This is a genomic window from Bacteroides sp. 43_46 (genome assembly GCF_001915455.1).
Lineage (GTDB): Bacteria > Bacteroidota > Bacteroidia > Bacteroidales > Bacteroidaceae > Bacteroides > Bacteroides caccae.
The window spans coordinates 1-57,671 of sequence record NZ_MNQN01000125.1 but is presented as its reverse complement, the minus strand read 5'-3'; the positions used below and the strand labels follow the sequence as shown (position 1 = coordinate 57,671).

At 39.6% G+C, this 57,671-nt stretch carries 37 protein-coding genes and 3 pseudogenes (1 of these 40 running past the window's edge); 30 read left to right on the top strand and 10 right to left on the bottom strand.

Translation table 11 applies throughout. The annotated features are described in order from the left end of the window. Together BHV72_RS14625 and BHV72_RS14620 are read left to right on the top strand one after the other, a co-directional pair. A protein-coding gene (locus BHV72_RS14625; protein ID WP_005682572.1) for a bifunctional 3,4-dihydroxy-2-butanone-4-phosphate synthase/GTP cyclohydrolase II crosses the window boundary here: on the top strand, nt 1-722 show its 3' portion. It extends 493 nt beyond the left edge of the window; 722 of the gene's 1,215 nt are visible here — the last part of the coding sequence; the start codon falls outside the window, past its left edge; the stop codon is at nt 720-722. Nucleotides 723-804: 82 nt separating this feature from the next. Continuing rightward, a complete protein-coding gene (locus tag BHV72_RS14620; RefSeq protein ID WP_022041591.1) occupies nt 805-1,998 on the top strand; it encodes a pyridoxal phosphate-dependent aminotransferase in 1,194 nt (397 codons plus the stop codon). 145 nt (nt 1,999-2,143) lie between these two features. Here the strand turns inward: BHV72_RS14620 and fdxA are convergent, their stop codons facing one another. Beyond that, nucleotides 2,144-2,314, bottom strand: a complete 171-nt coding sequence (gene fdxA, locus BHV72_RS14615) for a 4Fe-4S ferredoxin (protein WP_002559159.1) — start codon at nt 2,312-2,314, stop codon at nt 2,144-2,146. 180 nt (nt 2,315-2,494) lie between these two features. Here fdxA and metA point away from each other — a divergent pair, with 180 nt between their 5' ends. The 16 genes from metA to lepB all read left to right on the top strand — a co-directional run bounded on the left by metA (nt 2,495) and on the right by lepB (nt 20,182). Further along, complete coding sequence (gene metA / locus BHV72_RS14610; RefSeq protein WP_022041590.1) at nt 2,495-3,412, top strand: homoserine O-acetyltransferase MetA; 918 nt, start codon at nt 2,495-2,497, stop codon at nt 3,410-3,412. Continuing rightward, on the top strand, nt 3,409-5,238 hold the full coding sequence (locus tag BHV72_RS14605; RefSeq protein WP_286856284.1) for a peptidase U32 family protein: 1,830 nt from the start codon (nt 3,409-3,411) through the stop codon (nt 5,236-5,238). Before metA ends, BHV72_RS14605 begins: the two co-directional genes overlap by 4 nt. Then, nucleotides 5,235-6,317: a zinc ribbon domain-containing protein gene (locus BHV72_RS14600; RefSeq protein WP_081447311.1), complete on the top strand. Its 1,083-nt coding sequence runs from the start codon at nt 5,235-5,237 to the stop codon at nt 6,315-6,317. The genes BHV72_RS14605 and BHV72_RS14600 overlap by 4 nt, the downstream gene beginning before the upstream one ends. A gap of 46 nt (nt 6,318-6,363) precedes the next feature. Beyond that, nucleotides 6,364-6,864 carry a GNAT family N-acetyltransferase gene (locus tag BHV72_RS14595; RefSeq protein ID WP_005682576.1) on the top strand — a complete coding sequence of 167 codons (501 nt, stop codon included), beginning with the start codon at nt 6,364-6,366 and terminating at the stop codon, nt 6,862-6,864. A 421-nt stretch (nt 6,865-7,285) separates the two neighbouring features. Beyond that, on the top strand, nt 7,286-8,659 hold the full coding sequence (locus BHV72_RS14590) for an MATE family efflux transporter (RefSeq protein WP_149921961.1): 1,374 nt from the start codon (nt 7,286-7,288) through the stop codon (nt 8,657-8,659). Nucleotides 8,660-8,796: 137 nt separating this feature from the next. After that, entirely contained in the window at nt 8,797-10,752 is a 1,956-nt protein-coding gene (locus tag BHV72_RS14585) for a DUF3857 domain-containing protein (protein WP_005682577.1), read from the top strand. Between the two features lie 6 nt (nt 10,753-10,758). Further along, entirely contained in the window at nt 10,759-12,312 is a 1,554-nt protein-coding gene (locus BHV72_RS14580; RefSeq protein ID WP_195414773.1) for a DUF3857 domain-containing protein, read from the top strand. 258 nt (nt 12,313-12,570) lie between these two features. After that, nucleotides 12,571-13,092 carry a helix-turn-helix transcriptional regulator gene (locus BHV72_RS14575; RefSeq protein WP_122134397.1) on the top strand — a complete coding sequence of 174 codons (522 nt, stop codon included), beginning with the start codon at nt 12,571-12,573 and terminating at the stop codon, nt 13,090-13,092. 124 nt (nt 13,093-13,216) lie between these two features. Beyond that, a complete protein-coding gene (locus BHV72_RS14570) occupies nt 13,217-14,500 on the top strand; it encodes an ArnT family glycosyltransferase (protein ID WP_122134398.1) in 1,284 nt (427 codons plus the stop codon). Further along, nucleotides 14,497-14,958 (top strand): hypothetical protein, encoded by a 462-nt coding sequence (locus BHV72_RS14565; RefSeq protein WP_022041581.1) that lies wholly within the window; start codon nt 14,497-14,499, stop codon nt 14,956-14,958. The genes BHV72_RS14570 and BHV72_RS14565 overlap by 4 nt, the downstream gene beginning before the upstream one ends. 73 nt (nt 14,959-15,031) lie before the next feature. Beyond that, a complete protein-coding gene (locus tag BHV72_RS14560; RefSeq protein ID WP_022041580.1) occupies nt 15,032-16,249 on the top strand; it encodes a DUF4934 domain-containing protein in 1,218 nt (405 codons plus the stop codon). A 10-nt stretch (nt 16,250-16,259) separates the two neighbouring features. After that, entirely contained in the window at nt 16,260-16,889 is a 630-nt protein-coding gene (locus tag BHV72_RS14555; RefSeq protein WP_005678267.1) for a hypothetical protein, read from the top strand. Nucleotides 16,890-16,901: 12 nt separating this feature from the next. Beyond that, the gene (locus tag BHV72_RS14550) at nt 16,902-17,360 is read left to right on the top strand and encodes a hypothetical protein (protein ID WP_022041579.1); all 459 of its coding nucleotides are present in this window, start codon (nt 16,902-16,904) and stop codon (nt 17,358-17,360) included. Nucleotides 17,361-17,425: 65 nt separating this feature from the next. Further along, nucleotides 17,426-18,844 carry a hypothetical protein gene (locus BHV72_RS14545; protein ID WP_151210524.1) on the top strand — a complete coding sequence of 473 codons (1,419 nt, stop codon included), beginning with the start codon at nt 17,426-17,428 and terminating at the stop codon, nt 18,842-18,844. Further along, a complete protein-coding gene (locus tag BHV72_RS14540) occupies nt 18,841-19,545 on the top strand; it encodes a glycosyltransferase family 2 protein (RefSeq protein WP_005682588.1) in 705 nt (234 codons plus the stop codon). Before BHV72_RS14545 ends, BHV72_RS14540 begins: the two co-directional genes overlap by 4 nt. Nucleotide 19,546: 1 nt before the next feature. Beyond that, on the top strand, nt 19,547-20,182 hold the full coding sequence (lepB, locus tag BHV72_RS14535; protein ID WP_022041577.1) for a signal peptidase I: 636 nt from the start codon (nt 19,547-19,549) through the stop codon (nt 20,180-20,182). A gap of 72 nt (nt 20,183-20,254) precedes the next feature. Here lepB and BHV72_RS14530 read toward each other — a convergent pair whose 3' ends face one another. The 4 genes from BHV72_RS14530 to BHV72_RS14515 are packed head-to-tail and all read right to left on the bottom strand — an operon-like array spanning nt 20,255 to nt 26,303. After that, on the bottom strand, nt 20,255-21,640 hold the full coding sequence (locus BHV72_RS14530; protein WP_055173032.1) for an alpha-L-fucosidase: 1,386 nt from the start codon (nt 21,638-21,640) through the stop codon (nt 20,255-20,257). Between the two features lie 2 nt (nt 21,641-21,642). After that, nucleotides 21,643-22,419, bottom strand: a complete 777-nt coding sequence (locus BHV72_RS14525; RefSeq protein WP_286856276.1) for a DUF5040 domain-containing protein — start codon at nt 22,417-22,419, stop codon at nt 21,643-21,645. Between the two features lie 13 nt (nt 22,420-22,432). After that, nucleotides 22,433-24,181, bottom strand: a complete 1,749-nt coding sequence (locus BHV72_RS14520) for a hypothetical protein (protein WP_055173034.1) — start codon at nt 24,179-24,181, stop codon at nt 22,433-22,435. Between the two features lie 7 nt (nt 24,182-24,188). Beyond that, nucleotides 24,189-26,303 carry a right-handed parallel beta-helix repeat-containing protein gene (locus BHV72_RS14515; RefSeq protein ID WP_022041574.1) on the bottom strand — a complete coding sequence of 705 codons (2,115 nt, stop codon included), beginning with the start codon at nt 26,301-26,303 and terminating at the stop codon, nt 24,189-24,191. 345 nt (nt 26,304-26,648) lie between these two features. Here BHV72_RS14515 and BHV72_RS14510 point away from each other — a divergent pair, with 345 nt between their 5' ends. Further along, nucleotides 26,649-29,810, top strand: coding sequence for a SusC/RagA family TonB-linked outer membrane protein (locus BHV72_RS14510; protein WP_286856272.1), 3,162 nt, complete (start codon nt 26,649-26,651; stop codon nt 29,808-29,810). Nucleotides 29,811-29,826: 16 nt separating this feature from the next. Beyond that, nucleotides 29,827-31,542 carry a RagB/SusD family nutrient uptake outer membrane protein gene (locus BHV72_RS14505; protein ID WP_055173036.1) on the top strand — a complete coding sequence of 572 codons (1,716 nt, stop codon included), beginning with the start codon at nt 29,827-29,829 and terminating at the stop codon, nt 31,540-31,542. Nucleotides 31,543-31,616: 74 nt separating this feature from the next. Here the strand turns inward: BHV72_RS14505 and BHV72_RS14500 are convergent, their stop codons facing one another. Then, entirely contained in the window at nt 31,617-35,693 is a 4,077-nt protein-coding gene (locus tag BHV72_RS14500; RefSeq protein WP_195414774.1) for a hybrid sensor histidine kinase/response regulator transcription factor, read from the bottom strand. A 217-nt stretch (nt 35,694-35,910) separates the two neighbouring features. Between BHV72_RS14500 and BHV72_RS14495 the strand changes: the two genes are divergently transcribed. Both BHV72_RS14495 and BHV72_RS14490 read left to right on the top strand, forming a co-directional pair. Further along, entirely contained in the window at nt 35,911-37,671 is a 1,761-nt protein-coding gene (locus BHV72_RS14495) for a glycoside hydrolase family 3 protein (RefSeq protein ID WP_055173040.1), read from the top strand. An 11-nt stretch (nt 37,672-37,682) separates the two neighbouring features. Further along, nucleotides 37,683-38,948, top strand: coding sequence for an SGNH/GDSL hydrolase family protein (locus BHV72_RS14490; RefSeq protein WP_055173042.1), 1,266 nt, complete (start codon nt 37,683-37,685; stop codon nt 38,946-38,948). A 112-nt stretch (nt 38,949-39,060) separates the two neighbouring features. Here the strand turns inward: BHV72_RS14490 and BHV72_RS14485 are convergent, their stop codons facing one another. Further along, a complete protein-coding gene (locus BHV72_RS14485; protein ID WP_122134404.1) occupies nt 39,061-41,190 on the bottom strand; it encodes a cation:proton antiporter in 2,130 nt (709 codons plus the stop codon). A gap of 169 nt (nt 41,191-41,359) precedes the next feature. Between BHV72_RS14485 and BHV72_RS14475 the strand changes: the two are divergent. Next, a pseudogene (locus BHV72_RS14475) lies at nt 41,360-41,563 on the top strand (histidine kinase); the annotation flags it as partial. 173 nt (nt 41,564-41,736) lie between these two features. Here BHV72_RS14475 and BHV72_RS14470 read toward each other — a convergent pair. Beyond that, complete coding sequence (locus BHV72_RS14470; protein WP_005678283.1) at nt 41,737-42,372, bottom strand: HU family DNA-binding protein; 636 nt, start codon at nt 42,370-42,372, stop codon at nt 41,737-41,739. 483 nt (nt 42,373-42,855) lie between these two features. Here BHV72_RS14470 and BHV72_RS14465 point away from each other — a divergent pair. Then, a pseudogene (locus tag BHV72_RS14465) lies at nt 42,856-43,083 on the top strand (DUF3874 domain-containing protein); the annotation flags it as partial. A gap of 94 nt (nt 43,084-43,177) precedes the next feature. On the opposite strand, the pseudogene BHV72_RS14460 reads toward BHV72_RS14465, so the two are convergent. Both BHV72_RS14460 and BHV72_RS14455 read right to left on the bottom strand, forming a co-directional pair. Then, nucleotides 43,178-43,384 (bottom strand): annotated as a pseudogene (locus BHV72_RS14460) (YdeI/OmpD-associated family protein); the annotation flags it as partial. Between the two features lie 334 nt (nt 43,385-43,718). Continuing rightward, the gene (locus BHV72_RS14455) at nt 43,719-47,642 is read right to left on the bottom strand and encodes a response regulator (protein WP_258973684.1); all 3,924 of its coding nucleotides are present in this window, start codon (nt 47,640-47,642) and stop codon (nt 43,719-43,721) included. 319 nt (nt 47,643-47,961) lie between these two features. On the opposite strand from BHV72_RS14455, the gene BHV72_RS14450 reads away from it, so the two are divergent. The 6 genes from BHV72_RS14450 to BHV72_RS14425 form a co-directional block, all read left to right on the top strand. Beyond that, entirely contained in the window at nt 47,962-51,207 is a 3,246-nt protein-coding gene (locus BHV72_RS14450; RefSeq protein ID WP_122134408.1) for a SusC/RagA family TonB-linked outer membrane protein, read from the top strand. A 14-nt stretch (nt 51,208-51,221) separates the two neighbouring features. After that, nucleotides 51,222-52,826, top strand: coding sequence for a RagB/SusD family nutrient uptake outer membrane protein (locus BHV72_RS14445; RefSeq protein WP_032838527.1), 1,605 nt, complete (start codon nt 51,222-51,224; stop codon nt 52,824-52,826). A gap of 120 nt (nt 52,827-52,946) precedes the next feature. Beyond that, nucleotides 52,947-53,771, top strand: a complete 825-nt coding sequence (locus tag BHV72_RS14440; RefSeq protein WP_005682606.1) for a glycoside hydrolase family 16 protein — start codon at nt 52,947-52,949, stop codon at nt 53,769-53,771. A gap of 201 nt (nt 53,772-53,972) precedes the next feature. Further along, the gene (locus tag BHV72_RS14435) at nt 53,973-54,815 is read left to right on the top strand and encodes a glycoside hydrolase family 16 protein (protein WP_022041563.1); all 843 of its coding nucleotides are present in this window, start codon (nt 53,973-53,975) and stop codon (nt 54,813-54,815) included. Between the two features lie 530 nt (nt 54,816-55,345). Continuing rightward, nucleotides 55,346-56,488, top strand: a complete 1,143-nt coding sequence (locus BHV72_RS14430) for an OmpA family protein (protein ID WP_022041562.1) — start codon at nt 55,346-55,348, stop codon at nt 56,486-56,488. Nucleotides 56,489-56,841: 353 nt separating this feature from the next. Then, nucleotides 56,842-57,671, top strand: an 830-nt coding sequence (locus BHV72_RS14425) for a helix-turn-helix transcriptional regulator (protein WP_286856265.1), incomplete at its 3' end; no start/stop codon positions are given.

Genomic DNA, 57,671 nt, shown 5'->3' with positions numbered 1-57,671 from the left:
TAATGGAAATCATGAGCGATGACGGCACAATGGCCCGTCTTCCCGAACTTCGCGCAATGGCGGACGAACACGGATTGAAACTGATTTCTATTCACGACCTGATAGTTTACCGTCTGAAGCAGGAATCAATTGTAGAAAAAGGGGTAGAAGTAAATATGCCTACCGAACACGGAGCGTTCCGTCTGATCCCTTTCCGTCAGAAATCGAACGGATTGGAACACATGGCTATATTTAAAGGTACATGGAATGAAGATGAACCGATCTTGGTGCGTGTCCATTCGTCCTGTGCTACCGGAGATATTCTCGGTTCACAGCGCTGTGACTGTGGTGAGCAGTTGCATAAAGCAATGGAGATGATTGAAAAAGAAGGAAAAGGTGTCGTTGTTTATCTGAACCAGGAAGGCCGTGGTATCGGTTTAATGGAAAAGATGAAAGCCTATAAACTTCAAGAAGACGGCATGGATACCGTTGACGCTAATATTTGCTTGGGACACCTTGCTGATGAGCGCGATTATGGAGTAGGTGCGCAGATTCTTCGCGAACTGGGGGTACATAAGATGAGACTTTTGACAAATAATCCGGTGAAACGTGTAGGGCTGGAAGCCTATGGATTGGAAATAGTAGAAAATGTACCTGTTGAAACAGTTCCTAACCCGTATAATGAACGATACTTGAGAACAAAGAAAGAAAGAATGGGGCATACATTACATTTTAATAAGTAAATTGCCATTTCGTTTTCATATATCAAATATAATCGCTTATTTTGCAGCGAATTTCACTCAACAACAATAAAATAGATACAAAATGAATCAATTATCAGATCGTTTGAACAGCTTGTCGCCCTCGGCGACGCTTGCCATGTCGCAAAAGAGCAATGAGCTTAAGGCACAAGGCGTTGATGTTATTAACTTAAGTGTAGGAGAACCGGATTTCAATACTCCTGACCACATCAAGGAAGCTGCTAAAAAAGCCGTTGATGATAACTTTTCTCGTTATTCTCCGGTACCGGGTTATCCGGCTTTGCGCAATGCTATTGTTGAGAAACTGAAAAAAGAGAACGGTCTGGAATATACAGCTGCTCAGATTTCATGTGCGAATGGTGCAAAACAATCAGTTTGTAACGCAATCCTCGTACTGGTTAATCCGGGTGACGAAGTAATTGTGCCGGCTCCTTATTGGGTGAGTTATCCTGAAATGGTGAAACTGGCGGAAGGTACTCCCGTGATTGTTTCTGCCGGCATCGAACAGGATTTCAAAATTACACCGGAACAATTGGAAGCTGCTATTACTCCGAAGACAAAGGCATTGATTCTTTGCTCTCCGTCGAATCCGACAGGGTCTGTATATAGTAAGGAAGAATTGGCAGGACTGGCTGCTGTATTGGCAAAACATCCTCAGGTGATAGTGCTTGCTGACGAGATTTACGAACATATCAATTATATCGGTGCACACCAGAGCATTGCACAGTTCCCGGAAATGAAGGAACGTACAGTGATTGTGAACGGTGTATCCAAGGCTTATGCCATGACAGGCTGGAGAATAGGTTTCATCGCCGGTCCGGAATGGATTGTAAAAGCTTGCAATAAGTTGCAGGGACAATACACTTCAGGTCCTTGTTCCGTATCTCAAAAAGCAGCTGAGGCAGCCTATACAGGTACGCAGGAACCGGTGAAAGAAATGCAGAAAGCTTTCGAACGTCGTCGTGACCTGATTGTGAAGTTGGCTAAGGAAGTTCCGGGATTTGAAGTGAACGTGCCGCAAGGTGCTTTTTACCTGTTCCCGAAATGTAGCTACTTCTTTGGAAAGAGCAACGGTGAACGTAAGATTGAAAATTCGGACGACTTGGCAATGTACTTGCTTGAAGATGCTCACGTGGCTTGTGTAGGCGGTACTTCATTCGGTGCTCCTGAATGTATCCGTATGAGCTATGCTACAAGTGACGAAAACATTGTAGAAGCTATTCGCCGTATTAAAGAAGCGTTGGCTAAGTTGAAATAAGACTCATAGCTTAAAAAGATAAGGGCGCGATTTGCATTATGTAATTCGCGCCCTGTTTATTTAATTATTTCGTAAATCATCCGGTGCCGGAAAATAAAAAAGGCCGCCTTCCGTGGAAAGCAGCCTATACTTTTTGTAGATTGTATTATTCAGCCGGGTGAATTGCTTCAGACGGACAAACATCTGCACAAGTACCACAGTCAGTACATACATCCGGGTTGATAGAATAGATATCACCTTCAGAGATAGCTTCTACCGGACACTCGTCGATACAAGTTCCGCAAGCAATACAATCGTCACTAATTACGTAAGCCATTTTTCTAAGATTTAAATTATTAGTACTAATTTCTCCGGCAAAAATAAGGCTTTTATTGATTAGTTGTTATGCTTCTATGATTAAATTGACTTAATTTGTACGTCTTCTAAATAAGCAACATCCCTAATATCTGCTATATTTTTCGTATTTTTGCAGCCAAATTACTAATATATAGCGATTATGCCTTTAAATTTACCCGACAAACTCCCTGCGATAGAGCTATTGAAGGAAGAAAATATTTTCGTGATTGACACTTCCCGTGCTACGCAACAGGACATCCGTCCGTTGAGGATTGTAGTTCTGAACCTGATGCCGTTGAAGATTACGACAGAAACAGACTTGGTGCGGCTGCTTTCGAATACACCTCTTCAGGTAGAGATCTCCTTTATGAAGATCAAGAGCCATACCTCCAAGAATACGCCGATAGAGCACATGAAAACGTTCTATACCGATTTCGACCAGATGCGTCACGAGAAGTACGATGGTATGATTATTACCGGTGCTCCTGTGGAACAGATGGATTTCGAGGAGGTGACTTATTGGGATGAGATTACCGAAATCTTTGATTGGGCACGTACGCACGTCACATCCACCTTATATATATGTTGGGCTGCGCAAGCCGGATTGTATCATCATTACGGTGTGCCCAAATATCCGTTGGAGAAGAAGATGTTCGGTATTTTCGAGCACCGGGTACTACAACCTTTCCATTCTATCTTCCGTGGTTTCGACGATTGCTTCTATGTGCCGCATAGCCGTCATACAGAGGTGAGGAGAGAAGATATTCTGAAAGTTCCGGAGCTGACTTTGCTTTCCGAATCGAAAGATGCAGGCGTATATATGGTAATGGCTCGCGGCGGACGTGAATTTTTCGTGACCGGACATTCGGAGTATTCTCCGCTGACACTGGATACCGAATACCGTCGTGATCGGGATAAAGGCTTGCCAATAGAAATACCTCGTAATTATTACGTAGACGATGATCCCGATAAAGGCCCCTTGGTACGTTGGCGTGCTCATGCCAACTTGTTGTTCTCCAACTGGCTGAACTATTTTGTTTATCAGGAAACGCCTTACAACATTAATGATATTGAATGATAAAGCAGCGTAAGATAGAACTTCTGGCTCCCGCAAAAAACTTGGAGTGCGGAATTGAAGCCATAAATCATGGGGCGGACGCCGTATATATCGGTGCACCCAAATTCGGTGCCCGTGCAGCGGCTGTAAACTCTTTGGAAGATATTGAAGCACTGGTAAAACATGCCCATTTGTATAATGCCCGCATTTATGTTACTGTCAATACGATTCTGAAAGAAGAAGAATTGCAGGAGACGGAAGAGATGATTCATGCTTTGTACCGGATAGGTGTGGATGCATTGATTGTGCAGGATATGGGGATTACGCAGTTGAATCTTCCGCCGATACCGCTTCATGCCAGTACGCAAATGGATAATCGCACGCCGGAGAAGGTTAAGTTTTTGAAGGAGGCCGGTTTCCGTCAGGTGGTTCTGGCTCGGGAATTATCGTTGCGTGAGATAAAAAAGATACATGATACTTGCCCGGAAGTTCCTTTGGAAGTATTTGTACATGGGGCGCTTTGTGTCAGTTATAGCGGGCAGTGCTATGTCAGCCAGGCTTGTTTCGGGCGTAGCGCCAACCGGGGGGAGTGTGCGCAGTTTTGCCGTTTGCCTTTCAGTCTGGTAGATTCAGACGGGAAAGTGATGGTCAAGGATAAACACCTGCTCTCATTAAAAGACTTGAACCAGAGTGATGAGTTGGAACAGTTGTTGGATGCGGGAGCTTCCTCATTTAAGATAGAAGGTCGGTTGAAAGATGTATCTTACGTGAAGAACGTCATGGCTGCTTATCGGCAGAAACTGGATGCTATCTTTGCCCGTCGTCAGGAATATGTACGGGCCTCTTCAGGGACTTGCCGCTTTGACTTCCGGCCGCAACTCGACAAGAGTTTCAGTCGGGGATTTACCCATTATTTTCTGCATGGCCGTGATAAGGAAATCTTCTCTTTCGATACACCGAAATCTTTGGGAGAAGAAATGGGCACGATGAAAGAGGCACGTGGAAACTATCTGACTGTTGCCGGATTGAAATCATTCAATAACGGCGACGGTGTCTGCTATATTGACGAGCAAGGGCGTTTGCAGGGCTTCCGTATCAATCGTGTCGACGGCAACAAGCTCTATCCGCAGGAAATGCCGCAAATCAAGCCGCGCACCAGACTTTACCGTAACTTTGACCAGGAATTTGAACGCATACTTTCCCGTAAGTCGGCCGAAAGAAAGCTGTCCGTAAGTATATTACTGGCCGATAATAACTTCGGCTTTTCTCTGACACTGACAGATGAAGATGATAATAGTGTGACACTTTCTCTTCCCCGTGAAAAGGAACTGGCACGGACGCCGCAAACGGATCATTTGAGGACTCAGCTTGCCAAACTGGGCAATACGCCTTTCGAAGCGGAGAAGATAGAAATCTCCTTTGCAGATAACTGGTTCCTGCCGTCTTCCGTATTGGCAGATTTCCGTCGTCAGGCAGTGGAAAAACTGATAGCTGCCCGCCGGATTAATTATCATCAGGAACGCGCCGTATGGAAACCGACCAACCATGCTTTTCCGCAAACCGCATTGACGTATTTGGGAAATGTGATGAATACCCGTGCCGCCTCTTTTTATCAGGAACATGGCGTACAACAGATTGCCGGGGCTTATGAAAAAGAACGGGTGGAAGATGCGGTACTGATGTTCTGCAAACATTGTTTGCGGTATAGTATGGGTTGGTGTCCCATTCATCAACGCGTGCGGTCGCCTTATAGAGAACCCTATTTCCTGGTGTCGAATGACGGAAAGCGGTTCCGTCTTGAGTTCGATTGCAAGAATTGTCAAATGAAAGTAAAAGCAGCGCAATGAGAATGAACCACCGCAGAATGATTCGTTACAGACGACACAGAGGATATGGAGCTTCTGCCCTTTCTTTTGTAACTGCCTGTTGGAATGGCTTGTGGAAGGAGACACTTTTCTCTGTATCCTCCGTGTCCTCTGTGGTGAGTTTGCTGTTGTGCTTGTTTTTTCTTTCGTCCTGCCATTATGCCCGCCCCAATCTTTCTTCCGAAGAAATGCCGCAGAAAACGAAGGACTCTTTGAATTACCTTTATGAACGGCACTATACATGGAATACGAATCTGGAGTTAACGGCAGATTCCATTTTGCTGGAGTGCCTGCCTATCAAGGATACGTACATAAATCTTTATCGGGGAGATCGTGTGGTAGTGGCCGAGTTTGCCGTACATCCTGCCGATAGTGTAGATAGCGTTTGGGTGAAGCTGGCACATACGCAGGATGAACAGGGGTGGATACGCGAGGTGGAGTTGAAACGATCTTTTGTCCCTACGGATAGTATTTCTCAGGCCATTCATTTGTTTAGTGATACGCACGCCTCCTATTTTGTGGTTATCTTTGCACTTTTTGTCGGTGTCTATCTGCTTCGTGCCTTCCGTCGGAAGCAGTTGCAAATGGTGTATTTCAATGATATTGACAGTGTTTATCCGTTATTCCTGTGTCTGCTAATGGCCTTCAGTGCAACGGTTTATGAATCAATGCAGGTGTTTGTGCCGGACACATGGGAGCATTTCTATTTCAATCCTACTTTGTCGCCTTTTAAAGTTCCTTTTATTCTTTCAGTCTTTTTGTTGAGTATCTGGCTGTTCGTGATAGTCTCCCTGGCAGTGCTTGACGATTTATTCCGGCAGTTGACCCCCGCAGCGGCAATCTTTTATCTGCTGGGACTGATGTCCTGTTGTATATTCTGCTATTTCTTCTTTATTTTAATGGCGCATATATACATAGGTTATTTATTCCTCATCCTTTTTATTCTTGTTTTTGTAAAGAAAGTATATTGGAATAGTCGTTATAAATATTGTTGCGGACATTGCGGGGAGAAGTTGAAAGAAAAAGGTGTCTGCCCCCATTGCGGAGCAATCAACGAATAATTCTATTGCTGACTTATCGTATTCTTTTAAATAACTTTTTTAAGTGATGAAAATCAGAGCTACCGAACTAAAAGATCTTCCTAGAGTCATGGAGATATATGATTATGCCCGTGCCTTTATGCGTACAAACGGAAATGTAACTCAATGGATTGGCGGCTATCCGTCCGAAGCGTTGATTCGTCAGGAAATAGAAGACGGCCATAGCTTTGTCTGTATGGACGGTCAGGGGGAAATCTTGGGAACTTTTTGTTTTATTTTAGGTGAAGATCCTACCTACCAGCATATTTATGAAGGGAACTGGCTCAATGACGAACCGTATGGCGTGATCCACCGTTTAGCAACAAACGGTAAACGGAAAGGAGTATCAGATGCCTGCCTGAACTGGTGTTTTGAACAATGGGGCAATATTCGTGTCGATACACATCAGGACAATAAAGTGATGCAGCATATTCTGACAAAATACGGCTTTCAGCGCTGCGGCATTATTTATGTGAAGAACGGAACAGAACGTATTGCTTATCAGAAAAAACTTATTAAACAGTTATAATAGACATAAGTCTATGGATGAGAAAATGTTTCCAAACGTTGAAACTCGGTTTTCAAGGCTGGAAACTGGAGTTTCTCTATAGGGAAACTAGAGTTTCTGCGTATGGAAACTAAAGTTTCTAAGCGTTGAAACTGAAGTTTCTAACTATGGAAACGCCAAGAAACTTATGGCTTTGTACTTCTTAGTGAGTAGGAATAACTTTCCGTAGCTATGCCGACAGCCACATAATATCTGTTGCGGGTGGTAGATCGATGCTATACTTTTCAGCTTTATGGTACAGCTTCTCGGGCAGATATTTTAGCTCATTTTGAATACAAAAAAGAATCGATAGAGTGCAAAAAATATTTTATCCTTCTACTTTAAACCGGGAAGCTTGTTTTTCTTGTAACTTTGCAGCCAATTTAAGAAAAAGAAGCGTAGAATGATAAATAAATACGAAGAACGGCTGGGGACGGAACGTATGTTGCCGCTCATCTTTAAAATGGCACTTCCCGCAGTAGCTGCGCAGTTCGTCAATCTGCTTTATAGCATTGTCGATCGTGTATATATCGGACATATTCCGGGCATCGGAACCGATGCGCTTGCCGGTGTCGGAGTGACTACTTCCCTCATTATTTTGATTTCCTCTTTTTCTGCGATTGTCGGTGGCGGTGGTGCGCCGTTAGCCGCCATTGCGCTCGGGCAGGGAGATCGTGTGCGTGCCGGTAAAATATTGGGAAATGGTTTCGTCCTTCTGATATTATTTACCTTGCTTACGTCTTTTATCGCATATACATTTATGGAACCCATTCTCCTTTTCACGGGAGCTTCGGCGAATACATTGGAGTATGCCGTGGATTATCTTTCCATTTATCTGCTGGGTACTATATTTGTAGAAATATCGACAGGACTGAACAGCTTTATTAATGCACAAGGGCGTCCTGCCATTGCTATGTTTTCCGTTCTGATCGGTGCTTTGCTGAATATTATCCTTGACCCTATCTTCATCTTTGGGTTTAATATGGGTGTGAAAGGAGCAGCTTTGGGCACAGTGCTTTCACAGGCTTGCAGTGCGGCCTGGGTACTGACTTTCCTTTTTTCCAAACGCGCCTCTCTGCCTTTGGAGAAACCTTATATGAAACTGGACAGAAAAATAATCCTTTCCATATTGGCTTTGGGAGTTTCTCCGTTCATTATGGCGAGCACGGAGAGCTTGGTCGGGTTTGTGCTTAATAGCAGCCTGAAAGAGTTCGGAGACATCTACATCAGTGCATTGACAATTCTGCAGAGTGCGATGCAGTTTGCCAGTGTACCACTGACCGGATTCGCACAGGGATTTGTTCCGATAATAAGCTATAACTATGGGCACGGCGATAAGCAGCGTGTAAAAGAATGCTTCCGTATTGTGCTGATAACCATGTTCTCTTTCAACCTGTTATTAATGCTTTTCATGATTCTGTTTCCTTCAACGGTAGCTTCCGCGTTTACGAGTGACGAAAGACTGATTGAAACAGTCCGTTGGACGATGCCTGTATTTTTGGGCGGTATGACTATTTTCGGATTGCAGCGTGCCTGCCAGAATATGTTTGTAGCGTTAGGACAGGCTCGGATTTCTATTTTCATTGCTTTGTTGCGTAAGGCAATACTGTTGATTCCGCTGGCATTGATATTGCCGCATTTTATGGGAGTGACAGGTGTATATGCGGCTGAAGCTATATCCGACGCGACAGCGGCGATATGTTGTACGTTGTTGTTCTTTTGGCAATTTCCCAAAATATTGGGAAAGATTCAGGGGAATACACTACGCACGAGTTAATTTCTGTTTCTGCTGGATGTGATATTCGGCGAACGCCCTGATTACACATGACGCGATAAGTAATATCGGAGATAAACTTCGCATACTCAAAGATTTTACTTACATTTGTTCCTATAAATAAAATGTAAGTAAAAAACATGAGAAAACAACTATCAGTTACATTAGCTTGTTTCCTTCTTTCTTCGGCTACGGCGCTCGCTCAAAGCTGGAAATCTTATGAAAATACTGCGAAGGGAAAGACTTATGAAACATCCGATTACGTGACATTGCTGGATAGTACGTTGGTATCTGTCCAACCTACCGGGCAAGGCTCGTTTGCTGTGTGTAAAGTGATTAAAGTACAGACTCCGAGAGGGGCAGTGGCTAACCGGGTAATTAAATACGATTATGACCCTCTGACCGCCTATGCCGAGTTTAAGCGTGTAACCGTCTATCGTGCCAATGGCAAGGTTGACGAACTGGATGTAAAGAAAACCTGTGATTATGCTGCTCCTGCCCGGGCTATTTACTGGGGAGCGAGACAAATAATGCTCGAAATCGGCGCTTTGCAACCCGGTGATGTTGTGGATTATGAGATAGCCAAGAAGGGGTTCACTTATGCGTTGCTTGGAGCCGGTGATGAAGACGATTCTCGTTTTATCCCGCCTATGCGCGGGCAATTTTATGATATTGTTCCTTTCTGGAGCGCTGCCCCCACCGTGCGTAAAGTTTATAAAGTAGCTGTTCCTATGGAGAAAGAACTGCAATTCCAGTTCTATCAGGGGGAATGTGCTTCGTCCATGCGTTATGAAAATAATAGCAAGGTATACACTTTTGCCATGGATAATGTAATGCCTTTCGGCAGAGAGCCGAATATGGTGGATCTTTTCGATGCAGCTCCCAAATTGATGATGTCTTCCACTCCTCAATGGAAAGACAAATCTTTGTGGTTCAACAAAGTGAATGAAGACTATGGTAGTTTTGCCCCACTGCCCGAAGCGCAGAAAAAAGTGGATGAACTGATAAAAGGCAAGAAGACCGAAATGGAAAAGATTGCCGTGCTGACTCATTGGGTGGCTGATAATATCCGTTATGCCGGTATATCCATGGGAAAAGGAGAGGGCTTTACACTTCACAATACCAAGATGAACTATACCGACCGTTGCGGAGTCTGTAAAGACATAGCGGGTACACTGATTTCTTTCCTGCGCATGGCCGGTTTCGAAGCCTATCCGGCTATGACAATGGCGGGTAGCCGTGTGGAAAGCATTCCTGCCGACCATTTTAATCACTGTGTGGCAGTGGTGAAGTTGAGCAACGGAACATACATGCCACTCGATCCTACCTGGGTTCCTTTCTGTCGCGAACTATGGAGCAGTGCCGAACAGCAGCAGAACTATCTGCCGGGTGTGCCCGAAGGTTCTGATTTGTGTATCACTCCGGTTTCAGCTCCCGAAAATCATTATGTGCGTATCAAAGCCGATAACCGCTTGGATGCAGACGGTACTTTGCGCGGTACTTTCACTCTTACCGCCGAGGGGCAGAGTGACAGTAATATCCGCCGTATCTTTACTACCGGATTCCGGAGCGAATGGAAAAATACAATGGAAAGCCAGCTTTTAGCCATATCTCCCAAAGCTAAATTGCTGAGCGTAGACTACGGCAAGAATCCTAAAGACTATCAGGCAGCACCTATTAAAATCACTTTCCGTTATGAAATACCGGACTATGCATTGAAAGGTGAGAAGGAGATGTTCTTCCGTCCGTTGGTGATGAATAACCTTTATAATCAGGTACGCTCTTATTTGCGTATCGATACTTCACTGAAAGAGCGTAAGTATGGTTTTAAAGATGGATGTTCGCGTTTGGTTGAACTGGATGAAACGATTCAACTTCCGGCAGGATACAAGCTGGCGAATGCCGACAAGAATGAGACAATGCAAGGTACGGGAGCCGATTTTGAGGGTTCATTGGCGCAGCAAGGAAACAAAGTGCTGCTTCACAACAAACTGGCTTTGAAGAAACGTGTTTATGAGGCTGCTGATTGGGATAGTTTCCGTAATGCTGTGAATGCGCACAAAGCGTATGGTGAATATTTAGTGATTAAAAAGTAGAGCAGAATGAAAAATATACATTATTATATAGTTACGCTGGTGGTACTCTTATTTATGGTAGCTCCGGCAAAAGCGGTATCCGAAGCCGAATTCGGGAAATTGCACAAAACGTACATCTTGCATACTGACGGTAGCCAGGAGATGCGTGTACAAAAGGAACTGACATTGTTTACCCATACGGCAATGAATCGTCTGTATGGCGAAAGTTTTATTGTTTACAATCCGGAGTTTCAGGAATTGAAGATTCACGAATCGTATACCCGTCAGAAAGATGGCAATATCGTTAAGACGCCCGAAAACGCGTTTGTTGAGGTACTTCCTTCTGCTGCAGCCGATGCTCCGGCATATAATGGTCTGAAAGAAATGGTTGTAGTCCATACCGGATTGGAGCTGGGAGCTACTATTTATCTGGATTACTCGGTTATTACCCGTCCGGGGTATCTTCCCGAACTGGATGTGTGCGAGCAGATAGAGGAATTATCTCCTATCAGGGAGTATGTGCTTTCGGTATCGGTACCCGAAAACAAACCTTTGCATTATGAGTTATTGAATGGAAAAGCTGTTCCGGTGGTGAAAACAGCGGGTGGTGTAAAGACTGTGACCTGGGCGTTGAAGAATGTGCAACTTCGTCCTAGTATGCTTGCTGTTTCTTTGCCGGCAGGTAACGTACAGGCTATTGTGGCTTCTACGTATGCTTCAAAAGCCGATGCGTTGAAAGTGATTAAACGGCAATTTGAAAGTAACGACAAAGAAGTTTCTGAACTGGCAAAGAGGTTGACTGCCAATACACAAAGTTCGGAGCAAAAAACGAAACAACTCACTGCTTACGTGCAAGGATTAGGAAACTGCCGTTTGTCATTGTCACAAACCGGGTATCGTTTGCGTCCGGTTGCCGAAGTGATTCGTTCGGCTTATGGAACGGAAGCGGAGAAAGCGGCTTTGCTGGCTGCTTTGCAACAGGCAAGCGGCATTCAGGCCGAAGTAAAGGCTGTCTTTCCTAAAACAGAAGATAAGGATGCGGCAGGACTCGCTGCTGTCAGCAGACTGTTTGTTGCTGATAATGCTATTGCCGATATACAGGATTTTGTATCTGTTGTCAACATGGACGCCCGGCCGGTGACTTTGGAAGGAGTTTCCCATGTTATTTCGCAAACCGACACATTACGAGTGACGGCAGAAGCCGGAAAAACTTTGGAAGCAGGTTACCGGAAATTTGAACTGCCACAGGCGCGGAATGGTTGGGCTGCTTATGAAGGACGTTCAACAGTTGTAAATACGACTCGCCCGGTTAATCTGTTATTGAGATATTTACCTGATGAAACTTATACTTGTATTGTGAAAGTTGCTGACGGGATGAGGCCGGTAGTGCTGCCGACTGATAAGAAGATTGATAATCCGGTAGGTACCGTAGGAGTTACAGTGAAAAAAGCGGCAAAGGAGATAAAGATTGTCCGTACCTTGAAACTGAAAAAGCAATTGATAACTCCGGCCGAATATCCGGCATACTATCGTTTGATGTCGGAATGGTTGGATACCGGTGAAAGCGTTTTGTTATTTTAATCTGTCTTCTGCTGTTTTATAGGCGATGAAGCAGCAGAAGACTTCGATACGCTGCTCGGTAAAGTGGAATATGGGGAGTGTTTTCAAAGTTCCTTTTGATATGCGGAAGGCCTTAAGTAAAATTTTACATAAGGCCTTCCGCATATCAAAAGGAACGAAATGTTAAAATATACCTAGGGGTGTGGGGACAGACGCTCCTGCGGTGTATTTATATTATAGAGAAGCATTAAATCTGGATACAAATAAAAAACACTCGTCATGAAAATGGATAAACTAAAAAAGGATGATATTCAGTTAGAAAAAACAGTATCTGAATTAAAGGAGAGGCTGAAATACAAAGATGAACAGAACCTAAACTTAATCCAGCGTAATCGAGAGCTGAAAGCTAAACTCGGATCGCTGTTATCTCTTAAAAATGAATTAACTGAAAAAGAATTATTATTGACAGTTGGTTTAGAGTCATTGTTGCTTTTGAAGAAACATCGATATAATCACATCAAGAAAGAGGAAGACTGGCTGTTGCTTTACGATGCTGTCAATATATTATATGGAGATATTAGCCATATAGTTTCTTCCTTTGGCCTAACCTCTCAAGAGATGAAGGTTTGTTACCTTACTTATATAGGAATCGCCATCTCTGAACAAGCGAAAGTCCTGATTATTGAGACAAATACAATCAAAAGGTATAGAAACAGGATAAAAAACAAGTTGAAATTAGGAGAAGAAATTCTACTATCTGTCTACCTAAATCTCAATTCAAAGAAGATAAATAAGGATTAAAATACAGATAATCAACAAAATGAACGTATGGATAATTTACACATTTTGTCCTCCTCCAATAATTGCATGATATTATAATCCAGACTATTTTTGTCTCACAATAACAAATATATTACTTAATGCTATGAATACATCAACATTTGCCAAAACGATTGTCTCACATTGGAGTGTTATTGCAGTTGTTGCTGTATTGATATATTATAGTATATTTTCGCACGAATTTCAATTGTATTGGGATGATCAGTGGCAAGTGATTAATTCGATGACGAACGACGGGATATCATTGAAGAATTTGCAGACTATATTCCACAGTATTAGTAACGGTCAATACTCCCCAATCAATCAATTATACTACACGCTTATTCATCTATGCTTCGGCTACAGTAGTTTAGCCTTTCATATAGGTAATTTGCTGTTTCATATATTCAATGCCTGTTTAGTGTACTTATTGGCCTATTCTTTTATAAGAAATCATTTTGATTCTAAAAAGGCATTGGGTATATCCTTCTTCACCGCACTGTTATTTGCCATACACCCGGTTCAGGTAGAAACCGTTTGCTGGATTAGTGCGTCGAAGATAGTGCTTAGCACTTTTTTCTATTTGTCGGCACTGATATGCTACATACAATATATGCGCAATAGTAAATGGCAGTATCTTCTAGCGAGTGTGGTCAGTAGTATATTGGCTATGGGCTGCAAAGAACAGTCCGTTATTATAGTTCCATGCTTGTTGCTGTTCGACTGGATGCTGTTCAAAAGAAATATGCGTTCCTTGAAAGTGTATATCGAAAAAGTATATTATCTCATTCCTGCTATTGCCATCTTTATAGTTACCCTTGTGGCCAACAAAGATACAGGAGAAGAAATCATAGGATATACGATAGTAGATCGTTTTATATTCCTTTGCTATTCAGTGTTTAAGTATCTCTTGATTTCGGCTATTCCTTTCAAGCTTTCCTATCTTTATCCTTTCCCCTTTCAGGTAGGCGAAAAGATACCCATGGCTTTATGGATATACCCATTTGTTATCCTATTCATAGGATATGTGATATACCTGAACCGCAAAAAGCCATTATTGGTCTTTTGCACGCTGTTTTTCATATTACATCTGTTGCCGGTGCTTCATGTGATTCCGCTACCCCGCTACGTTGTTGTAGCTGACCGCTATCTGTATATACCGTATATTGCGTTTGCAATTGGGCTTTCCATATTGTCATATCATCTATACGAACGCCAAAGAAAGTGGATTCTATATGCCGGATTCCTATATTGTTCATACCTATGCGTTTACACCGCCAGCTATGCTCCTGCATGGAAGAACTCAGATACTTTGAAAGAGCACTTTAAAGAAGTTTTAAAGAAAAGAGAAACTAACCTTAGTATTAATTTTAAACACGAGAAACAATGAAAAAGAACAAAATCGTAGTATTAGCCGGAATGGCTTTACTAATGGTAGGAACTATTTTAAACGTGCATGACGCGCTTAATGAGTTCGGAGTAATGGAGATATCACTGCATCCGCAGGTGATGGCGCAGACGGGGACGACATCCGGAACTACAACTAACATGGGAAAACAATTAGAGACAGATGTGAAATGCACAAAAACAACCACCACCTCGAGTTCTTCATCTGTCACAACGGGTACTAGAACCGATACTAATATCAATGGTGGTATTAGTGCAGGTAATGGAATCATAGGTGGTTCTATTGGAGGTGATCATTCATGGGGCTCAAACTCTTCATCTGGTTCATCAACAACCACTACTGAAACTGTAGTACAAGAATTTAATGCTAAAAAGTATTACTGTGGTCCAGCCACAAATTACGTTGAAGTTTGTAGTATTACTGATCCTTGCCGTCAGTAATGATTAAAAATGCTAAGTTCATGGATTCCTAATGCTATGGACTTAGTATATAATTTTTTTAAATATATATTGTATGATAAACTATAAGTCATTATCAAAATTGTTCACACTTTGTTGTAACATTGTTACAGTAATCATTCTCTTCATAAACATTGGCTGTCAGACACCCCAAAATAAAGTTTCAACAGGCGAGCATATTATTTCCGATTCAACTCTTATTCATATAAATGTTGATCCGGATGGAGAAGAATCCTATGCTTTCGACAGCTTGATCGATGATATATCATACATCAAATTGGAAACAAACAGCGACTGTTTAATAGGAAACATACATCAGATACTTTGCTCTAATGAGTATATTTTCATAATGGATGTTTTTGTTGCAAATGCTGTATATTGCTTTGATAAACACGGCAATTTCGTTCGGAGAATCGGAAAAGTAGGACAAGGTCCTGGTGAATACTCGCGTTTATGCAAAATGTGTCTAACAAGCGATCAAAAACAAATAGTTTTGTATGACTGGAATCGTCTTCATTATTACGATTTGAATGGGAAGCATATAAAAGATGTATCTCCTAGCTTTTATGCAAATGATATTGAATTGATTAATAATGATTTTATTGCTGGGTTTATAGAAGCTGGTATGGACGATGATTCTCAACGGCAAATGCTATCTGTTTATGACAAAGATTTCAAACTACTTTATAGAGAATTCCCAAGTTTTTATAACGAGGTATTTCACTTAAACAATGGAATGCATCCTTTACGTAGTTTTGGAAATGACATTTATTTAAAAGAGCCATGGACGCATAATATTTATAAGATAGAGAAAGATCGTTGTTACGAGAAATATAGAATAAATATAACTAATGGTGGATATCCAGAAAGACCAGAGGACATGAACAGTGATACATATATAAAAATAGTCGGAACAAAAGTTCATATGGCAGACTATGTTATATTAGAGGACTATGCATTGTTCTATTTTAGCAAAAATGGATTCACTTGGTCTCCTTTCGTTATTTATTCTCATAAAACGAAAAAGACTTATAAGTGTAATGGCAGATATTACAATCCTTTATTTTTTGCACATTCTCCAGGAAATACACCCATAGTTTGTTATGACAAAGAAACTTTTCTTATTCCGCAATCTGCCACTACTGTTATGCGTATGAAAGAGCGAATTTATAATTCGCCATTAATTAACGATAGCAAGTTAATGCAGTTATATGATGGATTAACGGAAGATAGTAATCCTGTCTTATTCCTCCTACATATTAAATCTATTTAAATGTAACAGGATGAAAAAGAATATCAACATATATATTGTTGGCATATTAGCACTATTATTACTAGGTGTCAATATGGTCACTTTAAAGAAGTATAAGGCCCTAAAGACGTATTGTCAGGAACAGATTGCTGATAAATCCATTACCGGACAAAAAGAAATGGCACTATGGGTAAATTCTCAAATTGCTTTCTCGGTGAATGGAATGAAAATGCCAAATATCTTATTAAAAGAATACAATGGTGTCACAATTCCGCTTGAGGAATATATGAAAGGGAGAAAAGAAGTGTTAGTAGTAAGAGTCAACGAATTATATTGCAGTGATTGCGTCAATTTCATACTTCAAAAAATAGGGCGTTTATCTAAAGAATTAAATCTTGACGAGAATATTTTGCTTATTGGAAGCTACCAATCGTCAACAGCTCGTAGATATTTAGAGAAAAACATGAAATTGCCTTCTACTGTATTTGATATAGAAAATGGAAATTTATCTCTCCCATTGGAAGAAGAAGGTTTTCCATATTGCTTTTTGTTATCAAGTGACATGACAATTTTACATGCTTTCATACCCGACAAAGCTGTTCCTGATTTGGCAAACAATTATCTTAAAAACATAAGTCAACGATATTTTCAAACCAATTAAAAATTTAGAATTATGAAGAAAAGAATTTTATTGTTATGCTTGTTTTGCATGACATTGGGTTTTGCCTATTCGCAAGAGCCTGATCCTCAGATAACAAATATGACTAAGGTTGTTATTTGCACATCTGATAAAAAATCGCTTATAAAAGCTGAGAGTTTAAAAGAAATATGGAAACCGGCTTATATCCATACTATCTCAATAAGTCCAAAGGCTAATCTCAAAGCACTTATTCGGTTGGAAGAATTATTGCAGAAAACTCCGATGTTATACAATCCGGAAAATACACTGATTATTTGTACAGACAAGTATCTTGAACTTATAAAGGAAGCGGCAGCGGGGTATAAACTCGTTCAACTCCCCAATTTGGGATCTTCGGAATCTATGATTGTAGAGGGAAAGATTACTCCTTTGACGAAGGAAGACAACGAACCGGGATATGACTTTAAATTTGTAGAAGAGAAAGCTCTATAGTTCTGCCTATTAGATGCAAATAATGAATCATGCAGTTCCTGAAAAAACATATTACTGAACTATGTTTGATGCTATTATTGTGCGGCACCCTATGGGGAGCCGTGCAATTAATAGTGTCGGGGCATATATTCAACGGTGACTTTGCACTTTATATCCGACAGGCACAAAGCATACAATACGGAGATATGCAGCAAGTGTTTTCGGACATGCAGGAGATGATAGCCCATTCTACTTATCAGCGCTATTCACCTATACTTTACCCGTGGGGATATCCTCTGCTACTATTTCCGTGTGTGGCATTGTTTGGCATCAACTATTTTGCCTTCAAAATTGTAGGAGTTATCTGTCTGGTAGGGGCTTTCATCTTTCTCTATTATCACCCTATTCTCTCGAAAGAGCGTTTCAGAATGTCCGTCCTACTCGTTTTAACTTTGCTGACAGGCAACATATTCTATTGGGGGTATGTTAACTCCGTCAGTAGCGAACTTCCCTTTTTCTGCTTCCTCATGTTCTCCTTTTGGACAATGAACAAACTCTATGCATTGAAGGAACAGACCGAAAAGCGAACTATACTATACATCGGTTTAGGTATTCTTCTTTTTTTCACGGCACAGATTCGTACGGAAGGATACTTCTTATTTATTTCCTTAATCGTACTTCAATGGAAAAACAGATTATCAGGATGGAGGTTTTTCCTTCCTTATGCATCTGCTCTATGCATTTGGTTTGTCTTTACTCTTGTTTTTCCTTCGGGATATACAGAACATTTTGAGCACTTTAAGGTGGTGACTCTGACAAACCTACTTCACAACATCCAAACATTTTACGAATATCCTGCTCAGATCTTATATATTCCTTTTTCACTCTTCAATCTTTTCTTTTGGGTGAATTGCTTGCTCGGCTTATACATAAGTAGCCGGAAATTAACGGCGGAGTCAGTTTATCTGGTTTCTACCATAATGCTCTTAATCTGTTGGCCTTATGATGTAATAAGGTATTGGCTTCCCCTTTTTCCATTATGTTTCATATTCTTCATTCAAGGATTCCGATTTATGTGTATGGTGTGGGGCAAAAAAGCGGGAAAATGGGTTCTCTATCCAATTATAGGCATACTAATCTGTTCTGTTTGGAAAGTTTCAATAAAATATGCGACCTCACCCATACAGATTTATACTACCATAAATCCGAACGTGGAAGGCGAGAGTGCTCAAGAAATGTACGCCTTCCTCCGTATGAATACCGCTCAGGACGATTGGGTAGCCTGCGGAGAAAGTCGCTCTATCTATTTATATACGAATCGTCTTTCCTGCAATATTTCGGGAGAGATATCCAATCTTCCTGCCAACGTCAACTGGTATGTCGAGTTTCTGTATCGTGGTTCCTATCTTCAATACCCTCATGGGGTGATCAGATTGAACCAGAACCGTTTTCAACAAGTATTTTGTAATCAAGATTTTGCAATATATAAAATACTAACACCATGAAAAGCACAGACATTGAATATTCTATCATTTTGCCTTGCCTCAATGAAGAAAAGACATTAGGCATATGTATCCGGAAAATCCATCAATTTTTTTCAAACACCGGATTAACTTATGAAATTATAGTCGCCGATAACGGTAGTACAGACAATTCCGCTCTCGTTGCTAAGAATAATCGGGCGGATGTGATACAGGTAAGTCAGAAAGGATATGGCAGTGCTTTGAGACATGGCATCGAACATTGCAATGGGAAATATATCATTATGGGTGATGCTGATGATAGTTATAACTTTCTTGAATTATCATTATTTATCGAACGATTACAGGCTGGTTATGATATGGTAATGGGAAACCGCTTTGCAGGTGGAATCACGAAAGGGGCTATGCCATGGCTTCATCGCTATGTCGGCAATCCGTTCTTGTCGTCCTTGGGGCGTTTTTTATTTAAGAATAATATTGGAGACTTCCATTGTGGTCTGAGAGCTTTCACGAAAAAATGCTATAACATTATTAACCCGCAGTGTAATGGTATGGAGTTTGCTTCTGAGCTTGTTGCCTTGGCTTCTATTCATCAGATGCGTATTTGTGAAATCCCGGTGACTCTCTATCCCGATGGTCGGAAACGCAGACCACATTTGCGTTCATGGCGAGATGGGTTCAGACACATGGTGTTGCTTTACAGTCTTTATCTACTGAGGAATTGAAATGAAACGTATCAAATTTCAGACGTTAGCCAAACTGGGGACTTGTATGTTACTTATATTGCTTTTGGTTAAGGTATTCATTGGCGAATGGGTATATATTCCGTCTGATAGTATGTTTCCTACGATAAGTGCAAGAAGTCTGGTTTGGAACTCGAAAATTACATATGGGGCTTTAATGCCTCAGCGAATTGTAGAAACACCTGTACTCAATTTACTCTGTCTGATACCAGCCGTAGCCAAAGCTGATAAAAAAACAAATTGGGGGTATCATCGTGTGTGGGGATACTCTTCTCCGCAGCGTATGGACGTTGTTATATTCAAGTGGGATGAAAATGAAACGCAGTTATACGTTAAACGAATTATAGGGATGCCGAAAGACACAATACAGCTTAAAGATGGGATCGTATATATTAATAATAAGGCTATTGAGGAAAAAGGTAAACGAATTGCTTCTCATGATAATTTTGGTCCTATCGTTATAAAAGAGGATTGTTATTTCGTCATGGGAGATTTCAGGTATAATTCTTTAGATAGCCGGCAAAGAGGACTTGTTCCGCTCCATTGCATATCAGGAAAAGCAATTCATAAGTTATGGAATCGAAATAGTGACTTATCTTTATTTGAAGCGATTGAATAGTGTAATCAAACTTCAGCTCATGTTTTTCGATCAGAAGTTCAACATCTAGTTGGAATTTTCCGTTGCTGTTGACTACTCCAATATAAGTTCTATAACCGGTAACTCGACATTTGGGCGTTCTACAGGTAAAGTGATGATAACATCGTCAGCTCCTGTGTTTTCGGTCATATGGCTTCCTTTTTTGGTTTCAGTCCGAAATTTGAGTTCTGAATTGTCATTCAATAATTGAGCATATTTGATTTTTCCTTTATATTGTTTTAGATATAAGGATTTGAATGGCCATTCTAACACGTGTATATACAGTCGGTTAGTATTGGGGTTATATGTGAGAATACAATTGTTGGGACAAGCATATTCAGTTGGTGCGGCAGTACATCCATAAATGGCGCTACTATGAAAACGCATCCAATGTGCCAGGCCGTTTAAACGTTCTATAGCACGTTCGTCAAAAACACCTCTTGCTGTTGGCCCGACGTTTAGTAATAGATTTCCACCCTTACTGACAGTTTCGGCTAACATAACAATTAGTTGATGTACACTTTTCCAACTGTATTCATCACGATGGTAACCCCATGAGCCGGAGAATGTTTGACAGGTTTCCCAAGGAACTCGTTGGCTGTTTACTGTGGGCCACTGTTGTGGCATGAATTGTTCTGGAGTGATGTAATCCCAGCCTTGTCTATTTTCTGTTAGTCCGAGGCGGTTGTTTATAATAATCTGTGGTTGCAATTTTCGTGCTAATTTGACAATACCTTCTGCATCCCAGTCTTTACTATTCTTTCCATTCTCTCCTTCAGCATACGTATAATCCATGAAAAGTTCATCAATTTGTCCAAATTCAGTGAGCAATTCGGTTAATTGGTTTTTCATATATTCCCTGTATTTTGCCATATTACGGTTCTTATTTAATTCTTTCAAGAGTTCGGGGTTTTGTGGCATTTGGGGGTGGTTACGGTCAATGGTGAAATCGGGATGATGCCAATCCAATAGCGAATAATAAAATCCGATACGTATACCTTCGTTACGAAAAGCATTAACTAACGGTTTTAAGATATCCTTTTTATAAGGTGTATTGGTTATTTTATAGTCCGTATATTTACTGTCCCACATACAAAAACCATCATGATGCTTAGTCGTGAAAACCATATATTTAACTCCGGCTGCTTTTGCCATATACGCCCATTCTTCCGGATTATACAAATCGGGATTAAATAAGTTTTTGTAACGGTTGTAATGTTCATCGGACATTTTTTCTCTGCTTTTTACCCATTCGTGGCGAGCAGGCATAGCGTAAAGTCCCCAGTGGATAAACAGACCAAACCTGTCATGTGTCCACCAAGACATATGTTCCGATTGGTTCAATGAGGAATCATATTGATTTTGAACAATATGTGTCGCATTCGCCTGTTGACAAACGAAAGACAGGAGAAAGAGGGTATATATAATAGTTCTTTTCATACTTAGTACTTTATAGGTAAAATTCTGTTCATCGAATCTACAAAAATAGCTGCCATTCGTTGTTGCATATATGATTGTTCTCCCCGTATGGGATGATGTCCATAAGCTATGCCTTCTGTAACTTGAATATCCGTGGAATATAATTGGCTGAAAGGTTTTCCTGTGACAGGATGTAATACATTTTTTGAGAATCCGATATATTTATCAAATTCAATTAAAGGAAATCCCCATTTAGCGGCGAGTTTTCTGATACTTTCATTGTAAACGGTGCGACAATCATGCCAGTGTGTACATAATACAATAATTGCAGGTTTACCATAAGGAGTATTATAGTATTTGGATGTAGTATCGTTACGTAATTCATAGCATTCCGTGAGGTTACGTTTGATGACATAATCATAGGCTGCCGCGTAATTGCTGCGATCAAATGGTACTTCATAATCCGTGTATTTATCTTTCAGTTGAAGTTCTTCATAAACATCTTTATTGTGTACTTGCATAATGACTAATGCATCAATATTTTCCAGTTCTTCTTTAGAGTAGAGGGTACCATTGGCCATTCGGTTTGCTGTATTGGCTATGGCTTCTCCACCTATGGCCCGGTTTATGGCTTCGGCATTCAGTTTGCGACAACCGATTTCGAACCAACCGTTTTGCGGAGAAGCGAATGAGGCTCCTGTCAATAAGATTTTGTATTCTGTTGTTTTTGACAGGTTTTGTGCTACTGCTATTCCTGTGAAAATATAGAATAACAGCACGGTTAGAAATGTCTTCTTCATATTTTCTTATTTTTTATGGTTTATCTGTAATTCTGTATTTATCTACAGTAGGATTTAGTCCTTGTTTTAAATCGTGATACAATGGAGGTTTGTTAAAGTCAAAACTATAAGGCTCATAAAGTGTGGCACAATCCGGATGAGTCTCTCCGAATAGTTTGTATTCTTTCCATAACCGGTCATAATTATCGATGGCTTTGCGAATACTTTTTGTGTCATATTGACCGTTCATATCTCCTTCGTAGCCTTTGAGCATGATGATCCAACCCTGTTCATAGATTGAATATAAAAGTAATCCGTACTTGGCGGAAGTTTGTAAGTAACGTCTTAGTTCCGGATTGCCTGTTTGTATTTTATCGGCTAATGCTACAATCTCTTTCCAGATAGCAACACTTTGGGATTTTTCTAGTATGATTTTATGAGTTAGTCCTTGTTCTATAATAGTTTTGAGATTCTGTCTCAGTTCTTTCTCTCCTCCGATGAATTGATCTCTCGTCCACCATACATTGATGGGGAGAATTAAAGATGCTCTTCCTCTGACAATCGCGTCAGCAGACAAAAGAGAAAGACGATGAAAACGTTCGATGTCTTTTCCTTTGAATCCGTTGGCTATGGCGTATTTCTTAAATAATTCCTTTTCCGGTAACGACATCCGGTTTGCCCAATTGGCCAATATTGCAACGTTTATGTCACACCATAATTCATTTTTGATATAGGGACCTCTCCAGCCTCCTCCTCTTGACCATGTCCAAATACCGGCAAAATTGGGATTTGATTTTAACTGGTTCAAACAGTAAGGCTGGGAATCTGATTTTAATTCTTCAAATCCATTAAGTACACCGTCTGCAATATAGTTCGGGTATGCTCCTTTGCCTTCATATTCGCGTTGACATTCAATTTCTACAATTTGTTTGTGCTTACCTATTCCTAATGTAGGGTTGAATTTATACGTTCGGTGATAATCCCCCTGTACGTGTTTTATGCATAGATATAGATTGGGGTGAGGTTCAACGTTGTTTGTTACGGAAAGGTAATATTGGGGATTGATATGGAAGTAACCGAAATCCCATGTGCGATAGAAGATTTTTTTATTTTGACGTATGCATACTTCTTCTCTCAGCAGATTTATTAGATTACTGTGTATTTTTTCTCCTCCATCGGTTTTATAAGCAGAATTATGTTCCCATGATTTTTCGTTTCTGGGTATGGGACCATTACCTGTGTGGTAAGGAGTATTTTGCAAGTAAGTTTCTCCTACGCGAATAACCAGACCGTCAAGTTTCGGGAAACGTTTAAATATTTCTTGAAGCATGATTCGGTGTATCTCTTGTGTTTTGGGGCGAGTGAAGTCAATTCGTCCTGTCGCGTCACAAATTTCATTTTTATAAATTTCCACCAGGCGTTTGGGAAGTACGATGATATCAGTAAAGTAATATGCTTCCAATCCGGCTTTATGGATAGCTTCAATCTTGTTTTCTATACGGGTGGCAACAGAATCGATCCATAAACGTTCTTTAGAACCGGTAGGACATATTCTCGGGTCTAAACTGCTATATGTTATGGCTGTATGTACAGATTGAAATTCATTAACTACTTGCGCGTTAAAACCATATTGCACTAAATTCCCAGGTTCATTGAACCATGTGTTTGTGAAAGGTTCACCCGGATTATGATGAACCATATCCATAACAATAGGAGTTTGAGCAAACAGGCAACTCCACAGTGTGTTCGCTAGCAAAAGGACTGGAAATAGGTGTTTTCTCATGATAATATTATTGATTGTTATTAGTAACTTGTTGATCTTCGATAGAATCAAAACCCTTTTGTTGTTGTTTTATAGAATTGATTAATTGTACTCTATCCGGTAAGGAAGTGCGATATTTATCTATATATAGTCCGCATTTCTCTAATTGGTATTCTGTTATAGAGCTAACTCCCAGAATATTTTTCAGACTTTTTAGAATAGATATTTCCCGGAAATTTAAGTTGGGAATAACCAAGTCTGTATTACTGCCGAAGTATGAATATTGAAAATCTTCATCTTTCCCTTCTTTTCGTAATCCGCAACGGCAGTTGATAAATGTGTTATCTGCTATGCTGTTATTAATGGGTAATTCCAGATGGTCGGTCTGTAAAAATGTACTTATGCCTGGGTAGATGTTGTCCCAGTTGCCTTTGTTAATCCGGAAAACATCGAACAAATGGGTGAATTCAGGATTTTGTGCATTATAATTTCGTTTTTTTCCACGGGCATCAATACTTATGCCTGCTGCACTACAATCAAAATATAGATTATCGTGAACGTAATTGCAGTGGCCTCCACCTATAATGGTACCGGAAACGACTTGATGGACTATGTTTTTATAAATTGAGTCCCCCGCATGTCCATCATCTGCATACAATGCATTAGCTCGTGGTGAATGATGAATAAAATTGTGGCGTAAGACGTTGCCTCGTGAAGTCCAGTCCCAACGACTATAAAAGGCTCCGACATCACCTGTGACCCGAGCTATGTCGAACACTTCATTATATTCTAGGATGTTGTTGTTTCCTCCATAGATAAAGGCTGCATGGGGAGCGTTGTGTACCATATTGTGCCGGACGGTAATTCCCACTGCATTGCCTTCTTTTATGCCGATTCCTGTAGTAAAGGTTCCCAGTTTTACAGCAGGAGCATAACTGCGCTGTATTTCACCAAAACGGGTAAAATAATTGTTCTCTATTAAGTGTTTGCAAGCAATCAGATTTTTTCGGTCACCTCCTGATACCTCAATACAGGTGCGACCGATATATTCAAAGTTGTTGCTTTGTATTCTATTTTGTTTTCCTCCCTGAATGATTAATGCGTCTCCTAATATATTTTTGAAGTTACATCCGGCAATCAGACATTCTGTGGCATTTTTTATGATGACGCCATCGCCTAAATGATTTTTGAAGGAGATATTTTCTATTTTTATATGATTTGAATTTATAATGTTAATCAATGGGGTAGTGTCTGATACAATACTCAATAAGTTTTCATCAAAATGTTCGGGAGGGAAAAGATATAATTTTTGAGTTGTAAAATCAATGCACCATTCTCCTGGATGATCTATTTCTTCGAGAAGATTCTCTACATAATATTCTTCTTTTCCCGAACCGTACGGACGATGATATTTGGAACCGATGCCGCCAAATATGCCTACATCTTTTCCTTCCTTTGTTTCTATCCCTACGCTGTGAGTGACAGTTTGTTTGTTCGGGTCTATTTCCTTTATACGTACAGTCCAGGCCTGCCAGGGGATACGCCAGTATCCTGTAAACCATAGACCGTTTTTGACGGCATTCACCCATTTGCCGTGTTCTGGATCACTATATTCAAAAGTACCTCCTTGTTCGTTTGTTCCGAAATTGTCCAATACCCTTTTCATATATAGATAACCTTTGTTGGGGTAACGCGAAAGAGGGAGTAGCTCATTGTTGTAAATGAGTTGTGGAAAGTTCTTACGCTCTTTCATTAAATCGGGAAAAAAAGGAACATTGATACCTATTTCCGATAAGTCTATCTCCATAATAATACCTTGAGCATTCGGGTGAACTCTGTTTTTTGTTTGAGTATCTTTGACAGGTCTCAGTTTTCCTTTCAAGGGTTTATCACACCGCAACTGTACCTTTCCCGGATTTTTACCTTTTATTATTATCCCTTTCTTGCAGTTTTTTATATCTATGCTTTTATGAAGGATATAGTCTCCGTCATGAAGTAAAATGGAGCTTCCGTTCATAGATGCTTTTTCGATGGCTGCTTGTATGCCCCTCTCTCCTTGGAGTGGGGAAAGCTGGATAATACTTTGCCCCCGGCTGGGAAAGGAAAAAGTACAGGCTAATAATAAGATCAGTAAATGTTTCATTGTATTATATTGATTGTTGAAAATAGAACAAGTGCAAAAGTACCGTGATTTAGCCAATCTTTTTAATAATGGCATTTCAAAATATATGAGATTTGTTTCATGAGTTATTCGAAGTATTTTATATCATTGCAGAAAATATGAAAAACATGACGGTTGAGACTGACATAAATCATTCGAATTTGCGTATCATGTAACATGTATTATATAAATGTAACCAGTGTTGTTATGAAGATGTTATTCTCATATATTTTGAAGCATGAGTATTAATTGCCGTGCTGTCTAATGCCTAATTTTGCATCCGTAGTTAAACAACACTAAGTAACCTTTATTAAATTTTTAATTATTATGAATTCATTTACACGTATTGGATTACGATCTCGGTTCCTGTTGGTGCTGATGATTGGACTTATTTTACCGACGTTGTCTGTTTGGGGACAGAATGCAACAATTACTGGTAAGGTAGTTGACCCCAAAGGAGAGCCTCTTGTAGGTGTTTCGGTTTTAGAACAAGGTACAACGAATGGTACTGTTACTGATATGAATGGTCGGTATAGTATTGTTGTTCAGAAAGACTCTTCTCCTCTTCGATTTAGTTATATGGGGTTTGATAATCAGGAAATTGTTCCGGGAAAACGTCGGGTTATCGATGTTACATTGACAGAAAACTCTGTGGTGATTGATGATGTGGTGGTGATTGCCTATGGAACTAAGAAACGCCGTGATATGATAGGGTCTGTTTCTAAAATTAAAAGTGATGAAATGTCGCTGATGCAAGGTGGGCGTTTTGAGAATTCTTTGCAGGGGCTGGCTTCCGGTGTACAAGTTGTGAATGACGGTATGCCGGGTAGTACTCCACAGATAAAGATTCGCGGTATCGGTTCTATTGCATCGGGGAGTGATCCGCTTTGGGTGGTTGACGGTATTGTAGGTGGAGGTTCTACGATGGTGAACTCCAATGATATTGAATCAATAGAAGTATTGAAAGATGCTGCTGCAACTGCAATTTATGGTTCCCGAGGTGCGAACGGTGTGATCATTGTTACAACGAAGAAGGGAAAAAAGGGAGGACTTAAATTCGACGTTCATTATGAAGGCGGTATTACTCCTATCACTAATTCAGATTTAGGACTGGCCAGTACGAAGACATACTTTAATATAATGGATGAGGCTCGTGCTAATGTGGGATTAAATCCGCTTGACCCACAGAAAGATATTATCGAACCGTATTATTCCAATTGGACTTCTCCGATAACTCGTGAGGAAGCTATGAATACGGATATGGATTGGGTTGATTTGGTGACTCGTATGGGACATTTCCATGATATAAACGTGGCCTTGAACCAAGGGGGAGAGAACTCAACGACTTACGCGTCTGTTAATTACCGTTCTGATGAGTCCAGTTTGAAAGGGCTTAGCATGAATGCGGTCAGTGCACGTTTGAATAGTGAATTTAAGAAAGGAATTGTGACTTTGGGAACTCAGTCTTTTCTGAAGTTCGACCGTAAAAAAACGACGAATAAATGGGCGGTAGTTTCTGATAAGTTTCCGTGGCGCAAAGTGTATGATCCGGAAGACCCTACAGGGTATTGGAATCCACAAATGGCGGATGGTCATCCGACAGCTACTCTTGACAACGATTATCAGTTGAGTACAGGTGAGAATTTTAGTTTCCGCACAACATTATATATGGATGTTAACCTGAAGTGGATAAAAGGGCTCTCAGTTCGTGCAGATGCAAGTTATGGGTATGGATTGGCGCAAAGTGATTATTGGTTGTCCGGCTTGATTACGAATACTGGCAATGTAGATGGTAACCAAGGTAATAAAAGCAAGAAAACGACTAAGTCCCAACAATATCATGCTTTTGCCAAATATAACCGTGAATGGACAGATCATGGTCTGGATATTGTAACGGGTATTGAAGCAAATAGGAGTTATACGGATAATGCTGTTGTTGCCGGTAAGAACTTGAGTGGTGAGTTTCAGGAACCCAAGATTATTGGTACAATGCTGGGGAATAACAGTGCTTATATAGGTGGTGAGAGTTACACATTCAGTTTCTTTAACCGTATCGACTATAAGTTCAAGCAACGTTATTTACTTGGAGCATCTTTTGTACGCGAAGGATCATCTAAGTTTGTGAAAGAAAACCGTTTTGGAGACTTCTATTCAGTATCAGGTGGTTGGATTATTTCTGATGAGGCTTTTATGCGTAATGCCGGTTTTATTTCATTGTTGAAGTTACGTGGCAGCTATGGAGAAACAGGTAATCAGAACATTCCTTCGGAAGTGACGAAGAATTCGTATAGTATAAAGAGCAAGCAATATTACAATAATATGCAGAATATGTTCTTATGGAATATTGCTAATAAAGCAGCTAAATGGGAGAAAAACAAAAGTATTGACTTGGGACTTGATTATGCGCTGTTCAATAATAAAGTAAATGGTTCTATTGCTTATTATCGTCGTACGACAAGTGACATGTTGATGCGTGTGCAATTACCCGCATCTGCCGGTATCACCAATAGTGGCGGTAATGCTGACAATAATTCTATGTGGGCAAATGTTGGTTCGATGTATAATCAGGGATTTGAATTTGACATTAATGTTACTTTGGTCAAGAAAGACTTTGAATGGAACATGAACTATAATTTGACGACAAATATGAATAAAGTGACAGCACTTGATGCGAGTGTTGATGCAAAAGGGACCGGTATCATCAATACACGTCCGGGAGCGATCACGAAGAAAGATCTGGCTTTGGGTACTTATTTTATGGCTGAATGGGCAGGAGTTGATCCGGAGAAAGGTATCGGCATGATTTATGAAATAGATCTTGACCGTTACAATAAGACCGGTGAGACAGTGAAAACCGGAAGATTGATTCCCGCTACTCAATCAAACGTAAATAAACACCGTATAATTCAAGAAGGTAAAACGGCTCTTCCGAAAGTTTATATGGGCTGGACAAATAACTTTAAATATAAGGCATTCGATTTATCATTTATGTTCTATCTCTCATTAGGTAGTTATACCTTTAATTATCATAGATATACAAAATCATTTGTAGGAGATGGACGTAATAATGTGACTGCTGATATTTATGAGAACTCATGGAAGAAACCGGGAGATATTGCAGAGTATCCGCAACTTCGTTGGCAAGATAAATATAATTATGATGACAATGGAAATGACAAGCAAAATGTAACTTATATAAAACATGATGCCGGTCACACCAAGTATCTGGAGAAAAGTGCTTATTTACGTTTGCGTAATTTGACTTTAGGATATACACTTCCACAAAGAATCTGCTCGAAAATAAATATTGATGCTTTAAGAGTGTATGTCTCAGCTGTCAACCTTTTCACCATTACTTCATTTAACGGCTATGACCCTGAAGTAAGAGTAAAGAACCAAACAGGTGCCAATGCGCAGGGAGCTGTATTCTCCGGTAGTGAAATGCCGCAGACCCGTATATTCTCCGCAGGTATTAACTTTAAATTTTAATTAAATATTTGATAGTATGAAAGCGATAAAAAATATAATGATAGCCTTATCCGGTATTGCACTTCTTGCTTCCTGTGATATGGATAAATTTTTTGAACTGGATCGTCCGGAATCTAATCCTTGGTTATCGGTTGATGATTTGGAATATTCTGTTGCTGATCCTTATAATACTCTTTTTCAGAATCCTAACTGGCAGGCACCTATCGGTATTATCCCTTATTATCAGGAATTGGTGGCAGATTTGTCTACGGTTAATCCGCAAGGGGCTTATGAGCAGGAAGCACTTTACTGGTATCCTCGTCAGATGTCTACCTTTGATGTAACAGGACAACAATTTGAGAAGACCTTTTCAATATTATATCGTTCTGTAACAGGAGCTACTTCTCCGTTGACTTATATTGAGGAGAAGGAGAAAAAAGGAGAGCCAGTTTTTGCCAATATGACTGAAAATGATAAGAAGACGTTGGCACGTCAGACCGGAGAACTATATTTTATGAGAGGGTATACCTATTGGCTGATTAGCCGAGCTTTTGTTGCTCCTTACGACCCGGCAGGCGGAGAGGGGAATAATCGTAAGTTCATTCCGTTAATCAATAGGCTTGATTATTCACAAGAGTCTGCACGCAATCCTTATATGGGGACTGTGAAAGAAGTGTATGATCAGATGTTGTCTGATTTTGCTAAAGCTAAAAGTCTGATGCCTGAAGATTATTTTGTGCGTGGTCGTGCCAATAAATTTTCAGCTGCTATGATGTTGATGCGTGTAAAATGGTTAATGGGAGATAAAGACGGAGCATTGGAAGAAGCTGATTATGTGATTACTAAAGCGGAAGCTGGAGTAGCACCTTTTGATTTGACAGAAGAACCGATTGTTGCTTTTAACCGGAATGCCGAACAACAATATACAGTAGACCCGGTATCAAAGGAAGTTATGTTTGAGTGTGCGTTCACTGAAAGCAATCAGGGAAATAACGTAGCTATTCCGTTAGCTCGTATGTGTAAAACTGGTATTTATAATTTCAAGTCAAAGACATTTGATGCTAGTAATAAATTATGGTTGGAAGGAGCGCGTGGCAGTCAGAATTGGCAACATGGTGGTTGGGCTTGTGCTTACTGGAATCCTCGTTTAATTAAGTATATTGGCTGGGCGGTAACAGATGATCCTATGGATTTGACGAATTATGTTCCGAGTGCAGAAGCCTTGGCTGATAAGAGATTTACTCAACTGCATTATTTCCTGAAAAACTATACGGATGGAGGAGATAAAACCATACATGAAATGGCATATAACAAGACAAAATGGAATGCTTTTTGGAATGATAAGTATTATCGGGCTCCGTATGGGAAGTATTCCCAAGTACCGTTGATTCGTTTGGCGGAAGCATATCTGACGCGTGCGACCTTAGTCCTTTCTAAGAATGCATCTCAAGCTTTAGGAGATGTGAATAAGATTCGTCAACGTGCCGGATTGACTCCTTTGAAGAATGTAACTGAAGCAGATATAGAAAAAGAAAGAATCAAAGAGTTTGGTTTTGAGAATGGAGACCGCTTGCTTTATTTAGTAGCTATGCAGAAGACAATTGATGGGCAAAAGAGAAATCCGGGAGCTGTTTATGATAATCCGAATACTGATGGGGATCCGATTCCTGCAATGAATCCGCCTTACAGTACTATGTATGTACCGTTGCCTTCCATTGAATATTTGTATTCAGGATCTTATCAGCAACCTTAAAAGAAGGTGAGGTTCTAAAAAAGAAGTGCCGCTATCGTAAGACATAGCGGCACTTCTTTTTGATAATAACTCTGTTATTTCCTGTACTTCTTTATATATTCGGAAGGAGATAAGCCGTATTCTGTTTTGAAGCATTTTCCGAAATAAGATATTTCATTAAAACCGCATCGATAAGAAACTTCGGTCACTGTATATTCTGTGTTTTGAAGCATATCTAGTGAAGTTTTTAACCGTATGTCAAGGATGAGTTTACTGGGCGACATACCTGTTACGGCTTTGATCTTGCGATATACCTGTACGCGGCTCATACCGATTTCTTCACTGAACTGATCAATGGAGTAGGCAGGGTTTTCTATGTTTTTGTTTATTATTTCCATTACTTTTTTCATAAACTTTTCTTCCATGGCACTATAAACAGAAGTTTCTTTAGCTTTCTGTGGCTCTCTGTTGATTGATACCATTTCCGTTCCATATCGTTCTGCGAGTTTTTTCCGATTAATCAACAGGTTGGCAACACGTACAACCAACAATTCCGGATCGAATGGTTTCATGATATAATCGTCAGCTAACGATTCATAGCCTTCGCGCACTTGCGATGAAGTGACACGGGCTGTGAGCAATATGATCGGAATATGTGAAGTTACCATATTGTTTTTAGATAATCTTGTAAACTCAATACCGTCCATATATGGAGTCATAATGTCACTAATCACCAAATCAGGTATTTGTTTTTGTTCTATTTCATAGCCTTCTTTACAATTTACGGCAGTATAGATATTATAGTATTTGCTGAGCAATGATACCAGGTAATTACGTACATCCTCATTGTCTTCTATTATGAGCAGAGTCATTTCCTTGGGTGAAGTATTAGTCTGAGATATCTCGCAGGGATTGACATCTGTTGCAATAAGTGCTTCTACATCAGAATAAGTATGGGTGGATTTTACTATCTTGTCTTTGCTAAGTAGTTGGTTTTCGGTATAACTGTCTTTACCTAATGGGAGGGTGAAAGACACGGTCATTCCATGCCCTTCTTTATTATCTATCCAAATACGTCCGCCATGGAGCTCAATGATACTTTTTGTCAGATTCAGCCCAATTCCGCTTCCCAACACTTTCTCACCTGCCTGGAAGAAAGCTTCGAATATACGGGGCATCATATTGGCAGGGATTCCGGAGCCGCTATCTTCTACTTTAATCAAAAGAATCTTTCCTGCGGGGAGGCCCAAATTTTCAGGCTTCTGAATATCTTCAGTATTGGTTTCCATACTTGAGATGATAATATATCCACCGTTGGGAGTATGCTTTAAAGAGTTGGAGAGCAGGTTAAAGAAAACCTTTTCCAATAGAATGGCATCAAACCAAGTGTCTGTTGAGGAGGTCGTATCATTAAATTCGATAGATATGTTTTTCTTTTCGGCAACAGGCATAAATAGTTTGATGATTTCAGGTATGTAAGTACCTAGATTGTAATTGCTGACGTGAAGTTGCATTTTCCCGGCTTCCAGCTTGTGAAAGTCCATTAAACGGTTTACCAGCCATAATAAACGTTGGGAATTACGGTTGATCAGCTCCAATGGTTGGCGATATGCCGGAGGCATATCTTCTTTATGCAACAGGTCTGTGAGCGGAGCTATGATTAAAGTGAGCGGAGTACGTAGCTCATGTGAGAAATTGGTGAACATCTGTACACCCATATTGTGACTGATTTCAATATTCTGTTTCTCCATCTGTTTTAACTGAAGATCCATTTTCAGTTGTGCTTCCCGGGTTTTATAACGTATGAACAGCATAATCATGCTAATAGTGAATGCTAGATAGAACAAATACGCATACCATGTTTTCCATAGAGGAGGAGTGACTGTAATTGATAATGAAGCATTTCCATTGCTCCATATATCGTCATTATTGCAAGCTCTTACTTTAAAAACATACTTACCCGGCGGGATATTAGTATAGTTAACACTCCGTTCGTGTGTCGGTTCCGACCAACCCTTATCAAATCCTTCAAGCATATAGGAAAATTTATTGTTGGAGGCAAACACATAACTAAGTGCGGAGAATTTGATTGTGAATGAGGTTTGGTTGTATCTTAATTTGATTCTCTGATTTGAGATATTTACCCATTGGGTAGCTTTATTATCTTCCAGATAATCTGCCCAAATTCTCATTTTTGTAATATATACGGGAGGTATAAATGTATTTCGTCTAATTAATTGGGGATTAAATGAAAGGAAATGATTATTTCCACCGACATAAAAAATGTTGGATGAACTTTTCAGGCAAGCGTGTAAATTGGTTTCCAGCAAAGAATATCCATTTTTATTATCCCAGTTAGTGAAAGTCTCTGATTTGGGGTCAAAACATGACATGCCTTTTAAAGTAGAAACCCATAATTTACCGTTATTATCGGCCACAATACTGTTGATAGCATTATTGGGAAGACCGTTCTCTTCATTATATATCGTGAAACTTTCTTTGATATTATTATATAATCCTATGCCTCCGCCATAAGTTCCTATCCATAAATTTTCCGATGCATCAGTATACAGCGTACTGACATGATTGCTTGGCAGGAATTGTTCCGGACTTTTTTCTTCACTACCAAAATGTTTTAATTCATGAGTCTGTGTGTGATAGCGATATAGACCGGCTGCACGAGTCCCCATCCATATATAAGGTCCTATAGCTTTTAAATCTTGTACATTGATGATAGAAAGTTCTGTGGCACGACCCTTTACTGGAAAAGACTCTTCCAATTGGTTGTTCTCCATGTGGTAACGTAGTATGGGGCTGTCTACTCCTAAAGCAATCCAATAAATATTATCAGTACCTTTGGCAATACGTCTTACTTGATTATAAGGAAAATCGGGTATTTCTTTTATTATGCGGCGGGTTTCCATATCATAGAGATATAGTCCGCAATAATAAATACTAATCCATAAAAGATGATCTCCTTCTTTCTGTATATACTTTACTTCATTGTTTGTTACCGAGCGTGGAACATGAAGCGGGCAGTACTCATAACTTTCGTCTTTGGGATTGTAGATGATTAAACCACCGTCCGTGCCTAACCAAAGTTTCTCTTTATATTCCACTATGGCATTAATGTTTCCGATACTTTTCTGGAGCTTATATTCTGGTTTATGAGGAATAAAGAAATTACTGTATGGTGTGTACAAATTAACACCTCCTCCGTAAGTTCCGATCCATATATTATTTGCTTTATCCCTATATAGAGAGATGATGGTATTTTCACTCAAACCGCAGCTTTGTTCCCGTTGGTAATAATTGATAAGCCTGTTTGCTTGCCGGTCATAAATCAGCACTCCTTCACGTGTGGCAAGCATAAGATTTCCTTCCAACGTTTCTACAATGTAGTTGACTTGGGAGTTATTGAAATTTTTGCCATTTTCCATTGTCAGGTTGGCATCTACAAGTTTACGGTTTTTACGGTCAAACCATTTAAGTCCTGAATCCCACATACCTACCCACAGGCGTTTATCATTGTCTTCATATAAAAAGTAGATTTTATGTTCATCACCGAATTGAAAACGCTCTGTAACATAGGTGACAGGATTCATGATGCACAATGTGTTGTTGATAAGATAGCAGATTTCATTTTGACTGTTTTGCATAAGCCAGAAGACAGAACCGTTGGTTGAAATGGGGATAAAATCATCAGTTTCCTTATTATACAGATTGAGTCCTTTCATGCTGCCTACCCAGATTCTTTTTTGGTTATCGCACAACAAGTGTTTGATGCAATTGTCCGATATAGTATACTGGTTCGCCGGATCATGAAAGTATTGAGTGAATGTATTTGAGGATACATCGTAGCGATTCAGTCCACTGTGAGTCCCTATCCATAGAACTCCGGGCGATTCTTCAATAATGGTGGTAACATCACTGCTGGATAGGGAGTGCGGCTGACCGTCGGCGCGAAAAACTTCGAACTCGGTACCATCAAACCGGTTCAGCCCATCCCGCGTGCAAAACCACATAACTCCGTTACTGTCTTCCAAACTACGTATAACGGTGTTTTGTGAGAGTCCGTTGCTTACGTTATAGTTCTGAAACAATATGTTGTTGTCTTGCGCTCTGCAAATGGAAATAAACAGAAGAAAAATGATGAATGCAATGTTTTTCATGTCCTGATAGATATTTTTAGTAGAAGCAAATATAATTTGTTTGCAAGTAACTCGCAAACAAAATCGAGGCTGAAAACGAAAAACGTAACCTGTGTGATAGTAATGTAACCGGAGTAGGAATAAAGATACATGTATGGAAAAGATTGAAACATGATTTCTAATGGATTAAAATAAGGAGTGCTATTTTTGTAACATGAAAAACAAAGTGAAATGAATTATGAAAAACTCTTTTTTAATAGTTACTGCTACATTGCTTGTATCCGTGTTCTTTTCTTGTACAAAAGAAAGAGTGACAGCCGGTTCGGTTAATGAGGTTTATGAATTTCAGTCGGTAGATTCCACTTGGAAACTTTTGACTTTGCGTGAAAAGATAGGGCAGACAATGTTAATGTTACCTGATCGCAAGAAAGAATTGGATTTGGGAGACGGCTCATTGGACGTGTACTTCAAACGTTACCCGGTTACAGGTTATTTTATGGGGTGGAAGTTGTTTACAGGAGTTCCGGAGGAAGAGCGGGTTGATTTTGTGCGTAGTTCTGTCGAGGAATATCAAAAAGCATCAGAGCTTCCTTTATTGTTTCAACAGGATTATGAATCGGGAGTAGGACTTCAAGGGATGACTCCTTTTCCGAAAGAGATGGCACTGGGAGCCGCAAATTCTCCGGAATTAGCTTATAAATATGGTAAAAGTGTAGCATTAGAATGTCGTTCGTTGGGTATAAACTGGGTGTTACATCCTGTTGCAGATTTAAATATGAATCCATTGAATCCTATTGTAAATACACGTTCAGTTTCGGATAATCCGGAAAAAGCGGTTTGTTTGTTGTCCGAACAGATAAAGGGGTTGCAAGATAACTCTGTTGCCGCTACAATCAAACATTTTCCGGGAGATGGGGTTGATTATCGTGATCAGCATTTGATGACAACTGTCAATTCCTTGTCTGAAGAAATGTGGAAGCAATATCATGGAAAAGTGTTTGCCGAGTTGATTAAAAAAGGAGTTGCATGTATCATGCCCGGACATATAACTTTACCTTTCTATCAGAAAGAAAGGATAAATGGTTATCTGCCTCCGGCAACTTTATCCCATGAGCTATTAACTGGGTTATTGAAAAAAGAAATGCATTTTAACGGGGTTGTGGTATCGGACGCGATGACAATGGCAGGTTTCCGGGGCTGGTATAAAAATGATTTGGAAGGGCAAGTTGCCAGCTTTTTAGCCGGGGTAGATATATTGTTGTGGCCTTCTTACGAATACATGGATACGGTAGAAGTACGGATTCAACGTGGTGAAATTCCAATGGAACGGTTGGACGATGCTGTTCGCCGTGTTTGGGCAATGAAAGAACGTTTTGGGTTATTAAATAAAAACAGGGAGTTGATACGTCCTGTCTCAGCAGAAGAAAAAGCTGAAATACGGGAAGCTGCCAAAGAGATAACAGAGCGTTCCATAACTTTAGTACGGGATGAAGATCATAAGTTACCACTTTCTTTGGAAAAAGATAAAAAGCTGTTATTGGTGGCTGTAACTCCCGTAGCTCATAAAGGTAACGACCGTGACTTTAAGCGATTACAGAATTTGCGGGATGAGTTTGTGAAGAATGGTTTTGAGGTTGATTTCCGCCGTAATATACTTTATGAAGATCAAGGTTGGCAGGATAATGCGACTGAAGTGTATGATAAAGTAATCTTTCTGGTAGCACGGAATACTCATACTCCATTTGGCCCGCTCCAATTATGGGACGATGAGGCTCAGTCCGTATGGGCTGCCAATTCTATGGACAAAAGTAAAGTGATTGTTATTTCATTAGGTAGTCCTTACATTGGAAATGAATATTTTGAACGTGTCAAGACTTATATAAATACTTATTCGAATGATGCTTCCACTCATTCTGCTTTATTACGGATATTGTTGGGACAGCTTCCGTTCAAAGGTAAGTCACCGGTCAACTTGGAGCATAAACTGTTTACATTTTAATCATTATACTTATGAAGAAATTTTTATTTAGTGGAATTATAGCTTGTCTTATCGGGTTTTGTTTGAGTTGTACTACAACAGAAGACTCTGTAGGGTTACAGATGCGTGCAGGACTTCCTAATTTTAATTATAAGATACAAAAGAATGAACCCGTATCTGTCGTTTTTTTGGGTGGAAGTATAACAAATCATCAAGGATATAGAGTGCAAATTACTGATTGGCTCAAGCAACAATATAGTAATGTACAGTTTACGTCAATAAATTCCGGAATTGGTGGGACCGGATCCGATTTGGGTGTGTTCCGTACAGAACGGGACGTGTTGCAGTATCATCCGGATTTGGTATTTGTCGAATTTGCTGTGAATGATGCCAAAACTGACTCCTTGGTGATCGCTCATTCCATGGAAGGAATTGTACGTAAGATCTGGCATCATAATCCGCATACGGATATATGTTTTCTCTATACGCTAAATGAACCAATGTTGGATGACTTGAAAGCAGGAAAGAATTACCGTTCTGTGCGGTATATGGAGACAGTAGCAGACTATTATGATATTCCGTCTGTTAATTTTGCCGATGATGTTCTGGAATTGTTGAATGAGGATAAGTTGGTTTTTAAAGGAGATTCAAAAAAGGAGTATAGTGGTAAGATTGTGTTTACGAATGATGGGACACATCCTACTTATGATGGCGGACATCCTATATATACAAAGACACTGAGCCGTTCCCTGTTACAAATGAACAAGGCGCAGGAAAAGGCACATGCATTGAAAGCTCCGTTGTATCCGGGTAATTATGAGAAAGCTAAAATGATTCCCGTAACAGAGTTTGAACATTCCGAAGGTTGGAAACTACTCTCGAAAGATGATAAAGCCTTTTCAAATTTTCAGGGAGACCAAAAAGCATTGCCGGTTGTTCTGGAATCCTCGGATTCGGAAGATTTTGTGAAAGTGCATTTTAAGGGAATTCGAGTTGGGGTGTTTGACTTAATCGGACCTTCATCCGGAGGAATGACAGTAGAGATAGATCAGAATGATCCTTCCTATATCCGTAGGTTTGATAAATATTGCGGAGATCGTAATCGTACTAATTATTGTCTGTTTGAGTCCTTGAATGAAGAAGAACATACAATTATTATTCGTCCGGACAATAGACGTTTTGAGAAGGCGGAAATCTACAAGATGAATCCGAAGCGAATAAAGGAAACTGAATATTTCAATGAGTTTAATACCTATCTCGGCTATATTCTTTTAGTGGGTGATATTATACAAAATTAATGGTGCAAGACTGATGGTATAAGGCTGTTATTGTAGTCAAACTATAAATTAGATTACAATAATAGCCTTGTTCTTCAAATGGCATATATTTGTGGTCGGAATATACCGCTTATCAACTCTTTTTGAACCATTTGTAAACCCATTTGCCCACTTTCTCATAGTGTCGGGTTTCAGTATCGGTGTATAGCTTGGAGAAGAAAGAACTGTCCAGTGGTTCACCCGATTGATTGGGATATAACACAATCAGGCTATTATTAGAGAAATATTTTCCTAATTGTCTCGGCAATTTCTCAAACGAGTTGTCATAAGAAATCGTTCCGGGACGGGCGCTGATAATGACTAACAGATGGTCGTAGCTTACTTGCCCTGTCAGTACCAGTAAATCGTTCCAGTCCTCTAAAAGAGAGAAATCCGTCAGTACCTGTTTATGTCTTTTCTTTATCCACGTTTGCAGGCGGACGATTGTCTGTTCGTTTGCAAAGAAATGCACACGACATCCGAGCGTGCTTCCCATTCGGCAGAAATGCTCCAACCAACGTGGAAAGCCGGATTCATATTCCGCTTTCGGAGGGACGGCAATAACGATTCGCTTTATCGTATTGACCGGTATCAGGAATTTGGAGATAATAATCTCGCAATTTAATCCTTTCAGCAGGTTTCCGGCAAGCATTCCGAAATATGAATCAGTGATATTCGCTTTGCGGTGCAGCCCGGTGATGATACTCGTTACTTCATTCTCTTTCACAGAGTGGATGATGCCGGAAGCAATATTCAAGTCATAGCGGGTCAGCTGTTTCAGCGAAACATTGGCTGCTGTTGTTGTCATGGCCGCTTTTTCCAAGTAGCGTTTACTTTGCATTCTCAGGTTATCGGAAGTGCTGTCGTCGTTGATAACGTGCAGTGCCAGAAGATTGTCCTTTAGTTTCGTATCACGTATCACTAAAGAAAGGTTCATCATGTCTTCAATGGTGTCTGGATTGGCAAGAGATACCAAAATCTTTTCAGTTTCCGTCGAAGACTCTTTTCCCGGTTCCGAATCATCCATGGCCAGCTTCTTGGCCGCCCGTTCGGTTATCAGGGAACTGACTACGCAAGTAACGAGGATCAGCAGAACCGTCCCATTCAGTACATCATCATTCAACAGACGTTCGCCGCCGGGCAGGATAATATTATATCCGACCAATACCGCCGCCAATGTAGCTGCCGCCTGTGCATTACTCAATCCGTACATCATGTTTCGTTCGAGAACGGACATCCTGTATATCTTTTGCGTGAGCCAGCAGGCAATCCACTTGCCCGTCAGTGCCATTACAATCATTACGGCAGCCACCTTCAGGGCATCTCCGTGTCCGAAGATAACACGCAGGTTGATCAACATTCCCACTCCGATAAGAAAGTAAGGAATGAAAAGCGCATTCCCGACGAACTCCAGATGATTCATCAACGGAGAAACGTGTGGAATGAGTCGGTTCAGTACCAATCCTGCGAGGAAAGCCCCCAAAATTCCTTCCATTCCTACGAACTCCATGAGTCCTGCTCCAAGAAAGACCATGGCAAGGACGAAAATGAACTGCATCACATGGTCATTGTAGCGGTGAAAGAACCAGCGGCCGATACGCGGGAAGAAATAGATAATTAGTCCACCCAGGAAAATCACTTTTACTACCAGCCATAACCAGAAGAAACCACCGGTTTCTCCTTTGAACAAACCGCCTATGACAGCCAACACCAATAATGTGAGTGTGTCCGTCACTGCCGTTCCTCCTACCGCAATGCTTACGCTACGATGACGTGACACCCCGAAACGGGTGACAATGGGGTAAGCCACCAGGGTATGTGAGGCATACATACTGGCTAGCAGTACGGATGTGATTATACCATATTTCAGATAAGACACATTGGCAACGAATCCGATTCCGATAGGTACAATAAAAGCGAGCAGCCCCAGGACTAACGCCTTGTTCCGTGTCTCTTTGAAATCTCCCATGTTCATTTCCAGACCGGCCAGGAACATGATATAATACAGTCCCACTTTTCCGAATAATTCGAAACTGCTGTCGCGTGCCAGAATGTTGAATCCATGTTCACCCACAGCCAGTCCCGCCAGAATCATACCGATGATATGCGGGATGCGCAACTTGTTCAATAAAATAGGGGCAAACAGTATAATGAGAAGTACAAGGAGAAATATCCATGTAGGGTCGGTAATAGGGAATGTTAAATCAAGGCCAATCCAATCCATAATTTGATGATTTCGTGATATCTGTTGCGCAAAATAACTTAAAAAAATACTATAAAGAAAACGTTTGCCGGTAAAATATTGTTTTACGGGCAATCTTATTTCTTTTCAGTTCTGGAAATCTTTTTACTTCTCCTGTGACATTGGGCAACAATGTGTGGGTTGGAGGAAACTCCAACATTCTGCCCGGCGTCACAATCGGTACTGGAATATCAATGCCAATATCTTCGTGAGCGATTATGACACGATGAAGGTGATCTTTACAAACAAGCTTTTCGGGGAAGAAGCCGGACAAGTGCCGGAAAACGCCGAATGCTGGAAAATGTTGAATGCGGGGTTAGGGGATGTATGTAAGCATTGTCCGTCAACCATGTTGTATGGAACAATAGCGGTGAAAGAAAATGCATACAATAGATGTTAGTGATGATTTTACTCTCATACTCTCATAGATAGCTTCAATCCCTTTATACATCGTTGTTTGCGGCTATGAGAGTTAAGTTGGAGTAACCTGAGGGTAATTTTTACCCTCAGGTTACTAATTCCCACTATTTAATCTGTAACATGTTTATTATTAGTATAATAACCGTTTCCTGGTACATAAATCGGTTGCATCACTCCACCCTCATTTTTCAGTTTTCCTTCGTCACGTAGCCGCCGGATATGTCGCATTGCCGTGCTTCTTGTCATTCTGCAGAGGTCTTGGAAGTCACATCTCCGCATGAATGGGTGTGTTTGGAAGTATTTCGTCAGTTTCCGGTCTATTTCTTCGTTCGTTAGTTGGGAGAAGTCGAGCCCGCCTTTGAGACTTTTTACTTTCAGTATCCCAAATTCATTTTTCAATGTCTGATCGGCACGAAACTGGATCGCTTTCAATTTTACTTTGGTAGCCTTTCGTTTGGTATCTATCGTTACGGGTTCCGTGCTGGTCAGGCAAGGGCGAAAATAACCGATACCGTCCAGATGTACTTGCCGTCCGTTTGCCAATTCCTGTCCCATGATATGCGAAAGGGCGTCGAGTACAGCTGTGACGTCCGTTTCTGTCAGCGAACAACGTTCTTGAATGCGTCGGCTCAATACGTCGGTTCCTATCGAACCGTTATATTTTAGACGTGGGTGCAGTGTCTTTTCTCCTTGTTCTTTGTCCGAAGGCTTCGGGTTTTCATACCAGTCAAATAATATTGCCATAGTTTCATGTTTTGTTTTAAAGTAACCGTTCTTGTTATGTATTCTCTTAGGTAGTTATACGTTAATGCTTAGAGTTTGTTTTGTTAAGCCTTAATGCTTCTCAGGGGCTCACTGCTGTGAATAAGATTGCTTACACTTGTTAACGTTTTTGTTTACAACTGATAGCTTATTTGTTCACACTAGTGAGCTTCTGGTAACTATTAAGCAAAGATACATCAAATCTGAGTGTAATACAAATAAAATGCGGATATTAATCAGGAGAAATGCCTGCTTTCCGGAAGCTTATAGCGTATCTTTACAGGAATTAAAACAATAAATTCCGATTGTAGAAAATAGACAAAAATAGAATGAATATTACTTTTATCAGGCAAGATAGCGGGAGTGGAAAAGAAACTCTCAGTGTTTGTGAGGCAGGCACATTGTTCGACAAAATGAAAACGGAAACAAAATCGGGACACATTATGACTTTGCGCGAACTTATTGAGTCCGTTGGAACAGTTATTTCATTGTTATCCTAGTCCGTTGGATGAGGAAGCGGAAGAAGGGAAGTGGATGACTTCCATGCAGATATTGAACTATTTGCAGACAAAGACACGTGACAGGTTGGCTATCAATAAGGTGGCACAATTCGGATGCACGCTTCAAAAGCTGAGTATTCCTTCCCGAAAGTCTTATCGGGGGACACTTTATCATTTGGTAAGGATAGAGTGAGTGTCCTATTTGTTCAATTCGGTTTTCTGCACATTTTAGGGGGCGGTATCAAAGAGGAATTGTTTTTTATTTTGAGTCAGGTATTTTATAGGGATTAATAGTATTTTTCAATCCCGCCGAATCCTGTTATTCTTTTATTTTCTCTCGTTTTATTGATAAAGTTGTTTAATCGCTTTTCAAATTCTCCAGGCCGTTTCCTTGCTGCTTCAATGTAGGCAATTCGGATGCGTTTATATGTGTCGGAAAAAAGTTGATAATTGTTCCATACAGTTTTATCTTCTTTCAATCTGGCAATTATATCCTTTTTCGCCACTCTTTTCTATCTTTAAAATATTTTATTTCTATTGACATGGTAGCAGGTCATTCTTAGAGTTATTATCCGTCCCTCTGCTTTGGAAATAAGCAATAGATCTTTTTGAGTATTGAGGTAACTTCCGGAGTGAAATGATAGCCATATAGTCCTTATCAGCTTTGTGTTCCATAATTGTACCTGTATTTGTTGTTCAATAGCGCAAATATAGACAATTGCGTATGATTCCCATTGCACGGTTCCGACATTTATTTTTTATTAAGAAGGAAATTATATCTTTGTATCCACCCGTTCATACTTGTTATGTTTCCCAGGAACTTCCTACTTATTTCATACGATTCTCCTCTCTAAATTGTTTGGGAGTCATTCCTTTCATTTGTTTGAATGTTGAACTAAAATATCGGGGATAAGTAAAACCCACTTCACTGCTTATTTCATTTATGTTTAAATTTGTATTGGTAAGCAGTGAGATTGCTTTTTCGATACGTAATCTGTTTATATAGTCATTGACTCCCAAACCCGTTATAATTTTTATCTTGTTGTATAAAGAAGAACGGCTAATTGTCATGAGATCTGCCAATTGCTGGACGGAGAATTCCTCGTCAGATAGGTTTTCATGTATAATTATATTTATTTTTGTCATGAAATCCTCATCTGCTTTACTGTTTGTTAAAGTCTGGAGAGAAGTCGACTGGTTGATAGATATGTATTGATTGTGTATTTTCTCTCTATTTTTTAAAATATTTCCGATGACGATCTTTAGAGAGTCTAGATCAAATGGTTTGGGGATGTAAGCATCAGCTCCGGATTTATATCCGGTTGTTATCCCTGTCTGGTCATAACGTGCTGTTAACAGTATTACAGGGATATGGCTTATCTGGATGTTGTTTTTTATCTGACGGCATAATTCAAAACCATCCATTTGCGGCATCATCACGTCACTAATAATAATAGAAGGCTGTTTCTTCTGACAGATTTCTAAGGCAGAGACTGCATTGTCTGCCGCATAAACTTTCTTAAAGAACTCAGTTAAAGAACTTATGAGATATTCCCTTAACTCCTTTTCGTCCTCTACAATAAGCACAGTCTTTCCGGTACAATCGAAATGTGTATCTTGGATGCTGGAAGGGAGAGGAGAGTCTTTTTGCTGTAAATGGGCGGATTCTTCTTTTTTATTTGTATTGAGCAATGGCAGCTCCAAATAGAATGTAGCTCCTTTGTTTGTATTATTATAGGCCCTTATAAGCCCCCCGTGCATTTCCATTATTGTTTTGGCATAATATAATCCGAATCCACTTCCTCTCTCTTTGTGATTACCTTTGTGGAATTTAGTGAAGAGATTTGCCATATCCGAATCTTCTATACCGCTTCCTTCGTCTATAACAGATATTCTGACTGTGTTTTCAAGACGTTGCGTGCTTACTGTTATATTGCTGTTTGCCTTACTGAATTTTAGTGCATTCATCAGTAAGTTTGATAGTACTGTTTGACACTTTTGTTTGTCAAACCATACCTCCTCTATGTTGGGATCTATTTGTAATTGTATGCATATCTCTTTTTCTTTTGCCTCATTCATATAGTCTTTGATAACCTCGGTTACCCATTCGTTCAATTGAGTTTTTTGTATTTTCAATTTATTATAGTCTGCCTCCAAACTGCTCCAGTCCAACACCATATCTACTATTTCCCTCATATGTTGTGCTTGGTTGAATAGTAGTTGTAATTGTGGTATCAGATGCTGAGGTAATCCTTGCATCTCACTTTTGTCCATGAGACGTTTTAGTGGGGCATAAATCAATGTTAAGGGAGTACGTAATTCGTGATTTATGTGAATGAGGAAATCTATCCTCTTTTCATTCAGATATTGTCTGTATTCTTTTAGTCTCTTTTGTATTCTTGCTTCCTTTTTTATATTAAAAATGAATATTCCTGCAATACCCCCTCCTATAAGGCTAATACAACATAATATTATAAACCAGTCTGTTTTATACCATGGTGGGGTAATATGGACATTTGTGAGAAGGATAGGAGTGGTATAATTTCCGTCTTTTGTCATACATGCTACTTCGATGCGGTATTTACCGGTAGATAGGTTGGAAAGATCCAATATCGGATTATATGATTCGATTATCTTATCAACATTTCCTTTTATGATATATCGGAATGGAACTCGCTGGAAAATATCTTTATTTTTAATATATACCCGTAGGGCGAGTGCATTATGTTCCCATGGAACTTTTATATTTTGGGTGTCTATACCGGATGTATACGGTTGCCCGTTAAGTTCTATGCTGTAAAGTGCTATTTCCGGATCTGGTTCATTAGGCTCTGGGATGTCTGTGTTTATTCGGACCAGTCCTTCTATGCCACCAAAGTAAAGATATCGGCTGTTTTTTTCAGCCCGTTGTTGATAAGTAAATATTATTTCATTGGGATAAAATCCGTCGCTTCTGTTCCATTGAATAAATCTGTTTTCTTTTATGCAGTAAGAAAATAGTTGGTTTTGTGCACAGATCCATATCCTTTCTGAAGAAGGCTCATAACGGAGGGCGGTAATATCATTGAATAACTGTGACCTGATTTTAAAATATCTTTTCTCTTTTATATCATAATATCCCATTCCTGTTGTTGTTCCCACCCATATCTTATTTATTCCGTCGTAATCAATCGCACTGATAACTTCTTTCTCGTCCAATTGAAAAAGAAGATCAATGCTGTCATTCTTGTTAATGATTCGGAATACTTTGTTTCCATTCATTGCCAAGGATATCTTTTTGTCACAGTAGGCTATGACCGAGGCTTGTAATTGATAATTGTTCTCATTTTTGATTGGAGAGAATTTTTTATTATTTATATTATATACCCATAGCTCCTTACTAAGTATATATATTTTGTTTTCTGTTACTCGGTGAGCGCGTGGAAGATATCCGTAAAAGCACTGCCTGAAGTTAATACTGTCGTTTATTATCACAAACGGTCGATAAATGCCTGTGTTTTTTTCAAACAGGAAAAGTCCCTTTGTGTAAACAGATACCATTAGTTCTTTTTCTGATACTGGGGCTATGGAAATCACTTTATCCCCATAGGTAGACGAGAAGTGCTTGAAGTTTCCCGTTTGAGGATCATACAAGTTTATTCCGCCTCCGTCCGTACCAATCCATAACTTTCCATTAGCTTCCTCGTAAAAACTCGTCACAGATTTTTCGCTCAATCCATTATTATATCCTAAAGGACAGTCTTTATAAGTACGTATGTAACTTTCTTTGATATTGAAAACTCCTCCTCTAACACTTCCCGCCCATAAACATTCGTTGCTATCCTTATATAATACAGTAATAGAATTGACAGGGAGTGAATTTTCATCTCCGGCAATATGATAGAGGTTAGAGAATTTTTCATTGCGTAGTTCCAGTCGATTTATTCCTCCGCCATCAGTTGCTAACCATAGATATCCTTTCTTTTCTATTATATCCAATACATAATTGTTTGTCAATCCGGAGTTGTTGCTCGTATATTGTTTTATAAGTTTTCCTGTTTTCTCATAACAAAACAGGCCTTGTCCCCAAAAAGATAAATATATGTATCCGTTTGAAGCCAGACATGCTCCTTGTAAAATATTGTTTGGACAAGAGAAAAAACGCTTTAATTGCATATTGGGGTAATTCAATATATATATTCCATCCCTTCTGGTGACGATTAGCACCTCCTTTGGGGAAACTGCTATAATTCTTTGTACCCTATATTTGGTAATGTCACTGTCCGTAGCACCTTTGGGGGTGATGCATACTGCTTTAAAAGAGCGTTTTTGGTAATCATATTTGTATATTCGATTCTCACTTCCGAAAAGTACTCCTCCATTTATGCATAAGGAAGAATAGATGATATCATGATTGAAGGGAATAAAATTCCCGTGTGTCTCATCATATCTAACCATACCTTGTCTGGTAGATATCCATATGTCGTTAAGGGAATCTTGGGTTAAATGTATAATGTGATTGCTTGGTAAGGAATATCTGTCGTTGGGGTGGCTTTTGAATATTTTCAGATTTTGTCCCGTATAAGAATTCAGACCATTTTTTGTTCCTATCCATAATTTCCCTTTCTTATCTAAAAGTATGGATTGGGCGGTAGATTGAGACAATCCTTCCGCTACGGAAATAGACGTAAACTGGTAATTTATGTCATGACCTGATGTAGATGATATGCAAAGTAGTGTTAATATTGCGAATATACCAAATAACCTGTACATTTTTATCTTTTCGTGTTGTTTAAAGCTGATTTTTTCTATTTAACAACGTATATACATAAAATGTTTATTAATTATTCTGTTTTTGATAAAAAAATGCAGTATTGGATGATATATGACTTTTTTTAAATGCTTTCTGACTATGTTTAGTTTTATGAGTTCTTTCTTTGCGCTTGTAAATAATAACCCCTAATTTATTAAATATGATTTTCTTTATTCCTTTGTTTATACCTCCGTAATTTGTGATGTTTTTGGAGTGGATATATGGTATTTGAACGCCTCTTGTTGATAGGTGTTTTAAACATGAAAAACATAAAAGAGTATGAAAAAGAGTTTTATTTTATTTGTTTTTCTTCTGTGTTCGATTGTAGTTGTGGCACAGAAGAAAAGTATTACGGGCATAATAACGGATACTGCGGGTGAGGCGGTCATTGGTGCCAGTATTGTGGAAGTTGGAACAACAAATGGCACTGTTTCTGACGTTGATGGTAATTTTACACTCTCGGTTTCTGATAATGCCAGTATACAGGTTTCATTCATAGGTTTTTCTTCCCAGACTTTGAGTGTGCAAGGAAAAATGAATTTTAAGATAATCTTAAAAGAAGACAGTGAGCTTTTGCAGGAAGTTGTTGTGACCGGTTATGGCGGAAAAGTTTCACGGGCAAAACTGACGAATTCTATATCGACTGTCAGTCCCCAGATATTAGAGAAGGGTATATATACAAATCCCTCTCAGGCACTGTCGGGTTCTGTTCCCGGTTTAAAGGTTTCTCTCACTTCGGGAAATCCTACTTCATCTCCTAAAGTTATATTACGTGGTGGAACGGAATTTGATGGTTCGGGAGGACCCCTGGTGATAGTGGACGGACAGCTTCGTGATAATTTTGATGATATCAATCCTCAGGATATTGCATCTATGGATGTTCTGAAGGATGCTGGGGCTACGGCCATATACGGTGCCCGTGCAAGTAATGGTGTCATTTTAATTACAACAAAATCTGGCCGGGCAGGACATCGGGAAATTAATTTCAGAGCAAATATAGGTCTCGGTTATGTTAATAATCCCTACGACTTTTTGGGCGCGGAAGACTATATTACAGTCCTTCGTACAGCCTATAAAAATACCCCGTGGGCAGCTACGGCAAATCTTACAGGTTCTACGCCTTTTGGTACGGGTAATAAGCTCGGTGCGAATATGGTGTGGAATATTATGGGGAAAACGGATGAAAATGCCTATCTTTTGGATATGGGCTGGCGAGAAATGCTGGATCCTTTGGACCCTTCTAAAACAATCATTTATAAAGGGACAAAACCGGAGGAATATAATCTTCGTAATCCGGTAGTGACACAGGATTATACGGTTAGTATGTCGGGGGGGAATGATAAAGGAACTTATTATGCAAGTTTGGGTTATAATGACTCCCCCGGAGCCCCTATCACTACCGAATATAAACGTTATAATTTCACATTCAACGGTTCGTACAAAATTGCAGATTGGTTGAAAACGACTTCCAATGCGACTTTCAGCCGGGCTAATTATGTATGGTTAAACAACGCCTGGGGGACGGAAAGTGATTATTTTGGTCGGGTGATGAGTACTCCTCCTACTGTCCGTTTTGAAGACGAGGATGGTAATCCGACATTGGGTCCTAGTCCCGGGGACGGTAATCAGACTTATGTTGCAAAAAGTTACGATCAGGATAATGAACGGACAAAGTTTACCCTTATGCAGTCATTAGAAGCTAATTTATTCAAGGGATTGGTCTTGAGGGCTTCTGCCAGTTGGTATTATTTTCATACTGTACAAGAAAGTATGCGCAAGGACTATGAGACGGTTCCGGGACAATGGAATCGAACTCGTTCAACTAGTGCAAGCTATTCTCGTCAGTTCTCTCAGACCTATAATGCTGTTCTAGATTATACGACTGTATTTTCTGCTGTTCATAATTTGAATATTATGTTTGGTAGTGAATTTTATGATCAGTATAATAACGGTTTCTCTGCATCCGGTTCTGGTGCTGCTACCGACGATTTTAAAGATTTAGGTCTGACCGATGCAGGTGAGGGTAAACGTCAGATAGATTCGAATCATAGTCGTTACCGTATTCTTTCTTATTTAGGACGCTTGAACTACGACTATGAGGGTAAATATTTGTTCTCCGGGGTATTTCGTTATGACGGTTATTCTTCTTTGCTGGGTAAGAATCGGTGGGGATTTTTTCCGGGAGTTTCCGGTGGCTGGGTTTTTACGAAAGAGGATTTTGTTAAGGAATCACTTCCTTTCCTCTATTATGGAAAGCTGAGGGCTAGTTACGGTTTGAATGGTAATGCCAGCGGAATCGGTCCATATACTCTTCAAGGTTCATATAATTCTAATAAATACCATGGCAACAATGGTTTTCTGATAGGTACTTTGCCTAACCCTTCTTTGCGTTGGGAAAAGACGGCCAGTTTTGATATAGGCTTGAATGTAGGACTCTTGGGAGGACGCTTGAATTTGGATATCGATTACTACAATCGTCTGACATCTGATAAGTATGCAGACTTCACCCTGCCTTCGACCACGGGATTCTCTTCTGTTAAGAACAATAATGGAAAATTACGTAATAGCGGAATCGAATTACAACTCTCTGGTAAGGTGTTGGATGTCAATGATTTTACTTGGGATGCTTCTTTTAATATAACTTATAATAAGAATAAGATTATAGCCCTTCCTGATAACGGGCAGGTACGAAACAGACAGAATGGACAGCAAGTGTATACCGGTCGGAAGGTTGTAAATCCGGGTACAGGTAAGTTGGAAGATGAGAAGGTGTATGTCGGAGGTTTTCAGGAGGGAATGGAGTATGGGATACTTGTCGGTTACCAGGCCGAGGGTATTTACAGAAGTGTTGATGATATTCCGGGAAATTTGGTTGTGACCTCGGGGAATATTCAAGGTAAATATCAATATGGCCCTGAAGCTTGGAATAAACTTTCTGATAATGAGCGGGCAAAAGGCATAGAGTTAAAACCTGGAGATGTGAAATGGAAGGATGTAAATGGAGATGGGGTGATTGACCAGTATGATCAGGTTGTAATAGGAAATACTACTCCTCGTTGGTATGGTGGTTTTAATACCACAATGTCTTGGAAGGGACTTAGTTTGTATGCCCGTTTTGACTTTGCGCTTGATTATTGGGTTTATGATGATAAGACTCCTTGGTTTTTAGGATGTATGCAGGGGGCTTACAATACGACAAAGGATGTTTTTAATACATGGAGCGAAAGTAATCCAAACGCAAAATATCCCCGTTACGTATTTGCTGATCAGGTGGGAGCTGCCAATTACTATCGTACCTCAACTCTATTTGCCTCTAAGGGTAACTATTTAGGGATTAGAGAATTGTCTTTGTCATATACTCTTCCTCAAGAATTGTCTAAAAGACTATATATGCAGAAACTGCAATTCTCAATAACGGGACAGAATTTGGGCTATTTAACTTCTGCCAGGACGGTAAGCCCGGAGATTTCGTCAGGATATCCCTTGCCACGTACCGTTATATTTGGCGTTAATGTTACATTTTAATAATTCGAAGTGAGATGAGAAATTTAAAATTTATACATATTATGGTGTTGAATATAGCTGCTATAGTGGCTACATCATGTGGGGATATGCTGGATCTCGCCCCGATAGATAATTATGGAAGTACCAGCTATTGGAAAACAGAATCCCAAGTCAGTGCATATATTGACGGTCTTCATAAACAATTGCGAGATATGGCGGAACAGCATATTATCACTTTTGGCGAATTAAGGGGCGGACATTATAAGGATGGCACAAGTGCAGATGGTCTGGCTATCTCTAGTGGGGAAATCCGTTTACAAAATCTGTCTAAGGAGACTCCCGGAGTTACCAAGTTTGGAAATATTTATGGCTGTATAACCAATATCAATCTTTTTATAGCTCGTGTAACTGATGCTAATTTCATTCCGGAAGCTAAAAAGAATTATTATCTTGGACAGGCGTATGGCCTTCGTGCCTTTTACTATTTTGATCTTTATAGAGTCTATGGTGGGGTACCAATTCGTCTTGGCGTGGAAGTTATCGATGGAGTGCTTGATCCGAATAAACTTTATTTGGGGAGAGCTAAACCAAGTGAAGTTATATCACAGATTAAAAAGGATTTGGAAACCTCCCTACAATATTTTGGAGAGAATTCTGATTTTAATTCATATGGACATGGTACCAAGGTGTATTGGTCAAAGGCGGCCACAGAATGTTTGGCTGGAGAGGTATATTTATGGAATTCCAAAGTAACTATTGGTGATAACAAAGCTACCGAATCGGATTTGTCAAAGGCCAAGAAGTACTTGAAAGATGTAGAGGGTAACTATGGACTTCAATTGCAACAAGATTTTAAACGTATATTCAGTGCTGATAACAAAGGTAATAGTGAGGTGATAATGGCTGTGTCTTATATGGAGGGTGAAGCAGAAAACTCCCTTTCTCGTGGATATACCTATTCTCTTGTTTCCGGGACGACTAATAAAGATAGTTTTAGAGAAAATGGAACGCCATGGGATGATGCGCTTGATATACAGAATAATGGTCAACAGAAATATGAGTATAAACTTTCGCTTTATAATAGTTTTGAAAAAGGTGATACTCGTTGTGACGCCACATTTATGCCTTCATATCGGAAAAAGGAAAGTGGAGAATTGTATGTATATGGTACTCATGTATGTAAAAATTTAGGCTCTCTCAATGCTCAGGGAAATAGAGTCTATGATGGTGATCTTATTCTTTACCGTTTATCCTGGGTATATCTAGCATTAGCCGAGATTGCTAATATGGAGAGTGATAATGCAAATGTTGAGAAATATATAAATTTAGTCAGAAATAGGGCGTATAAGTCTGAGGCAGGTTCACATATATATAAGGCATCTGATTTTCTAACTAATGAATTAGCTATTTTACATGAAAAGGATAAGGAGTTTGTACAGGAAGGACAACGTTGGTGGGATTTGTGCCGCATGAAGAATGCAAAGGACGGTATTCCATTAGTGTTCTGTATAGAAGGTGATATTGATAATAAAGTTGCTATTCTTGATCAGAAGACTGAGGCATATAAAGTTTTATGGCCGTTGGATCAGAATATACTTGATAATGATTCGGCATTGGAGCAGACTCCTGGTTATGAATAGAAGAAGATATGACGAGAATATGTCCGGTTGGAAGGGAGGAGTTTCGTATTCCGGCTAGATATACTTTTATATCTGTTTATGGTAGTATAAAGATAATATAAAATAATACGAAGTTGAGTTATGAAAAAAAGTATAATACCCTTATTAGCAGTTTTATTTTTCGGATGTTCAAACGACTTTTCTGACAGTTCCATTGATGTGCTGCGACCAGAGAAAGAAGATTCCGTTGAAAGAGTGGATAAATCGTGGGTTCTGATTTTTTCAGATGAATTTAATATCGATGGGGCCGTTGACTCCAAGAAGTGGAATTATACTCCCAGGGGAGATGTTGCTCATGCCTATTATTATAAGCCGAATGATACATCCGTTGTTTGGTGTGAAGATGGTTTGTTGAATCTCAAGTTTATGAAGGATGAAACAGATCCCCGCGGATATAAATCTGGAAGTATACGCACTGATAGTGGAAAGTTTGATTTTACTTATGGTAAAGTAGAGATTAAAGCTAAGTTTTCATCGGGGAATGGTTCGTGGCCGGCTATATGGATGATGCCTGCCAGTTCAGAATACGGAGGATGGCCTGCAAGTGGTGAAATAGATATAATGGAGCATATAAAAGATTTAGATGTTGCTGTACAAACGGTACATACTACTGGTACGGAGCAAAAGACATATCCTTTTGGTCATTCAGGGTCTAAATTCAAGCAGGGTGAATGGAATATATGGGGAATAGAATGGAACGATAAGAAAATTGATTTTATGGTAAATGGAGAAGTTTGCGCAACCTATTATAACAAAGGTTTGGGCGCAGTACAATGGCCCTTTGATATTCCTTTCTTCTTGATATTGAATGTTGCAGGTGGAAAGGGAATGGCTGGTCCTATAAATGAGAAACATTTGCCTTTTACCATGCAAGTTGATTATGTGCGGGTATATCAGTGGAAATAGTCTTTTGTAAAATAGATTTATAGGGTCCTGAATGTACTCTATGATTTAGAATAATATTTATGGTGTAAAAGTTTGTTTTTGAGGTGACAGTGCCTGTCGAAGGGAGTTGTCAGCACTCTTGTGGTGACAACTCTTCTTTCGATGAGGTAATATTGTTTTTGAAGAAAGAATGGTTTTTTAATCTTTTTAATTTATAATCATATGAGATCAATTTTGTGCTATTTATTGTTTGCTATAGGTGGGACTGTTACTTATGTATGCGCAGAAGAAAAGGAGCAAATCGGATCGGATACACTTGAAAACATTTTATTTGTTGATGATTTTGATGCGAAATGTGTTGTGCCCGATACAGCAATCTGGAAACTTTGTACGTATGCCAACAACGCCTGGTCACAGTATTTTAGGGGTGTGGATGGTTACGAAAATGTAAAGGTGGAGGAAGGCTATTTGAAGTTGAGGGCCTGTAAGGACAACGGGACTTATAAAAATGGCGGGGTGTTTTCCAAGATAGGTTTTCCCTGTGGTACACGTTTGGAAGTTAAGGCCAGATTAACCAAATTGGTTCGTGGAGGTTTTCCTGCTATCTGGCAAATGCCTATAGGAGCACCGGAATGGCCCAGAGGGGGAGAAATAGATCTTATGGAATGGGTACAAGGGAGTCCTAAGCAGATCTTTCAAACGGTACATACTTTTTATATAAATGGTGAAAATGGTTCTGCAGGAGTAACGAACAAGGAGCCTGATAAGAATTTTGATGTAACTAAAGATCATGTATATGCAGTGCAGCGGACTGAAAAGGAATTAATATTTTATGTCGACGGCAAAGAGACTTGGAAATATGAGAACCAACATTTGGATAAGGAGAAACTACAGTATCCATTTTGTGAATATCCCTTCAATATAATTCTAAATTTTTCATTGGGAGGTGAATTGAATGGTATGATGACATGGCCGGGAGAAATCCATGATGAAGATTTGCCGGGAGAAATGTGGGTTGACTGGGTGCGTGTTGTGTTGTTGGATAATAATAAAATCAATGAATGAATATCACTTCTGGAAAACGTGTTTCTAAGAAGGGGGAGATATGCTGAAATAGGTTCTTTATGTTATGTAATTATTTCTCCCGCTTGAATTATAGCCTAAACTATGAATCTCCAAATTATGAAGCCTCTATATAAATGATAGTTGTCTGATGCATAAAATATAATGTCGTTTATTTGTAACAGATTGAGATAGGAATTGCCTTCTTTTGCAAAGTGTTATACAATGTTTGATTTGGTATGAGATAGCTGATTACAATTAGTTCACTTTGCCGTATTAGTGTTTGTTGAATATGGAAAAGCAACAGAAAAATATGACTTTACGTAGAGGACCGTAGAATCGTGGTCGTGGGTAGGTCCCATTACAGCAGCTGAGAAAGACGTACATAAACATATATCTCACAATGGGTGATTTTATTTTGTATTGTAAATGAAAGTAGTAGTTAGTCAACTATATAGCTAAAGGTAGAATGTTGGGAATGATATATATTTCAGCCCCAATTCTGCTAATAATAAATTTAAATAAGAATTATGATGAAAAAGATTTTTGCAGGCTTATTGCTATCTGGTATTGCCATTTGCCATGTAAGTGGACAAACAGCTTTGGAAGGAAACAAATTTTCGGATAATTGGTCAATAGGTATTAATGTAGGTGGCGTGACCCCATTGACTCATCACTCGTTTTTTAAAAACATGCGTTCGGCAGTTGGAGTTCATGTAAGCAAGCATTTAACCCCTACCTTTGGATTAGGTTTTGAGGCAATGGGTTATTTTAATACAACAAAAAGTAAAACAGCATTTGATGAATCAAATGTAAGTTTGTTAGGATTGGTGAATTTAAATAATCTTTTTGGAGGTTATAACGGTATTCCAAGAAGTTTTGAGATTGAGGCTGTGGCTGGTATTGGCTGGATGCATTATTATGTTGGTAGAAACATGGGGGAAGATCAAAATGGTATGTCTACTAAGTTGGGATTAAATTTTAATTTTAATTTAGGGGAAAGTAAGGCGTGGACTCTAGCTCTCAAACCGGCTCTTGTATATGATATGAATTCTATGGGTACGAAACCTGTATATTTCCATTCGGGGCGTGCCGTGTGGGAGATTAGTGCAGGCTTCGTATATCATTTCAGATGTAGCAATGGTGAACACCATTTTACTAAAGTAAGACCTTACGACCAGTCTGAATTTGATGCATTAAATGCTCAAATAAATCAACTTCGTTCAGAACTTGAACGCAATGATAATGTATTGCAGGATGCTAACCAAAAAGTGACAGATTTAGAAACGGCTTTGGAAGAATACAAGAATCGAGAACCGAAAATTGTGAAAGATACGATTGACAATAGTAAAAAAACACTAGAGTCTGTGATTACTTTTCGTCAAGGTAGAATAACTATTGATAATTCTCAATTACCTAATGTTGAACGGATTGCAATTTACTTGAGAAACCACAAAGAGGCAGGAGTTGTAATCAAGGGTTACGCTTCTCCGGAGGGTAGTGAAGAACTTAATGAGCGTATTGCGCGACAGCGTGCCGAGGCAGTTCAAAAGATGCTGGTTAATAAGTATGGGATTTCAAAGGAGCGAATTGTTGCTGAAGGACAGGGAATTGGCTATATGTTTGAGGAACCGGATTGGAACCGGGTAAGTATTTGTACTATTAATTCTAAATAAGAAGTGATAGAAAAATAGAAGATGTATAATAAATAGAAGCAGTTCTGCTTTATAATCATCAGACTTCCCCATTTATCGCAATAGTTTGTGTGGTGGGGGAGTTCCTTGTACTTAGGAAGATATGTAAAATGAAGTAAGTATATTGAAAGACGATATTGCTTGTGGCTAAGTTAGGGCTATATGTGTCATGTAGGGAGCGAGAGTCGTTAATGGATGCAGATATATATTCCTTTTTAAGTATATGTTTATAGAATTACAGTTTTTGTTTGTAGTTTAAAAGTATGTGTCTTTAAAAAAAACAAACATAGTAAGCGAAGCGAGTTGTTTTAAAATTAAACTACTTAAATTATAACATGAAATTACTTTATTTGTCGGAACATCATTCCTGTTTTAATTATGGAATTAAAATTGACAGTGGTTTTACCCAATACAGATTGGCTGCGCAAGAATCCGGACAGATTGATAATAGTTGTTGTTTTTGTATTTTATTTCTTTTGAAAGGAGAACTATCCGTTAATATAGGCAGGGAGCATAATATACATCTTTTAGAGCATAATATGCTGCTTATACCGCAGCATGAAGAAAATAGGGTTGAAGGTATTGTCTCGGCAGAATGTCTGTTGTTGTTTTGGAATAAGCAGATAACGGCTTGTGACAAAATGTATTTTGAATCAATCTCACATGTAAAAATGGAGAACGGTAATAATTGTATTTTACCAATCCGAAAGCCTCTGTTACATATTTTGAGGCAGTTACTTTTTTATCTGGATACAGGATTGCTATGTAGGCATATGCATATCCTTAAGCAGCAGGAAATCATTCTTGCATTGAGGGGGTTTTATACTAAATCAGAACTTGCTGCTTTCTTTTCTAGAACGACTGGAGTAGGACGGAAGTTCGAGGATTTTGTACTGGATAATTATAAGAATGTGAAAACGGTGAAAGAATTTGCAAGTTTGTGTTGTGTTTCGGAACGCTCTTTTAATCGTAAGTTTCAAGAGAGTTTTAGTCAGAGTCCTTACCGATGGATGCAGGAGCGGAGGGCTGAACTGGTTCGTGAGAAAATTTGTGATCCGGATATTGCTTTCCGGGAAATAGCTATGGACTTTGGGTTTAGCTCTCCTGCACATCTGACTTGTTATTGTAAGAAGTTATTTGGTGCAACTCCAACTGAACTGAGAAA

Coding starts and splice junctions, on each gene's coding strand:
- BHV72_RS14505 (WP_055173036.1), top strand. CDS start 29,827: ATGAAAGCGATAAAAAATATAATGATAGCCTTATCCGGTATTGCACTT.
- BHV72_RS14445 (WP_032838527.1), top strand. CDS start 51,222: ATGAGAAATTTAAAATTTATACATATTATGGTGTTGAATATAGCTGCT.
- BHV72_RS14455 (WP_258973684.1), bottom strand. CDS start 47,642: ATGTACAGGTTATTTGGTATATTCGCAATATTAACACTACTTTGCATA.
- BHV72_RS14510 (WP_286856272.1), top strand. CDS start 26,649: ATGAATTCATTTACACGTATTGGATTACGATCTCGGTTCCTGTTGGTG.
- BHV72_RS14590 (WP_149921961.1), top strand. CDS start 7,286: ATGATAAATAAATACGAAGAACGGCTGGGGACGGAACGTATGTTGCCG.
- BHV72_RS14485 (WP_122134404.1), bottom strand. CDS start 41,190: ATGGATTGGATTGGCCTTGATTTAACATTCCCTATTACCGACCCTACA.
- BHV72_RS14440 (WP_005682606.1), top strand. CDS start 52,947: ATGAAAAAAAGTATAATACCCTTATTAGCAGTTTTATTTTTCGGATGT.
- BHV72_RS14575 (WP_122134397.1), top strand. CDS start 12,571: ATGAAAATGGATAAACTAAAAAAGGATGATATTCAGTTAGAAAAAACA.
- BHV72_RS14600 (WP_081447311.1), top strand. CDS start 5,235: ATGAGAATGAACCACCGCAGAATGATTCGTTACAGACGACACAGAGGA.
- BHV72_RS14500 (WP_195414774.1), bottom strand. CDS start 35,693: ATGAAAAACATTGCATTCATCATTTTTCTTCTGTTTATTTCCATTTGC.
- BHV72_RS14435 (WP_022041563.1), top strand. CDS start 53,973: ATGAGATCAATTTTGTGCTATTTATTGTTTGCTATAGGTGGGACTGTT.
- metA (WP_022041590.1), top strand. CDS start 2,495: ATGCCTTTAAATTTACCCGACAAACTCCCTGCGATAGAGCTATTGAAG.
- BHV72_RS14605 (WP_286856284.1), top strand. CDS start 3,409: ATGATAAAGCAGCGTAAGATAGAACTTCTGGCTCCCGCAAAAAACTTG.
- BHV72_RS14540 (WP_005682588.1), top strand. CDS start 18,841: ATGAAAAGCACAGACATTGAATATTCTATCATTTTGCCTTGCCTCAAT.
- BHV72_RS14585 (WP_005682577.1), top strand. CDS start 8,797: ATGAGAAAACAACTATCAGTTACATTAGCTTGTTTCCTTCTTTCTTCG.
- BHV72_RS14530 (WP_055173032.1), bottom strand. CDS start 21,640: ATGAAAAGAACTATTATATATACCCTCTTTCTCCTGTCTTTCGTTTGT.
- BHV72_RS14595 (WP_005682576.1), top strand. CDS start 6,364: ATGAAAATCAGAGCTACCGAACTAAAAGATCTTCCTAGAGTCATGGAG.
- fdxA (WP_002559159.1), bottom strand. CDS start 2,314: ATGGCTTACGTAATTAGTGACGATTGTATTGCTTGCGGAACTTGTATC.
- BHV72_RS14580 (WP_195414773.1), top strand. CDS start 10,759: ATGAAAAATATACATTATTATATAGTTACGCTGGTGGTACTCTTATTT.
- BHV72_RS14550 (WP_022041579.1), top strand. CDS start 16,902: ATGAAGAAAAGAATTTTATTGTTATGCTTGTTTTGCATGACATTGGGT.
- BHV72_RS14620 (WP_022041591.1), top strand. CDS start 805: ATGAATCAATTATCAGATCGTTTGAACAGCTTGTCGCCCTCGGCGACG.
- BHV72_RS14490 (WP_055173042.1), top strand. CDS start 37,683: ATGAAGAAATTTTTATTTAGTGGAATTATAGCTTGTCTTATCGGGTTT.
- BHV72_RS14520 (WP_055173034.1), bottom strand. CDS start 24,181: ATGAGAAAACACCTATTTCCAGTCCTTTTGCTAGCGAACACACTGTGG.
- BHV72_RS14470 (WP_005678283.1), bottom strand. CDS start 42,372: ATGGCAATATTATTTGACTGGTATGAAAACCCGAAGCCTTCGGACAAA.
- BHV72_RS14565 (WP_022041581.1), top strand. CDS start 14,497: ATGAAAAAGAACAAAATCGTAGTATTAGCCGGAATGGCTTTACTAATG.
- BHV72_RS14450 (WP_122134408.1), top strand. CDS start 47,962: ATGAAAAAGAGTTTTATTTTATTTGTTTTTCTTCTGTGTTCGATTGTA.
- BHV72_RS14555 (WP_005678267.1), top strand. CDS start 16,260: ATGAAAAAGAATATCAACATATATATTGTTGGCATATTAGCACTATTA.
- lepB (WP_022041577.1), top strand. CDS start 19,547: ATGAAACGTATCAAATTTCAGACGTTAGCCAAACTGGGGACTTGTATG.
- BHV72_RS14560 (WP_022041580.1), top strand. CDS start 15,032: ATGATAAACTATAAGTCATTATCAAAATTGTTCACACTTTGTTGTAAC.
- BHV72_RS14525 (WP_286856276.1), bottom strand. CDS start 22,419: ATGAAGAAGACATTTCTAACCGTGCTGTTATTCTATATTTTCACAGGA.
- BHV72_RS14495 (WP_055173040.1), top strand. CDS start 35,911: ATGAAAAACTCTTTTTTAATAGTTACTGCTACATTGCTTGTATCCGTG.
- BHV72_RS14430 (WP_022041562.1), top strand. CDS start 55,346: ATGAAAAAGATTTTTGCAGGCTTATTGCTATCTGGTATTGCCATTTGC.
- BHV72_RS14570 (WP_122134398.1), top strand. CDS start 13,217: ATGAATACATCAACATTTGCCAAAACGATTGTCTCACATTGGAGTGTT.
- BHV72_RS14515 (WP_022041574.1), bottom strand. CDS start 26,303: ATGAAACATTTACTGATCTTATTATTAGCCTGTACTTTTTCCTTTCCC.